The organism is Plantactinospora solaniradicis, assembly GCF_042658085.1.
Taxonomy (GTDB): domain Bacteria; phylum Actinomycetota; class Actinomycetes; order Mycobacteriales; family Micromonosporaceae; genus Plantactinospora; species Plantactinospora solaniradicis.
On record NZ_JBHSPR010000008.1, the window covers coordinates 362,944 to 420,614 of the forward strand.

Annotated in this window: 49 protein-coding genes (1 of these 49 running past the window's edge); 29 read left to right on the forward strand and 20 right to left on the reverse strand. The window is 71.2% G+C overall.

The features are described from left to right. Nucleotides 1-100: 100 nt before the first annotated feature. On the forward strand, nucleotides 101-493 hold the full coding sequence (locus tag ACFP2T_RS11375) for a winged helix-turn-helix transcriptional regulator (RefSeq protein ID WP_377420531.1): 393 nt from the start codon (nucleotides 101-103) through the stop codon (nucleotides 491-493). Nucleotides 494-510: 17 nt separating this feature from the next. Here the strand turns inward: ACFP2T_RS11375 and ACFP2T_RS11380 are convergent, their stop codons facing one another. The 3 genes from ACFP2T_RS11380 to ACFP2T_RS11390 all read right to left on the reverse strand — a co-directional run bounded on the left by ACFP2T_RS11380 (nucleotide 511) and on the right by ACFP2T_RS11390 (nucleotide 4,175). Beyond that, nucleotides 511-1,215, reverse strand: coding sequence for a GAF domain-containing protein (locus tag ACFP2T_RS11380; RefSeq protein WP_377420533.1), 705 nt, complete (start codon nucleotides 1,213-1,215; stop codon nucleotides 511-513). Between the two features lie 242 nt (nucleotides 1,216-1,457). Then, complete coding sequence (locus ACFP2T_RS11385; RefSeq protein ID WP_377420535.1) at nucleotides 1,458-2,345, reverse strand: SigB/SigF/SigG family RNA polymerase sigma factor; 888 nt, start codon at nucleotides 2,343-2,345, stop codon at nucleotides 1,458-1,460. A 252-nt stretch (nucleotides 2,346-2,597) separates the two neighbouring features. Continuing rightward, entirely contained in the window at nucleotides 2,598-4,175 is a 1,578-nt protein-coding gene (locus ACFP2T_RS11390) for a restriction endonuclease (protein ID WP_377420537.1), read from the reverse strand. A 283-nt stretch (nucleotides 4,176-4,458) separates the two neighbouring features. On the opposite strand from ACFP2T_RS11390, the gene ACFP2T_RS11395 reads away from it, so the two are divergent. After that, a complete protein-coding gene (locus ACFP2T_RS11395; protein ID WP_377420539.1) occupies nucleotides 4,459-4,968 on the forward strand; it encodes a hypothetical protein in 510 nt (169 codons plus the stop codon). Between the two features lie 31 nt (nucleotides 4,969-4,999). Here ACFP2T_RS11395 and ACFP2T_RS11400 read toward each other — a convergent pair whose 3' ends face one another. After that, nucleotides 5,000-5,875 (reverse strand): YcnI family copper-binding membrane protein, encoded by an 876-nt coding sequence (locus tag ACFP2T_RS11400; protein WP_377420541.1) that lies wholly within the window; start codon nucleotides 5,873-5,875, stop codon nucleotides 5,000-5,002. A 203-nt stretch (nucleotides 5,876-6,078) separates the two neighbouring features. Here ACFP2T_RS11400 and ACFP2T_RS11405 point away from each other — a divergent pair, with 203 nt between their 5' ends. Then, complete coding sequence (locus tag ACFP2T_RS11405; RefSeq protein ID WP_377420543.1) at nucleotides 6,079-7,263, forward strand: monooxygenase; 1,185 nt, start codon at nucleotides 6,079-6,081, stop codon at nucleotides 7,261-7,263. 33 nt (nucleotides 7,264-7,296) lie between these two features. On the opposite strand, the gene ACFP2T_RS11410 is transcribed toward ACFP2T_RS11405, so the two are convergent. After that, nucleotides 7,297-10,680: a hypothetical protein gene (locus ACFP2T_RS11410; RefSeq protein ID WP_377420545.1), complete on the reverse strand. Its 3,384-nt coding sequence runs from the start codon at nucleotides 10,678-10,680 to the stop codon at nucleotides 7,297-7,299. Between the two features lie 215 nt (nucleotides 10,681-10,895). Here ACFP2T_RS11410 and ACFP2T_RS11415 point away from each other — a divergent pair, with 215 nt between their 5' ends. After that, nucleotides 10,896-11,837, forward strand: a complete 942-nt coding sequence (locus ACFP2T_RS11415; protein ID WP_377420547.1) for a DUF2726 domain-containing protein — start codon at nucleotides 10,896-10,898, stop codon at nucleotides 11,835-11,837. A 72-nt stretch (nucleotides 11,838-11,909) separates the two neighbouring features. Here the strand turns inward: ACFP2T_RS11415 and ACFP2T_RS11420 are convergent, their stop codons facing one another. Together ACFP2T_RS11420 and ACFP2T_RS11425 are read right to left on the reverse strand one after the other, a co-directional pair. Then, the gene (locus tag ACFP2T_RS11420) at nucleotides 11,910-12,800 is read right to left on the reverse strand and encodes a hypothetical protein (protein ID WP_377420549.1); all 891 of its coding nucleotides are present in this window, start codon (nucleotides 12,798-12,800) and stop codon (nucleotides 11,910-11,912) included. A 162-nt stretch (nucleotides 12,801-12,962) separates the two neighbouring features. Next, nucleotides 12,963-14,081 carry a lytic polysaccharide monooxygenase auxiliary activity family 9 protein gene (locus ACFP2T_RS11425; RefSeq protein WP_377420551.1) on the reverse strand — a complete coding sequence of 373 codons (1,119 nt, stop codon included), beginning with the start codon at nucleotides 14,079-14,081 and terminating at the stop codon, nucleotides 12,963-12,965. Nucleotides 14,082-14,317: 236 nt separating this feature from the next. Here ACFP2T_RS11425 and ACFP2T_RS11430 point away from each other — a divergent pair, with 236 nt between their 5' ends. After that, nucleotides 14,318-15,166: a DUF6082 family protein gene (locus ACFP2T_RS11430; RefSeq protein WP_377420553.1), complete on the forward strand. Its 849-nt coding sequence runs from the start codon at nucleotides 14,318-14,320 to the stop codon at nucleotides 15,164-15,166. On the opposite strand, the gene ACFP2T_RS11435 is transcribed toward ACFP2T_RS11430, so the two are convergent. Continuing rightward, nucleotides 15,144-15,392, reverse strand: coding sequence for a hypothetical protein (locus tag ACFP2T_RS11435; protein WP_377420555.1), 249 nt, complete (start codon nucleotides 15,390-15,392; stop codon nucleotides 15,144-15,146). The genes ACFP2T_RS11430 and ACFP2T_RS11435 overlap by 23 nt on opposite strands. Before the next feature lie 513 nt (nucleotides 15,393-15,905). Here ACFP2T_RS11435 and ACFP2T_RS11440 point away from each other — a divergent pair. Beyond that, the gene (locus ACFP2T_RS11440) at nucleotides 15,906-16,706 is read left to right on the forward strand and encodes a helix-turn-helix domain-containing protein (protein ID WP_377420557.1); all 801 of its coding nucleotides are present in this window, start codon (nucleotides 15,906-15,908) and stop codon (nucleotides 16,704-16,706) included. After that, entirely contained in the window at nucleotides 16,697-16,888 is a 192-nt protein-coding gene (locus ACFP2T_RS11445) for a DUF397 domain-containing protein (RefSeq protein ID WP_377420559.1), read from the forward strand. Before ACFP2T_RS11440 ends, ACFP2T_RS11445 begins: the two co-directional genes overlap by 10 nt. 86 nt (nucleotides 16,889-16,974) lie before the next feature. Here ACFP2T_RS11445 and ACFP2T_RS11450 read toward each other — a convergent pair whose 3' ends face one another. From ACFP2T_RS11450 to ACFP2T_RS11485, 8 genes are all read right to left on the reverse strand, one after another. After that, nucleotides 16,975-17,979: a CU044_5270 family protein gene (locus ACFP2T_RS11450; RefSeq protein WP_377420561.1), complete on the reverse strand. Its 1,005-nt coding sequence runs from the start codon at nucleotides 17,977-17,979 to the stop codon at nucleotides 16,975-16,977. Beyond that, complete coding sequence (locus ACFP2T_RS11455) at nucleotides 17,976-18,617, reverse strand: RNA polymerase sigma factor (protein ID WP_377420563.1); 642 nt, start codon at nucleotides 18,615-18,617, stop codon at nucleotides 17,976-17,978. The genes ACFP2T_RS11450 and ACFP2T_RS11455 overlap by 4 nt, the downstream gene beginning before the upstream one ends. An 82-nt stretch (nucleotides 18,618-18,699) precedes the next feature. Then, nucleotides 18,700-22,980: an SAV_2336 N-terminal domain-related protein gene (locus ACFP2T_RS11460; protein WP_377420564.1), complete on the reverse strand. Its 4,281-nt coding sequence runs from the start codon at nucleotides 22,978-22,980 to the stop codon at nucleotides 18,700-18,702. Beyond that, nucleotides 22,977-23,987: an AAA family ATPase gene (locus ACFP2T_RS11465; RefSeq protein WP_377420566.1), complete on the reverse strand. Its 1,011-nt coding sequence runs from the start codon at nucleotides 23,985-23,987 to the stop codon at nucleotides 22,977-22,979. The genes ACFP2T_RS11460 and ACFP2T_RS11465 overlap by 4 nt, the downstream gene beginning before the upstream one ends. Continuing rightward, a complete protein-coding gene (locus tag ACFP2T_RS11470; protein ID WP_377420568.1) occupies nucleotides 23,984-25,411 on the reverse strand; it encodes a VMAP-C domain-containing protein in 1,428 nt (475 codons plus the stop codon). The genes ACFP2T_RS11465 and ACFP2T_RS11470 overlap by 4 nt, the downstream gene beginning before the upstream one ends. A 5-nt stretch (nucleotides 25,412-25,416) precedes the next feature. After that, nucleotides 25,417-26,574, reverse strand: coding sequence for an effector-associated domain 2-containing protein (locus ACFP2T_RS11475; protein ID WP_377420570.1), 1,158 nt, complete (start codon nucleotides 26,572-26,574; stop codon nucleotides 25,417-25,419). After that, the gene (locus ACFP2T_RS11480) at nucleotides 26,571-27,758 is read right to left on the reverse strand and encodes a hypothetical protein (RefSeq protein ID WP_377420572.1); all 1,188 of its coding nucleotides are present in this window, start codon (nucleotides 27,756-27,758) and stop codon (nucleotides 26,571-26,573) included. Before ACFP2T_RS11480 ends, ACFP2T_RS11475 begins: the two co-directional genes overlap by 4 nt. A gap of 139 nt (nucleotides 27,759-27,897) precedes the next feature. Beyond that, complete coding sequence (locus tag ACFP2T_RS11485; RefSeq protein WP_377420574.1) at nucleotides 27,898-28,659, reverse strand: hypothetical protein; 762 nt, start codon at nucleotides 28,657-28,659, stop codon at nucleotides 27,898-27,900. Between the two features lie 113 nt (nucleotides 28,660-28,772). Between ACFP2T_RS11485 and ACFP2T_RS11490 the strand changes: the two genes are divergently transcribed. From ACFP2T_RS11490 to ACFP2T_RS11500, 3 genes are all read left to right on the forward strand, one after another. Next, entirely contained in the window at nucleotides 28,773-29,228 is a 456-nt protein-coding gene (locus tag ACFP2T_RS11490; protein ID WP_377420576.1) for an Hsp20/alpha crystallin family protein, read from the forward strand. A 67-nt stretch (nucleotides 29,229-29,295) separates the two neighbouring features. Next, complete coding sequence (locus ACFP2T_RS11495) at nucleotides 29,296-29,610, forward strand: hypothetical protein (protein ID WP_377420578.1); 315 nt, start codon at nucleotides 29,296-29,298, stop codon at nucleotides 29,608-29,610. Between the two features lie 213 nt (nucleotides 29,611-29,823). Continuing rightward, on the forward strand, nucleotides 29,824-31,638 hold the full coding sequence (locus ACFP2T_RS11500; RefSeq protein WP_377420580.1) for a right-handed parallel beta-helix repeat-containing protein: 1,815 nt from the start codon (nucleotides 29,824-29,826) through the stop codon (nucleotides 31,636-31,638). 67 nt (nucleotides 31,639-31,705) lie between these two features. Here ACFP2T_RS11500 and ACFP2T_RS11505 read toward each other — a convergent pair whose 3' ends face one another. Then, complete coding sequence (locus ACFP2T_RS11505) at nucleotides 31,706-32,605, reverse strand: rRNA methyltransferase (RefSeq protein WP_377420582.1); 900 nt, start codon at nucleotides 32,603-32,605, stop codon at nucleotides 31,706-31,708. Between the two features lie 144 nt (nucleotides 32,606-32,749). Then, nucleotides 32,750-33,619: an AraC family transcriptional regulator gene (locus ACFP2T_RS11510; RefSeq protein WP_377420584.1), complete on the reverse strand. Its 870-nt coding sequence runs from the start codon at nucleotides 33,617-33,619 to the stop codon at nucleotides 32,750-32,752. Between the two features lie 313 nt (nucleotides 33,620-33,932). On the opposite strand from ACFP2T_RS11510, the gene ACFP2T_RS11515 reads away from it, so the two are divergent. The 4 genes from ACFP2T_RS11515 to sthA all read left to right on the forward strand — a co-directional run bounded on the left by ACFP2T_RS11515 (nucleotide 33,933) and on the right by sthA (nucleotide 37,433). Then, complete coding sequence (locus ACFP2T_RS11515; protein WP_377420586.1) at nucleotides 33,933-35,108, forward strand: cytochrome P450; 1,176 nt, start codon at nucleotides 33,933-33,935, stop codon at nucleotides 35,106-35,108. A gap of 5 nt (nucleotides 35,109-35,113) precedes the next feature. Next, nucleotides 35,114-35,344 (forward strand): ferredoxin, encoded by a 231-nt coding sequence (locus ACFP2T_RS11520; protein ID WP_377420588.1) that lies wholly within the window; start codon nucleotides 35,114-35,116, stop codon nucleotides 35,342-35,344. Between the two features lie 43 nt (nucleotides 35,345-35,387). Continuing rightward, entirely contained in the window at nucleotides 35,388-35,885 is a 498-nt protein-coding gene (locus ACFP2T_RS11525) for a metallophosphoesterase family protein (protein WP_377420590.1), read from the forward strand. Nucleotides 35,886-36,029: 144 nt separating this feature from the next. Then, entirely contained in the window at nucleotides 36,030-37,433 is a 1,404-nt protein-coding gene (gene sthA / locus ACFP2T_RS11530; RefSeq protein WP_377420592.1) for a Si-specific NAD(P)(+) transhydrogenase, read from the forward strand. Between the two features lie 3 nt (nucleotides 37,434-37,436). Here the strand turns inward: sthA and ACFP2T_RS11535 are convergent, their stop codons facing one another. Then, entirely contained in the window at nucleotides 37,437-38,660 is a 1,224-nt protein-coding gene (locus ACFP2T_RS11535; protein WP_377420594.1) for a low temperature requirement protein A, read from the reverse strand. Between the two features lie 321 nt (nucleotides 38,661-38,981). Here ACFP2T_RS11535 and ACFP2T_RS11540 point away from each other — a divergent pair, with 321 nt between their 5' ends. The 7 genes from ACFP2T_RS11540 (at nucleotide 38,982) to ACFP2T_RS11570 (ending at nucleotide 46,723) form a co-directional block, all read left to right on the forward strand. Further along, nucleotides 38,982-39,557 (forward strand): CHRD domain-containing protein, encoded by a 576-nt coding sequence (locus tag ACFP2T_RS11540; protein WP_377420596.1) that lies wholly within the window; start codon nucleotides 38,982-38,984, stop codon nucleotides 39,555-39,557. A 264-nt stretch (nucleotides 39,558-39,821) separates the two neighbouring features. Then, on the forward strand, nucleotides 39,822-40,616 hold the full coding sequence (locus tag ACFP2T_RS11545; RefSeq protein ID WP_377420598.1) for an ABC transporter ATP-binding protein: 795 nt from the start codon (nucleotides 39,822-39,824) through the stop codon (nucleotides 40,614-40,616). Continuing rightward, a complete protein-coding gene (locus tag ACFP2T_RS11550) occupies nucleotides 40,613-41,446 on the forward strand; it encodes an ABC transporter ATP-binding protein (protein WP_377420600.1) in 834 nt (277 codons plus the stop codon). Before ACFP2T_RS11545 ends, ACFP2T_RS11550 begins: the two co-directional genes overlap by 4 nt. Beyond that, nucleotides 41,443-43,362 carry an AMP-dependent synthetase/ligase gene (locus tag ACFP2T_RS11555; protein ID WP_377420601.1) on the forward strand — a complete coding sequence of 640 codons (1,920 nt, stop codon included), beginning with the start codon at nucleotides 41,443-41,445 and terminating at the stop codon, nucleotides 43,360-43,362. The genes ACFP2T_RS11550 and ACFP2T_RS11555 overlap by 4 nt, the downstream gene beginning before the upstream one ends. Further along, nucleotides 43,359-44,249 carry a branched-chain amino acid ABC transporter permease gene (locus ACFP2T_RS11560; protein ID WP_377420602.1) on the forward strand — a complete coding sequence of 297 codons (891 nt, stop codon included), beginning with the start codon at nucleotides 43,359-43,361 and terminating at the stop codon, nucleotides 44,247-44,249. Before ACFP2T_RS11555 ends, ACFP2T_RS11560 begins: the two co-directional genes overlap by 4 nt. Beyond that, nucleotides 44,246-45,376, forward strand: coding sequence for a branched-chain amino acid ABC transporter permease (locus ACFP2T_RS11565; RefSeq protein ID WP_377420604.1), 1,131 nt, complete (start codon nucleotides 44,246-44,248; stop codon nucleotides 45,374-45,376). The genes ACFP2T_RS11560 and ACFP2T_RS11565 overlap by 4 nt, the downstream gene beginning before the upstream one ends. A 72-nt stretch (nucleotides 45,377-45,448) precedes the next feature. Beyond that, the gene (locus ACFP2T_RS11570) at nucleotides 45,449-46,723 is read left to right on the forward strand and encodes an ABC transporter substrate-binding protein (protein ID WP_377420606.1); all 1,275 of its coding nucleotides are present in this window, start codon (nucleotides 45,449-45,451) and stop codon (nucleotides 46,721-46,723) included. A gap of 81 nt (nucleotides 46,724-46,804) precedes the next feature. On the opposite strand, the gene ACFP2T_RS11575 is transcribed toward ACFP2T_RS11570, so the two are convergent. Further along, nucleotides 46,805-48,136, reverse strand: a complete 1,332-nt coding sequence (locus ACFP2T_RS11575; RefSeq protein ID WP_377420608.1) for a glycosyltransferase — start codon at nucleotides 48,134-48,136, stop codon at nucleotides 46,805-46,807. Between the two features lie 337 nt (nucleotides 48,137-48,473). On the opposite strand from ACFP2T_RS11575, the gene ACFP2T_RS11580 reads away from it, so the two are divergent. The 8 genes from ACFP2T_RS11580 to ispH form a co-directional block, all read left to right on the forward strand. Then, entirely contained in the window at nucleotides 48,474-49,862 is a 1,389-nt protein-coding gene (locus tag ACFP2T_RS11580) for a glycosyltransferase (RefSeq protein WP_377420610.1), read from the forward strand. A gap of 99 nt (nucleotides 49,863-49,961) precedes the next feature. After that, nucleotides 49,962-50,804 carry a DMT family transporter gene (locus ACFP2T_RS11585; protein WP_377420612.1) on the forward strand — a complete coding sequence of 281 codons (843 nt, stop codon included), beginning with the start codon at nucleotides 49,962-49,964 and terminating at the stop codon, nucleotides 50,802-50,804. 229 nt (nucleotides 50,805-51,033) lie between these two features. Continuing rightward, nucleotides 51,034-51,963: a squalene synthase HpnC gene (hpnC, locus tag ACFP2T_RS11590; RefSeq protein WP_377420613.1), complete on the forward strand. Its 930-nt coding sequence runs from the start codon at nucleotides 51,034-51,036 to the stop codon at nucleotides 51,961-51,963. Beyond that, a complete protein-coding gene (gene hpnD, locus ACFP2T_RS11595; RefSeq protein WP_377420615.1) occupies nucleotides 51,960-52,838 on the forward strand; it encodes a presqualene diphosphate synthase HpnD in 879 nt (292 codons plus the stop codon). The genes hpnC and hpnD overlap by 4 nt, the downstream gene beginning before the upstream one ends. Next, a complete protein-coding gene (gene hpnE / locus ACFP2T_RS11600) occupies nucleotides 52,835-54,187 on the forward strand; it encodes a hydroxysqualene dehydroxylase HpnE (protein ID WP_377420617.1) in 1,353 nt (450 codons plus the stop codon). Before hpnD ends, hpnE begins: the two co-directional genes overlap by 4 nt. A gap of 178 nt (nucleotides 54,188-54,365) precedes the next feature. After that, entirely contained in the window at nucleotides 54,366-55,403 is a 1,038-nt protein-coding gene (locus ACFP2T_RS11605; RefSeq protein WP_377420619.1) for a polyprenyl synthetase family protein, read from the forward strand. Continuing rightward, complete coding sequence (shc, locus tag ACFP2T_RS11610; RefSeq protein WP_377420621.1) at nucleotides 55,403-57,328, forward strand: squalene--hopene cyclase; 1,926 nt, start codon at nucleotides 55,403-55,405, stop codon at nucleotides 57,326-57,328. Before ACFP2T_RS11605 ends, shc begins: the two co-directional genes overlap by 1 nt. A 29-nt stretch (nucleotides 57,329-57,357) precedes the next feature. Continuing rightward, on the forward strand, nucleotides 57,358-57,671 hold the start of the coding sequence (gene ispH, locus ACFP2T_RS11615; RefSeq protein ID WP_377420922.1) for a 4-hydroxy-3-methylbut-2-enyl diphosphate reductase. The gene runs 1,168 nt beyond the window's last position; the window shows 314 of its 1,482 coding nt (coding positions 1-314); its start codon is at nucleotides 57,358-57,360; its stop codon lies off the right edge, out of view.

Sequence of the window (57,671 nt, forward strand, 5' to 3'; positions counted from 1 at the left end):
CGGACGACCAGCGCCGACGCGCGTCACCGGTCTTCAGGGGTGACCGGGTGTCACCGGGCCCGTGGTGGGATCATGGGGGCCGGGTAAGGAGGGCGCAGCCATGTCCCAACCGAACACGCAGGAGTCCTGCCAGGCCGAGCACACCAGCGCCTGTACGGTGCGCGAGGTTCTCGACCGCGTGGGCGGTAAGTGGAGTATCGGGATCATCATCGCGGCCAGCGACGGTCCGGTCCGGTTCACCGAACTGGAGCGGTCCATCGAGGGAATCAGCCGGCGGATGCTCACCCTCACTCTGCGTCACCTCGAACGGGACGGGCTGCTCACCCGCACCGTCTATCCCACCGTGCCGCCGAGGGTCGAGTACGTCGCCACCGACATGGCCCGGGAACTCTACGAGTCCCTGGTCAGCCTCACCGGCTGGGCGCAACGCCATCGCGAGGCGATCGCCGCCGCCCGGGACGCGTACGACCGCGAGCGTGGACTCGCCGGCTGAGGTCGAACCGTGCTTCCTCACGACGAGGGTGGACGCACGGAGAATGGTGGACGCACACCCGTCCCGGAGATCCGTTCACGGAGCACCAGGTAGGCGGTTCTGGCCGGCTGGTGGTCACGTCCCCGGACGACACCGAGAGCCTGTTGGATGAGGTCGCGGATCTGGAGCGCTGCGACGAGCCCGGTGAGAAGTTGTTCGCTGCCGGCATCCGTGGACTGTGTGGGCTGTCCGGCTCCGGTCGGGCCGACGCCATACGCGATCCGTACGCCGCTGGTGAACGATGCCATCGGATCGGGACTGCGGCCGTAGAGGTTGAGGGCGGCGATCGCCGCGCCGCCGTCCGCGAACAGCGGGATCGACAGCGACGCGCGGACGCCGAGGCGCCGGGCCATGTCGCGGTACCCCGGCCACGTCACGGTGGCCGCGATGTCCGGGACACTCACCGCCTTGCCCGAGCTGAGGGCGTCGAGACAGGGACCGGCGGCATCGGTGTACTGGGCCAGGTCGACGGCCAGGGCGACGTCGCTGCTGGTCGCCACGGTCGTCAACGAGCCGGAGTGCGACGCGGTCACCGATGCGTAGCTGACCCGCTCGGCCAGGCTCGCGGTGATCCGAGCGATGGCGACGAGGGGGTCGGTGAGGAAAGCGGTGCCATCGGAAAGCCCAGGTCGATCATCCGGCCGGACTCCGGCGGAGTAGCCCGGTTCACTGCTCGGAAACACGGTGCGCCCCGGTCAGCCACGGTGTGGAGGCACGGTCGGCGCAGATCTCTGAGGTGGTCATCCAGTGCTCCCGGTGATGCGCCTGCGGCCAGGACACCGCCGGGGACTGGGGCGGCTGTGATACGCCCACACTCTATGTCATCAACCGACTCGTACGCGTGACTGAAATCGTGCCATTCTCGTCGGCACCGACGTTCCAGGTCGGTGACAGGCTGCCGGCTTGTTCGGTACGGCATTGTTCGTCACCACTCCGGGGCAGCCCTCAGCCGGCTGAGCGTCTGTTTCAGTAGTCGGGACACGTGCATCTGGGACACCCCGACCTCGGTGGCGATCTGGGTCTGGGTCAGCTGGCCGTAGTACCGCAGGGCGAGGATGCGTCGCTCCCGTGGGGGAAGCGCGGCCAGGAGCAGCCGCAGGGTCAGGCGGTCGTCCACGTGGGCGTAGTGCGGGTCGACGCCGCCGAGGAGGTCGATGCGATCGACGCCGGTTGCCGCGGAGGACGGCGTGTTCAGTGACGCCAGGTGGTAGACCTGCCTGGCGCCGATGACGACCTGTAGGGCATCGACGGTGACGTGCAGGTGCTCCGCGAGTTCGGCGGGGGTCGGCCGGCGGCCCCACCGCTGGCTGAGTTCGCCGGTGGCGATGCCGACCTCGCGGGTCAGTTCCTGGGCCGAGCGCGGCACCCGCATTCCCCAGGCGGTGTCCCGGAAGTGTCGCTTGAGGGCGCCGAGGATGGTCGGGACGGCGTAGGAGACGAAGGGGCTCTGCCGGCCGGGGTCGTAGCCGTCGACGGCCTTGATCAGGGCGAGAGCGGCGACCTGGGACAGGTCGTCGAGGAGTTCACCGCGTCCGGCGTAGCGGCGTGCCAGGCGGTTGGCCATCGGCAGGTTCTCCTCGATGGCCCGGGTACGGAGTCTGGTGCGGTCGGGATGCCGGGCGGGCAGGCTGGCGAGTTGGCGTAACAGTTGTTCGGTGCTCGTCGGCGGGTAGGCCGGTGGGGTGCGACGGACGGGAGCAACGGCGCGGAGGCTCGTGAAGGGCTGTCGAGGGTCGCTGGCGACCGGCACTGCCGCCTCGGCGGGATGAACGGACACGGCGGTGCTCAGGGTCGGTTCGGCGAGAACGGTCATGGTGATCAACGCCCTATGAATTGTCGCCGCGGTGTGCCGGCGGAGACGGCGCCTGTTGATGAAGGCGCCGAAAGTCGCTGGGTGCGACCGCGGGGTCCGGGCGGCGAAGGAATGCCAGCGTCAACGCTGACTGGCGCATCAGTGCGAAAGGCCGATCTGCAATCACTGTACGCCCTGAGCACGTCGATATGGCCGCTCGGCGCCGCGGGATTCTGCCGGCGGTTCAGCCCACTGACCAACGCCGCCGCCGGATCAGCTCTCGTGCGTGTCGATCCGGGCCCGGACCTCGGCATGCTCGGCGAGCAGGTGCAGCAGGTTCGAGCCGTCGATCAGCTCCAGCGGCTTGCCCGAGGCGAACTCGAACGACTCCGGACCGTAACCGCTGGTCGTGACGAGGATTCCCTTGGTCGCCCCCTCGCCCAGCACGGTGCCGAAGAGGTCCCGGACCGCCGAGACGTCCATCGGACCACGGTGCCGTCGGGCCTGGATGACCACCTTGCCGCCGAAGATCGGACGGGGATCGAAGGCCACGAAGTCGACGCCGCCCTCCGGCGCCGCCCGGGTCGTCCTGGTCTCCAGACCGAGCCTGCCGAACAGGTCCCGGATCACCTTCTCGAACTCGGCGCGGCTCATGGTGAGCAGGTTGGCCCGCTGGTCCAGGTCAGCCAGCACGTCGACCTCGTCGACGAAGCGCTTGTCGACGACGTCGAACTCCAGCACCGGCCGAACCTCCACCAGATCCTCCGGCCGGGTCGACATCGTGGCCCGCAGGTGCCGCAGGCACGCCGCCGGAAGCACCTTGCCGAGGTTGATCGCGGTGAACGAGTCCCGGCTGGTGCGCAGCGTCACCAGGCACGGGCGCACCGACTGGCCGGTGCCCGGATGGGTCGTCTCGACGATGCCGTTGAAGACGATCGTCTCCACCAGCCGGGTCCGGTCGGCCTCGAACAGCTCGTGCACCGTACGCAGCGCCACCTGGGTTATCACGTCCGCGTATCGGCGGTGGGTGTCGTCCGCCGGCCGGGCCGTCACCTGCACCTCGTCGCGCACCTTGATGTACCGGTACTCCTGGATCTTCGGGACGACGTCGACGGTCGGCAGAAGATACTCGACGACGATCAGCCGGGAGTCCGGGATGTACGCGAGCCGGTAGCGCTGCGGAAAGTCGTCCGGGTAGACCGAGTTGCCGAGTACCAGCCCGAAGTACTTGACCACGGCGTTCGGCTCGGCGGCGGCCAGCGCCGCGCCGAACTGGTCGATCTCGGTGTTGTGGCTGGCCACCTGCGCGTCGAGCTGCTGGCAGTGCCGCTCGTACTTCCGCCTGGCCTGGGCGAGTCGCTGCTCCCGGGCCGCCTCGGCGGCGGCGTACTTCGCCTTGGCCTTCTCGAACGCCTGTTCTGCCTCGGTCAGCAACTGCTGGTACCTGGCCTCGCCGCCGAACATCTTGCCCAGGGCCTTCGGCTCGGGCGGCGCGAACCGGCGCCAGTCCGGCGCCCGCAGCGGCATGCCGAGTTCACCCGGCTGGAACTGCGGATAGCTGGCCTTCTTCTTCAGCCGTTCGAGGTCGATGTGGTCGTCGATGTCCAGCGTCGTCTGCAACAGGGTGTCGAGTTCGTCCAGCTGGGACTGGAGATTCGCGTTAGCGGCGGCCACCCGTGCCGACCGGGCCTCGACGTAGAGCCGCTTGCGCTCGCGTTCGTCCGCCTCGGCAGCGCGTTCGGCGGCCCGCCGGGCGTGCTCGGCCTCCCAGAGCATCTGCTGGTGCTGTTGGTACGGGGTGGTCGACGCTCGTTGCTGGGCGTGCACCTGCTGCGCGTGCGCCCGTTGCATCTGTCCCATGATGCCCATGTGCGTCCCCGATCACCGTCCGAACACCGGTTACCGCGAGTTACCGGTGCCATCCCTTCCCCCGCGCCGACGTCCCTTCCCCCGGCCTGGCGTCAACCGTCGTCCTCGATGCATGCACATTTTGGTCCCAAGGCGACGGGTCCGTCCAGCGGGGACCTCAGGGTAGCGCCACGGGGCGAAGCGGTCGCTCGGAACCGGAACGCCCCAGGTGACGCCGGGGGTGGCCGGTCTCCGGGCCGGCTCGGGCGGTGCTAGGGTGCCGCGCGTGACCGACGCAGACGTGCACCTCGTCGCCCAGCCGCGCCTCGACACCGTCGTGACGGAGTTCCAGACCGACACGCAGCGGCTCCGCAGCGACTATGCCGGGATGGCCTGGCTCGGCGACCGTCCGGATCCCGAGAGCGGCCTGCTGGGCCCGGACTACCGGCAGCGGAACGTGGACTCGCAACTATTCCTGCCCGACACCCACTGGTACGACGTGGATGCGCTCGACGACGTCGAGGTGCAGGTCACCGTCGGTCTGCTCCAGGTGGCCAGTACGGCGCTGCGGACCCAGGGACTGGTCGGCGCCGTCGCCGAACCGGTCGTCGAGTTCTTCGAGCACCCGGAGGGACTGCCGGGGGTGGGACTCTGCCTGGGCCTGCGCGGTCAGATCTTCTCCAACCTCGGTCTGAGCTACCGGGTGACCGTGCTGTCCGGTCCCGACGCGGTACTCCGGCGGGGCGACGTCGACCAGTCCGAGACCGAGGACGAGGACGCCGCCACCGACGAGTGACGGGGCGGGCCACCGGGGAGTGAACGTCCGGTCACTCCCGTAGTCGCCAACCCTTCGCCCGGGCCGGCGCTGGGCTCGCCGTCGCCGGTGCCTCGGCATCCGGCGTCGACGTCTGGGTCGGCTCCGGCTCCGGCTCCGGGCTCTCTGCCGGATCCGACCCGGTGGCGGTCCCGGTGGCGGTCCCGGCGGCGACCCTCGGCCGGCGGACGTACAGCCAGCCGGCGACCGCCAGGCCGCAGAGCAGCCCGATCGCCAGTCCGACGGCGAGCGGACCAAGTCCCTGCCCGCTGTCGTCACCGACCGGGGCGGCGCTGTCCGGAGCGTCCGTTCCGGTGCCCGCCGCGCTCGCCGGTGCGGGCGGCGCGGGCGGCGGCGCCAGGGTCAGCACCGGGGCCGGGAACTCCGGTTGGGGAACCTCGGCGGACGGTGGCTGGTTCCAGTTCGTCACGTGGCCGTCGGAGTACGTCTGCACGACGCCGAACGTCATCTGGTCGGTCTGCGGCATCGGCCCCAGCGAGATGATCAGTTCGGCTCCGCCGCCATTCGCCGCCGGGGCACCGGAGCGGGTCCAGACGATGCTCGCGACCACCTCGGTCACCTGACCGTGGTGGATCCCGCCGAGCGTCTGGTCGACCCTCCGCATCGTGATCCGGGGCGCCCAGTCGGGAACCGACATCGGGTACGTCTCCGCGACCGGCGCCGACTCCGGCATCAGCAACTCGACCTTGGTGGTGTACGCCGGTGCCCGGTCCTCGGTCACCCGGAAGGTCAGCTTCGCCGACTCACCCTGTACGGCCTGCCCTGGTGTCATCGTCACGTCCGCCATCGCGGGAGCGGCGCCGAGGGTCGCCGCCACGACCGCGGACGTGACGACGCCGAGGACCCAGCACAATGCCCTGTGACCCACTGAGAAAGTCCCTTCGTCCGGCCGACACTCCAGGTAGTTCGGCCCCGGGGCGAAAAAGGTTCAACCGACGGGCCGGTATGTTACGCCGCCGTCTCGACGAGCGGTTCCGGCCGGTCAGGAGTTATCCTCGGATAGTTCCGACTTTCATCGGACAGTTGCCGGTCAGCCCGGATCCTCACCGGAAGCCTGCCGTTAGGAAGAACGTGCATCGACGCGTACCCCAACTCCTCGCCGCGGCCGTCTCGCTGGCCGTCATCGTCTCGACCACGTCCTGCGCGAACGGGCCGGAGCCCGGAGCGGCGCCGTCCGCGTCCGCCTCCGCCAGCTCGCACGGCGGACACGGTGCCCCGGCCGACATACCGGCGGCGGCGCCGCTGCGTACCGGTGAACGGTTCGTCAACCTGGCGATGCCGCAGCCGTACCGGCCGATGGCACCGAACGGCGGCACCGACGAGTACCGGTGTTTCCTGGTCGACCCGAAGCTCACCGAGCAGGGGTACCTGACCGGCAGTCAGTTCCTGCCGCAGAACGCGGAGATCGTCCATCACGCGATCTTCTTCCGGCTCGACCCGGCCGAGGTGTCGCCGGCCCGCGAACTCGACGCGAAATCGCCGGAGCCGGGCTGGACCTGCTTCGGCAACGCCGGCATCGGCGACGCGGCCTGGGTCGCGCACTGGGCGCCGGGGGCGAACGAGACACTGCTCGCGCCCGGCATCGGCTATCCGATGCCACCCGGCAGCCAACTCGTGATGCAGGTGCACTACAACCTGCTCGGCGTCGAGGGCGATGAGGTCGGCAGCGACCAGTCCGGCATCCGGCTGCGCCTTCTCGACGGCACCGCCACAGTGGATCCGCTGGTCACCGAGCTACTGTCGGCGCCGGTCGAGTTGCCGTGCGCCGAGGACGAGCGTGGCGAGTTGTGCGCGCGTGAGGCCGCGGTGCGGGACGTCCAGCGGCGGTTCGGCGCGGAGTCCGGCGGGCAGGCGGAACAGCTGAACGACTTCTGCAACCGGGGTCGTGGCCCGGTCGCCGGCAACACCCAGCACTGCGACCACGAAATCCGCGAGGCCGGACTCATACACGCGCTCGCCGGCCACATGCACCTGCTCGGCCGCGCGATCAAGATCGAACTCAATCCCGGTACGGCGAAGGCGCGGACCCTGCTCGACATCCCGACGTACAACTTCGACGAGCAGTCCACCCGGCCGCTGGCGGCGCCGGTCGCGGTCAAGCCCGGCGACGTCTACCGGGTCACCTGCACCCACGACGTCACGCTGCGCCAGCGGCTGCCGCAGCTACGTGCCCTGCCGCCCCGGTACGTCGTCTGGGGCGAGGGCACCAGCGACGAGATGTGCCTCGGGCTCGTCATCCTGTCCCGGCCAGCCTGAACGACGCCGGGGACCCCTCCCCGGCCGTTTCCCTCAGGACATGACGACGTCGAAGCCGGCCGATCGGACGTCCGGGACCGGATGACGGCGAAGCCCGTGCAGGAGGACCCGCCACGGCTGGCTCCAGCCGTAGCGGCCGCCGGCCCGGCTCAGCGACACGGCGAACAGCCCGGCGGCGAGATCGCCCCGCCCGGCGAGCTGGGCGGCCGCGCCGACCAGCGTGGACCCGGGCCAACGGTCCCCGCCGGCCTGTACCCGTGCGCCGAGACCCTCGGCGAGCCGACTGGCCAGCGCCGGCCGGTCGGCGAGCAGGTCGGCCAGCTCGGCGAGATCCGCCGCCAGGTCGTCGGGTACGGCCGCGTCGAGCCGGGCAAGCTGACCGAGCAGCTCGCCGGCCACCGGTACGAACTCCGGCTGCCCGGCCAGCATCCGGGCGGCTTCGCGAAGCGGCTTCCGATCCAGCTCGGGACCGGCGTCGGCGGCCCGGTGGACCGTGCTCTGGACCAGCTGCTCGATCCGCCGCCGGGCCGGGCGGTCGGCGGCCGGTCCACCCGGATCGGCGTCGAGGCCGTCGAGCCGGACCAGCGCCGCGAGCGCCGCGTCCAGTGGACGTGCCGTGGTCGCCGCCGTCGCCTGTGCTGGCGGGGTCGGCGTTTTCGGCTGGCCGTCGAGCAGCCGGACGACCGCGTCAGCCACCGTCGGCCAGGTCTGTTCGGTGTCCAGTCGGGTGGCCGCCGCGACGACGAGCCCGACGAGGTCCGGGGCCCAGGGAGCCCAGTCCGGCAGCATCCCCCAGGCCGCCCGCGCGACGACCGGGTCGGAATGGTCGCAGGCCCGGACGACCAGTGCCGCGTACCGGGGGCGGTCCGGTGCTGCGGTGGTCCGGACCGGATTGCCCAGCAGCGCGAGCACCTCCTCCCGGCCACCGGTCACGGCCTGCTCGACGATCTGCCAGCACTGCGGCCGGTCGAGCCGGAGCCGGGCAGCCGAGACGATCGCGGTACGGACATCGCGGTGCTGGTCCGGCTGGCGCCACGCGTCGAGCATCAGCTCCGTCGCCTCCGGCCCACCGAACCGGCCCAGCAGCCGGATCGCCTCCTTACGACTGGTCACCTTGCCCCGCCGCGTCACGATCTTCGCGAGGAGGCCGGGAAGCCGGGACGGCGCGGCGAACTGCACGGCGCGGCCGGCCGCGTACGTGGCGACCCGGGCCCGGTCACCGTCGGCCCGGTCGAGCAGGACCGGCAGTGCCTCGGCCGGCCGGTCGGTCCAGGGCAGTGCACCGAGCGCGGCCTCGGCGAGGCGAACGTTCGGCGAGTCGACGTAACGGGCGAGGAGTTGCCGACCGTATTCGGGGACCCAGGCGGCAGTGGCGATCGCCACCGCACGACCATGGACGGGCACCTTCGGGTCGGCGGCGTGCCCGGCCAGCAGCTCCACCACGGCCCGCTGCTGACGCGGCAGCCACCGGCGCGCGTACCGGGCGGAGCGGGGACTCCACCGCTGGCCGGCGTTGAGGAACCTCCCGGCCGGCACCGGGCCGGCCAACACCAGGTCGAGCAGGTCGGTACGGCGGGTGGCGACGGCATCCCACACCTCGGGGATCGTCACCGCCGAGAGGTCGATCCGGAGCACCTCCGCCACCCGCTCGGACCGGGTCGACGGGTCGTCGAGCCAACGCCCCACCGCCTGTTCGAACACCCTCGGTACGACCTCCGGGCTGATCGCCTGGCGCAGCATGTCCTGCAATCCGGGCAGCCGCCAGCCACGCCGGCCCAGGCTCGAACTGACGGCGAACAGCGACTGGAAGTTGCCGCGTGCGACGTCGGCCTCCAACCAGGGTCGTACGGTGGCGAAGAACTCCTGCTCCCGGCCCCGGCGCAGCCCGGCGGCCAGCTCGCGCAGCGGTGGCTGGCTACGCTGCTGGAACAGCCGGTCCAACGTCCGCCAGGACCAGTCCCGGAGGGCGGACCGGTCCGGATGGTGTCGCAGCACCGCGACCGCCAGCCGACTGAGCGCGGTGCGGCCGGCGGCGGAGGCGTCCCGGGCCTCGATCGCGGCGACGACGATCCGGTCCAGGGTCTCGACCGAACCGGCGCCGAGTAGTCGGGGCAGCTCGGCCAGGGCCAGCAGGGCCCGGGCCCGGACCGGATCCTGCTCGTTGCGCAGCCGGAGCAGGTGCTCGACGGCGACGGCGACGGCCGCCGGGTCGGCGCTGCGTCCGGCGGCGCGCAGCAGTAGTTCGTAACCGGTGCCGCGATCGTCCGCGCTGGCCCGCCGGGTGGCGGCGGTCAGCACCGGTTCGGCGTCCGGCCACGGCAGGAAGGCGGTGTACCGCAGGGTCGCCGCCTCGTCGTCGCGTATCCGTGGCAGCCCGAGGACGCGCCGCGCCTCCCGGTGCCGCCAGCGCTGTGGAAGGACCGCCAGCAGCACCTCACCGGGCACCAGGTTCTCGTTCTCCACCTCCGCCGTCGCCGCGTCGTAGAGCGTCCCCCGTCGGCTCGGCGGCAGTGCCCGGAGCAGGCGGGCGAACGCCGACTCGCCATCCCGCAGCCGACCGGCGAGTCCGACCAGGTCGTCCGGGTCGAGCCGGCCCAGCCGGTCGAGCAGGGCGGCGGGCAGCGTGCTGCGGCGCAGCCAGGACGCCCGGTCGGGGTTGGTCAGCAGCCGTACCACCCGGTGCGGCTCGACAGCGGCCAACACCCCGTAGTCGGCGAGGTTGCCGGGCAGGTAGGTGGACGGGGCGAACCGGTCCAGCAGGTCGAGAACCTGCCGGGGTGCCGTGGCGGCCACCTGGAGCAACTGACGGCCGCAGTGCTCCCACCAGCGGTTCCGGCCGGCGTGGTCGAGCCGGGGGAGCAGCTCTTCCGCGTGCCGGAGCACGACGTCGCGGTGTCGACGGACGAGCCGGGACCAGCTCGGGATCGCGTGGTCGAGTTCGGGCAGCAGCCGCTGCACGGTGTCGGCGCCGCAGCCTGGTAGCAGTCGGGCGGCCTCCGGCTCGCCGTACCGGTCCCGGACCAGCTCGACGAGTGCGTCGGCGAGTTCGGGCCGCGGCAGCCGGGCCAGCGTCCGGTAGACCAGTTGGCGGGTCAGCGGGGGCGCGTCGGCCATCAGTTCGACCAGCTCCGGTGCGGCCAGCCAGTTCGCCCGGAGCGCGGCCCGGAGCGCGAGCGCGCGGATCTGGGGGTCGTCGTCGGCCAGCCCGGCCCGGACCGCTGCGGCGTCCTGGCCGATCAGCGCCATCATCAGCGCCAGGTGGCGCTGGTAGTGGTCGCCGTCGCGCAGCTCGGTCACGGTCCGATCGAGCGTGCCGTCGCCGGCCATCGCCGTGACGATCGGTGCGAGCCGGCGACACCGTTGCGGGTACGGCAACGGCTCCAGTTCGCGCAGGAGTTCATCGGTCGAGGTCGGCACGGTGATCATTGTGCCCGCCGGCCGCCCCGGACCGCCCCTGGGTTTCTTCCGCCGACCGCCGCCGGTCAGGCGTCGCGCCGGCGTACCGGTCGTTCATACTCGACACCCGGACCGGCGACGCGGCGTCTGTCGGCGGTTCCTAGCATTGTGAAGGCTCTCCGCCCGACTGGCGGTGGAGGGCGGCGAGCGGCTGGACGTTACGGACCAAGGGACAGATGGCAAAGACCGGTAACGACGGGAGTACGTCGGCGCGATCCATCCGACTTCCCGATCAGTACGGCGCGGCGGACCGTGGCGCGACGGACCACGGCGCGGCGGCGCTCGTCGGCGGGATCATCGAGCGGGCCGGTCGGGTCGCCCGGCCGAACCAGCGGCTCGGCCAGGTCGTTCCGCGCCGTCCCGAGGGAATCACCGCCAACCAGTGGAACTCGGCCAGCCGGAGCACCTTCGACTTCCTGGTCTCGGACCCTGGTGGCCGCGCGGCGTCGTACGCCATCGAGTTCGTCGATCCGGACGACCGGACGGTGCAGGCGCAGCGGGGCGACCGGATGAAGCACGCCGTCTGCGAGGCGGTCGGGCTGGAGCTGTTCCGGATCGAGTCCTCGACGCTGCGGCCGGGCACGCACGGCCGGCGGATCGTCGAGTACGTCGTCGACGCGCGAGCCTTCCTGGAGGCGACCGGCGACCCGACCGAGTTCGCCGAGCTGTCACCGGGCGGGCCGATGAGTTACCGGGACATCGTGGGGCGCCTGCCGGACGGGCGTACCGGCCATGTCAATGATCTCGGCGCGGTCGCCCGGGCGGCGGCGGTCGACGCGTACGTGAACCGGGAACTCGTCGACCCGATCCTGCGCAGCCTGCAACTGGACTGGAAGAACGGTCCGGCCGAGGGCTGGGCGTGGCTCCAGGTGCGGCCCGGGGCGTACCTCTTCGAGCGGGTCCGGATCTGGCAGCACCGGTTCACCTGCGGCATCGAGCCGGGGCGGCTGGCCGAGGATCTCGCGACCCTGGCGGTGGGGGAGCGGCTACGGCAGCGGGACGGCGCCGAGGCGCCGCTCGTCGACCGGGATCGGCTGACCGCGGAACTCGACGTACTCCGGCGGGGCCGGGACGAGTTGGAGAACCCGTACGCCTTCGACCACGTGTCGTTCGACTGACCGCCGGCGTGGCGCGGCGAGCCCCCTGCGCGCCCTGCGACGGACCGCCCGCGTGGTCCGACGGACCGGTGCCTACAGCGGCTTGCTGTACCGACGCTGCGGGTTCACCGACGGGTCGCTGGAGTAGTTGACGAGCACCAGGGTCGAGCCGGCCGTGTAGATCGGCATCGGGCGGCTGCCCTCGGAGGCCCGTCGCCCGAGCAGGATCGTGAACCTGAGGTGGACGTCGCTGACCGGCCCGGTCGGGTCCCAGCGGGAACGTACCAGGGTCCAGGTCCCCGCTCCGGGTAGCCGCTGCCGGGTCGGGTCGAAGCCGGCCGGCAGGACGAACCGGTTCGCTCCGAACAGCTGGGCAAAGTCGTCGCCATGGAAGGTGCCGTCCGGGTCGAAGACGATCTTGCTGTTCCGGGTCTTGTCCCGCCACACGCCGACGAACTGCTTGGCGGTGACCTCCCGGCGGGTGCCGAGTGGCTTCCGGGCGGGGGCGATGTGCCGGCATCCCGTCTGGCACCTGTGGTAAGAGATGGTGTTGCCGACGTCGGGGTCGCCGATGTAGTGCACGAGGACGATCCCGGAGTCCGACCGCTGGGCCTCCAGGTTGTTGCCCCCGGCCGTCGGCTTCTTCGCCAGTACGTCGAAGTACAGGTCGACCAACGAGTCCGGCCCGGTCGGATAGCCAAGCGGTTTGCCGATCGACCACTGCCCCGATCCGGGCGCCTTGTCCCGCCTGACGTCGAAGCCGGACGGTAGGACGTCGCTGAAACCGGTGAACATGTAGCCGACATCCTCGGCGTAGAAGTCTCCGGCGTCGGTGAACTCGATGACGTCGCCCCGGCGGTCGGCCTGCCAGACGCCGACCAGGGAACTGCGGCTGAGATCTGCCCAGTCGACCGACGCTCCACCGCCCGCGAAACATCCGGCTGCCATGACGAGGGACACGACGAACAGTAGGGATCTCCGCACGACGACTCCCCGATGATCCGGCACGTACAGGAATGCCGGACGTCCAGAGGATCGCGGCTCGGTTCAGCATACGGCTGCGCTGCCCAAAGCCCGATCCGGACAGCCTGGAGCCGGGCCCGCGTCCGCGGGCCCGGCTCCAGGTATCCGACCTCCGCCGAAAGGTCAGACCGCGGCGCAGCTCAGGGTCGGTACGGGGTTACTGCCGGTCTGCGAACCGACGAACCCGAACGTGGTGCTGCCGCCGGCACCGAGACTGCCGTTGTAGTCGACGTTCCGGGCGGTGACACTCGATCCGCTGGACGTGATGTTCGCGCCCCAGGTCGAACTGACCGCCTGACCGCTGGCAAAGGTCCAGGTCACCGTCCAGCCGCTGATCGCCGCACTACCGGCGGTGACCCGTACGTCGGCCTGGAAGCCGCCGGACCAGTTGCCGGTGACGGTGTACGTCGCCGAGCAGCTTCGCGGCCCATCGGCCGGAGTGGTCGGCACCGGGGTACGCGTCGGGGTGGCCGTCGGGGTCCGGGTCGGCGTCGCCGTCGGTGTGGGGGTCGGGGTCCGGGTCGGGGTGACCGTTGGCGTGGGGTTGCTGCCCCCGCCCGGGAAGTTCACGTCACTGCACCAGTAGTAGTTCTGGTCGGAGTGGCTCGCCTTCCAGATCACGTAGACGATGTGCCGCCCGGTACGTCCCGGTGCACTGATGGCGATCGTGTTGGAGACGCCGCCCAGCACCGGATCGCCGGTCTCCCGGGTGCCCGCGCCGGGCGCGTACCGGCCGGTTTCCTTGACCAGTTCGAGGTTGCTCCAGCCCAACCGTTGGGTGAGCGGGTTGAAACCCTGCCGGGTGACGTAGATCAGGAAGTAGTCCGCGCCGTGCAGGGCCTGGTCGTGGACGGTGACGTTGAAGTTGTTGCTCACGTTCGTGGCCTGCCAGTTGCCCGGGTTGTCCAGCGCGGCGTACCGGACGCCGCCGGTCTGCCCGGCGCTGCACAGTTGTCCGCTCGGAACGTGACCCTGGTGGTCACCGGCCACTCCCTCCCGGTAGAGGCCGTTCCAGTTCCACATCGCGTTCGGGTCGGCCTGCCAGGCCTGCCAGCACATCGGGTCCTGCGTCGCCATGTTCGGGTTCTGGAAGTCGTTGCCCCAACGCTTCCAGCAACCGTAGTTGCGCGATGCCGGATTGATCGTCGAACCGTGGGCGCCTGCGGTGTCCTGCGTGACCACCAGGGCCACGGTGAGCGCGACGGCCCCGGCCATCGCGACGGCGAGGATCCGCAGGACCATCGGCGGGCGATGCCGAACTGGGTTGAGATGTTGGGCGAGAGAAGACATGGGGATCCCCAGACGTCGATTGCACGAGCGAGTACGCGGGAGGCTGCCCGGCGCTCCGCACCGACCACCCGGCTCCGGCGGCGGTGTCCCTGGACAGAGATTCACACCGATGGATACTGCTTGTCAATAGTTTGGAAGGCCAACAAAGTGGCGTCGGTCGGGTTGCGGAGCATCGGGAGGATCGGCGGATGACGTACCGACGCTTTGCCATCTGGACCGGGTGGGCCGCCCTCGCCCTCCTCGGCCTGACCGGCGTACTCCTGTCGCCGTTGCTGGCCCGGACCGGCCTGCTGGACTGGCAGCTCGACTGGGAACGGGCCAGTGCGGTCGGCGAGACGTACGGGGCCGCCTCCGCGCTGTTGTCGGCGATCGCGCTCGGCGGGGTCGCGCTGTCACTGGTCGTCCAGACCCGACAGACCCGGCAGAACCGGATCCAGGCACTCCGCGAGATCCACGGGAACCTCACCCAGGTCGCGCTCTCCGATCCTGGCTACCTCGCCGCGATCGGAGACTCGCCATATCCGGACGGGGTCGACGAGCGGCTGCTGGAGTACGTCGACCTGTACCTGTCCTACTGGAACGCCCGCTGGGACATGGGCGTCTTCACCGAGGCGGACGCCCGGTACCGGGCCCGGAACCTGTTCCGGGCCGAGGCCGCCCGGCTCTACTGGCAGGTCAACGGAGCGACCCTGATCCGGGAGCAGCGGGGGAGGCGCCGGCAGCGGATGCTCCTGGCCATCGACGAGGAGTACCGGCGCGCGGTCGCCGCCGGACCGCCGAGTCGCCCGATCCCGAACCTGTCCGAGCCACCGAGCCTGTTCTCCGCTCTGCCGACCACCGGTCCGGACACTGCGCCGGTTCCGAGTTCGCCAATTCCGTCGGCGCGGCCGTCGGCTCGGACCGATACCGGGACGGGCTGGCAGCCGGGGACCGCGTTGACCCTTGGACTGGCCGGCGGGGCACTGCTGGCGATCGGGGCTCGGGCGGCGTTGCGCCGTCGGCGCACCCGGGCGGTCACCTCGGGACCCAGCCGATGAACCGGCCGTACAGCTCGCGTGGCGTGGGCCGGTCGTCCCGGCCGAGCGTGTGCAGATCGGCGGTGGCGTCGTACAACGTCGCGCAGAGGTAGACGGAGAGGCCGACGCGGTTGTCGGCGTACTCGGTCAGCAAGGTCTCCCGGGCGGTCTGGCACGGCCAGGCGGCAGCACAGGCCCGGCACCGCCACGACGGACGTCGTAGCAGGTGCGGCCCGTCGCTGGTCACGACCGATATCGGGGTACGTCGTGCCGCCCGGCCGCGACCCCGCCGCCTGGCTGATCGGGCCGACCCGGGCGACCTGCCCAGCGCTCCCAGCGTTGGTTCGTCGGCCAGAACCGGGGCGACCTGGCTGGCGTGTTGAGTGCCGGGGGATAGGGCAGCGGTGTCGGAGGGGCGGCCCGATCCGGACAGCGCCACCGGTGGCCACAGCGGCAGTACCGCCACAGCCGGCGCCAGTCCCGGACGTGTCGGGGTGCGTACGGCACGGGTGTGGGCTCTCGGCGTGGCCATCGCATCGTCGGGACCTCCCTGGCTCGGGACCGGCTCGGGTCCGGGGAGGGCCGCCCCGGCACCCGGGTACCGGGGCGGCCCGGCGGCGGTGCCCGGGGGATATCGGGGAGAAATCCGGACGGTGCCGCTACGCACAGTGTGGTGACGATGCCGCTACTCTCGGAACGATTTATCCGCCGACCGCCCGGTGGTACGGCGCCGGGGGCTCTCCTGTGTAGAGGTGTGCAGATGGCCCATCCGCCCACGTTGGAGCTGTTCGCCGAGGAGTTGCGGCTGTCCCGGACCGCCGCCGGGATGTCGCAGGACGCCCTCGGTGCCGAGATCAGCTTCTCCGCGTCCCTGGTAGCCGGCGTGGAGCAGTGCCGCCGCATACCGCAGCCCGAGTTCACCGCCCGGTGCGACAGCGTGCTCAAGACCGGCGGCCGACTGGAAAGAATCCGACTCAAGCTGGGCCGGGACGTCGTACTGCCGTGGTTCCGCGAATGGGTCCTGATCGAACGCGAGGCCACGATGCTGCGTTCGTACGAGCCGTTGGTGGTTCCGGGGCTGTTGCAGACCGAGGAGTACGCCCGCATGCTGCACGAAGGTGCGAGTCCGCTGATCGGTGAGCAGATGGAGCAACAGGTCGTTGCTCGGATGGAGCGGCAGGCCGTGCTGTCCCGCGAGTCGCCGCCGGTGTTCGTCGCCGTGCTGGACGAGCACATCCTGCATCGCCCGGTCGGCGGGCCCGAGGTGATGGCGGCTCAGCTCCGACACCTGGTGGAGGTCGGACGCCGACCGAGGGTGCACCTGCAGGTGGTGCCGACCAATGCCGGTGCCTATCCCGGACTGAACGGTGCCTTCGTGCTGGCCACGCCGCCCGAGGGAGACGACGCTGCCTACCTGGACGACCAACTCCAGGGCCACGTCGTGCAACGGCCGGCGGACATAACATTGCTTCAGCAGATCTGGGAGACGGTTCGCACGCGGGCGTTGCCGCACGAGCAGAGCGTCCGGATGATCGAGGAGGCAGCAGTCGCATGGAGCTGACCGGCGCCGACTGGCGGAAGAGCACCCGGAGCAGTGGCAACTCGGGCAACTGCGTGGAGGTCGCCGACAATCTTTCCGGAGTGGTCGGCGTACGGGACAGCAAGGATCCGACTGGTCCGGTGCTGGCGTTCGTACCAGACGCCTGGCGCGCGTTCGTCCGCAGCGCGGCCCGGTCCCGCTGACCGCAGCCGTCTACGTCGGTAACGGCCGGAGCCTGCATGGTCGGGGCGACCATGCAGGCTCCGTGAACGGTGATCCGATGGGACGTCTACTTGGGTAGGTTGTTCGTCCACTCCGCCGTCAGCGTGTAGGAACTGTCGGCGGCGTGGTCGCCCGCGAACCCAGCGTTTCCGCCGTCAGGCGTGACGTACCAGCTGGTTTCGCGGATCTGCGACTTCCCCAGATCGACCACCAGTTTGGCCGGCGTTTCCTGGCCGACGAGAGTGATCTCCAGGCCCTGCCCGCCGTCTACCTTGCCGAGGCTCTTGACATTGGGATACATGGCAATCGCGCGGAAGGCGGCGGCACGGACCTTCGGCGGGGCCGGCAACTGCGAGACCAGGGAGATCAGCCCCTCGAACGTGAGTTGCTGCTGCTGGCCGGGGGTCAACTTGCCGTCGCTCGTCCTTACGTCACTGTCAAGGAGGGTGTCCTCGAGCCAGGTCTTCAAGGCGTCCGGCTGGGTCGGCAGCTTCTGGAGCTGATCGATGCTTATCTCCGAGCCGCCCAGGCTGAACGGTACCGGCTGAGGAATCTTGAACATCTCACCCTTCGTCTTCTCCCCCCTGAACCAGCTCTGGCCGTCGCGGCGACGCCAACTCTCGTACTGCTGTGGCGTCCCGCTCTTGCCGTACCTGGACACGGTCTTGGTGTACCAGTAGGTGCCGGAACCCTCGGGGGCCTGTTCTGCGGCGGTGGCGGCGGCGAGCAGGATCTGCGACCCGGACATCTCCGTCACGACAGGCGGCGCCGCGCCGTCGTCCACCGAGCCGCCGTCCACGGAGCCGCCGACACCGCCGAGTCCGATCACCACCGCGGCGGCGGTGGTGGCGGCAGCGGCGGTCAGCGCCGAGGTCAGCCAGACCCGCCGCCGCTTCGGTGCACGGCGCGGGGCCTGCTCGGCCGCCCGCAGGTCCTGGTCGATGTGGCTCATCACGAACTCCTGGAGTAGCTGGTGACGGTCGCTCGGAAGATCCCGCTCCACCGGCTCCGGCAGCAGCCGGGCCAGCTCTGCACGGTCGTTCGCGTCGGGCTGGATCGGGGTGGGGTTCATCGGGCGTTCTCCTGAGCGAGCAGGACCGCGATCTCGCGGTCACCTTCTACCTGTCCGTGGCCGGGAAGGGGTTCCCGATTTTCTCCGGGGGGTCGGAGCTTTCCGGCGGCGACGAGCTTCTGTACCTTCTTCCGCGCCCTGGACAGCCGGGACCGCACCGTGCCGACCGGTACGCCGAGCGCCTCGGCGGCCTCGGCGTATTCGAGCCCGGACCACACGCAGAGCGCCAGCACCTCACGCTCGGGCTTGCGGAGCGCCTCCAATGCCGTACGCACCAGGGCGAGCCGTTCCCGATCGTGGATCCGGGTGGTGACCGCGTCGGCGAAGTCCGGAACCACATCCTCCCTCGGCAGCCGGGTGAGCGCACCGTCGTACCGCCGAGCGGCCCGACGTACGTTGCGGGCCACGTTGGTGGCGATCCCCAACAGCCATGGGCGCAGGGAGCCACCGTCGACGTCGACGTCCACCCGGTCCCGCAGCCGCCACGCCTCGAGGAAGGTCAACGACACCACGTCCTCCGCCACCGACCAGTTCCCGGTCAGCCGGAACCCGTGGTTGTAGACCGAGCGGACGTGTTCGTCGAAGAGTTCCCTGAACGCGTCCGGGTCTCCGGCGTGCACGCGGGCACGCATACTCATCTCCACATGCTCGGACTGTCCGGTCGGATACCAGGAGTTCCCGTTACCTACCTCACACCGGGCGACGGTTCAGCACCTGGGCCTACGCGTCGAGAGCGTCGAGCCTGGACCGCGCTCGGGCGGCGTCGTCGTGACGCCCGGCGGTGTCCAGTTGCCTGACGAGGACGGAGAGCGCCATCCGTAACGGAGCGGCGAACTCGTTCGGGCCGTACCGAACGAGGCGTTCGTAGAGGTCCACGGATTCCTCCGTCGCGGCAACCGTCTCGATGACGTCGAACTGCCCCACCGAGGTGATCAGTACCGCGGTCAGCAGCGCCTCGGCGAGTTCCGGCAGCAGCTCGGGGTTCTGGGTCGACAACCGGCGACGGATCGAGAGGGCTTCGCGTACGACTGCCGAGGACTCGTTGAAGTGACTGAGGTTCCGCAGGTATACGCCTCGCTGCATCAGCGCCCGTGCGAGCGCGGCATCGGAACGCCCTGGACGGGTGCCGAACTGCGGGTCTGCCCCAGCCAGAAGGTACTGAAGTTGTCCGAGGACGGCCTCGTCGTCGGCGGAGATCGGGGTGGTCAGGATGACGGGCGCCATCGTGACCAGGGTCGTCCCGTCGACCCGACTCCTGGTCAGCCGGCGCAGGATGTCGACCGCTTCGGAGGCGCAGTCGAGCGCGTCGACGTACCGACCCAGCGCACCCAGCAGGGCGCCGAGGTTGTGCAGGGACAGGGCGAGGCCGAACTCGTACGCCGCTGAGTAGTGCTGCACCAGACGCCGGTACATGTCGACAGCATCGGCACCGGCCTCGACCGGATCGGGTCGAAGCATGGGCGGCGCAGAAGATGGCTCGTGGGAACGTTGTTCCGTGGTCGTACCCCGATCCGCCCTGACCTGCGTGGCGGCGTATGCCGCGTAGTTGGCCAGCAGGCTGGCCAGAGATGCGTCCAGGTCCGGATCCGTCTGTGCAAGGCGACGAGACACCCGAACACAGTCGTAGGCGACCTCCGCCGCCTTCGGTGCCGCATCCAGCCGGTGCAGCAGGTGGGCCCGCTCGGCCAGCGCATTGAGCGCCGCGAACGCTTCCGCTGTGCGAGCGTCAGCGCCTGACAACAAGGCTCGACGAATCAACCGATCCTCGGACTCCAGTACCCGCAGCGCGTCGGGTAGCCGGTTGCTCGCCGTGTAGGCCCGACTGAGTGCGGTGAGTGCCTCGATCCTGCGACCAAGGTCGACGGAGGAGATGTTCAACGCCGAGGCGGCCTCTTCGAACGCGGCAACCGCGGCCACGGGATCACCGGTCCGCTGCCGCAGCCGGCCTGCGAGTTGGAGCGCGTCCGCGAGCCACAGATGTCGGATCTCCGGATCGTCCTCGGCAGCGGAGCGCCAGAGCCGTGCCGCCTCGTCGGCGAGCACCCGTGCCTCCTCATAGAGACCTGCGCGGCTGCGCTGCTCGGCGAGGTCCATCGCCAGCGCGGCCCGATAGGGACCGTCTTCCTCCGGCGCGGAGTCCAGTTGTCGGAGGATCGATTCGTCGTCGACCGACCTCGCCGGTCCCGGAGCGTCGGCCGGGTCCGGTCGTCGGCCGAATCGCCGGTTGCGGACGAATCCGCGCTGGTCGATGCCGGCGCCGACGGTGTATCCGGTCCGCGGCCTTCGCGAGGCGAGCGCATTCAGCATGTCCGCGACGGTGAGCACGGGTGGAGCACCGGGCAGGCCGTGGCGCAGGGCGTCCAGCAGCGCGGCACCGAAATGGAAGCCCGGACCTCGTCTGCGGTCCGTGTCGACCAGGCAAAGGCCGAGGTTCTCCTTGTCCAGGCCGGGCAGTTTCCATTCCGGAAGCAGATCCAGGAGCGTGCCCTGCGGTTCGGGCAGGCCGACCAGTTCTCCGATTATGACCTTCATACGAGCCGGTACCAGTAACGCCGTCCGGATGACGTGGAGCGGGTCCGCGAGCCGATTCTCCGGGTTCCACGTCCCCATCACGTAGACGAAGAGTAGATCTCGCTCGCGGTCGTCCCGGAGCGAGCGAAGGTAGGCATTGGCTCGACTGGCCCGGGACCCACCAGCGGGAAGAACGCGACAGCGTCGCGGCGGGAGTCCGAGGACGCCCGGGTCGACCAGAGCATCACGTACCCGCTCCAGGTGCTGGAAGTCCGCCTGGACGCTCTCATCCGGGAAGACCTCGTCGCCGGAGTCGGCCGCCAACAGTACGGCGTCGGATCGGGTCACGTCCGGCAGACTTAGCCTGCCGGGGGTCGGTTGGGTGAGGCCCAGATTGACCAGCTGGACGTCGCGGTAACCCGGCCTGTTCTGCCAGGGTCCGTGGAACGGGAGGAACCCCGTGTCGGGGTCGACCGTGCCGAGGAGCAGTTGTCGGCGGGGGCTGGTGGTCAGCAGTTCGAGCAACCAGTCGGACGGCCAGGTGCTCAGTTCGCCGACCCAGACCACGGCGTCGTCGTACCGGGACAGCGCAAGCCGTACCGACGTCAGTTCCAGGTCGACGCCGTACGGGACGACCACGAGCGGCCGGTCGGCGGCCCGGAGCAGCAGGGTGTGCATCGTCGTCGAGGCTGCCTCGCCGGCAGCCCCGACGACGACGACCGCACGCTGCTGCCGGATCGCCGAGGTGATGGCGAATGCGGGATTCGGCGATGCGTCGGGCGCCACCCGGAAGATGCGGCGAAGCCCCACCAGTCCGATGTCCCCGAGCCGCGGATGGGCCTCCAGTTTCGGCACGGCCGCGACCGCGGGGTCCGCGGTCGGCTCAGCCTGTGATACGTCCGGCTCGAACGGCGTGGTTGGCGGCTCCGATACTGCGGCCAGCCGATCTGCGAGCACCCGGTACCGGCCACCCAGGCGTCGCAGCACGGTCTGGGTCACCCGGGCCAGCGGACCGGATCCACCGTCCAGGGCCGGCAGCACCGCCCCCTCCGGGTCGGCCAGCAGCGCGCCGAAGTCGAGCGGCAGGCCGAACCGTTCGGACATGTACTCGGAGAGGCGAACCAGAATGCTCGCCAGCTCGTGCCGGTGCAACTGGTCGACCAGCCGTTCCCGGACGCCTGGTCGGAAGTCGTACTCGACCTCGTCCTGGGTGACGGTGGCGTCAGCGGGAGTGATCCGGTGCAGCAGGCCGCCGAGGAACACCTCCGCCAGGTGCACCGTCTCGGAGCCCGGCAGCATCACCTGTTGGACGAGGCGCATCGTGGGCTGGTTCAGCGGCACCGCCGCCAGGTAGCAGGCCAACGAGTACCCGGCCGGTGAGGCCACCGACCGGAACTGTTCGATCAGGTCGTCCGCCGACCCCCGGTCATGCGGAGCTGCGGTCGCCGGCTCTGCGTGCGATGCGGAGGGCGGAGTGGCGAGCAGAGCCCCGCCGGTCCATCCGGCGCCGGCGACGAGGCTGGCGAACGATCCGAGCCAGGCCGGATTCAGCTCCAGTACGGGGATCGGCGGCCCGCCGGCCGAGTCGCTCCGGTGGCGGAGCCGGCTACGCCACCGCGCGTTCGGCGAGCCGGCTCGGGTGTTGTGCAGCCGGGCCGGGTGGGCCCGGAGCCCGGTACCGGGCCACATCCGTTGCGGTAGCAGGCTCAGCACGGCGACCGTGTCCCGCCGCCCCCACCGGCCGAGTGCCTCGGCGACTCGCCCGTCCCACCAGCCGGCGCCGACGCCGTCGGTCACCACCAACAGGAGCCGGCGACCGAGCGGGTCGACGAGGGTCTCGATCGGTCGCTGGTCGGCGGACCCCGCCGTCGGGCTCACCGAGATGACCGACGCCCCGCTGTCCAACGTGTGGCCGCGCACGTCGCGGAAGGCGCCGAGTCGTTCCAGCATTCGCCTGATCTCGGTGACGGTGCGCCGCCACACCGTCATCGACGGCGTCGCGTCGACCACGAGGACCAGGTCCAGCCAACGGACCGGCGCTGGCCGCAGCACCGGTACCCACAGCCTGTCCTGGGCGATGCGGTCAGCGGTGGCCTGTTCGTCCATCATGAGGAGCCGGTCCGACGGGATCCGGCGTACCAGCGGCCGTAGTGCCCGGCTCAGGGCGAGAGTGTGCCGCAGGGCCGGGGCGGCGGGACCGCGTACCGGAATGGCCGGCACCCGGGCGGCCGTCTCGGGATCCCCACTGGCCGCATGCAGCTCGGCTGCGGGCTGCGGGTTGTCGGCGCCGGTCAAGGCGGGCCGGTCCGGCCGAGGCTCCCGGACCGGTAGCGTGGCCGGCTCCGGCGGCGCCGCCTCGGAGCCGGCCGGCTCGGCTGGTGCCAACGGGTTCGGATCGAGGTACGGCGCCAGCCAGACCGCGTCGGCGACCTCCTGCCAGGTCGGCTCGTACCCGGCGGAGTTCAATCCGGCGACCAGCCGTTCGATCACGGTGCCTCGATGGCGCTCAGGTTCTCCAACAGCGCACCGGTCAGCGCCGGGTCGTCGGTCTGGCCGGCGGAGAATGCCAGATAGACCGCGTTCAGTAGTTGGTCGGTGGCGACCTGGCCGGTGCGTCGCCGCTCCACGAAGTCGTTGATCAGATCGGTGGCCCGCGCGGCCATTTCCGGGCCGAGGTGCGCGGCGACGATCGCCGCGATCCGCTCCTCGCTCGGTTCCGGCAGGTTCAGCCGCAGACAGCGGCGCAGGAACGCGGGCGGGAACTCCCGCTCGCCGTTGCTGGTGAGTACCACGAACGGGAACGCCTGGCAGGTCACCAATCCGTTCTCGATCGTCGCCTCGACGCCCCGGTCGGCGGTCCGGACGATGACGGGATCGTCGGTCGGCAGCCGGGACAGTTCCGGGATCTCGTACTCGCCGTCCTCGAAGACGTTGAGCAGGTCGTTCGGCAGGTCGATGTCACACTTGTCGATTTCGTCGATCAGCAGCACCCTCGGGGTCGAGTACGGCAGCAGCGCCGTGCCCAGCGGACCGAGCCGGAGGTAACGCCCGATGCCGCTGTCGGCGGGCAACTCCGCGTCCGGTTGCCGTGCTGCGATCTGCCGAAGGTTCTCGTCACCGAGCCGCGCGATCGGGTCGTACCGGTAGAGCCCTTCCTGCAAGGTCGAGCGGCTGGTGATCGGCCAGCGCAGCACCGGGCCGAGCCGCAGTTCCCGAGCCACGGCGTAGGCCAGTGAGGACTTTCCGGTACCCGGCCGGCCGGTGATCAGCAGGGGACGGCGCAGGTACAGCGCCGCGTTGATCATCCGTACGGTCTTGTCGTCGGGGTCGGGTGGCGAGGCGATGCGCCCGAGCCGCCGCCGATGCTCGGTCGAGTTGTCCGGCGGCACCGACAATGCGGCCCGGCCGCCGAACGTCCGCCAGTTCGGTGGCTCGGGTAACCGGGTGATGCCGTCGTGCGGCTCGTCGACGCCGGTGTAGATCAGCCAACTGCTCACGGCGTGGGCGCTCCTTCGGGTGCGGACAGCGGGTACCACTCTGGTGGCGTTCGATCGGGGTCGTCGGCCCAGTACAGGACCAGGTCCCGCCCGGCATGGTCCGGCCCGGCGAGCGGGTGGCGGGCGCCGCGCCGCTGCTGCCGTACGGTGTCGGGCAGGGTCGCCAGGGCCCGCGACGTGAGCACCTGACGCAGCGCCTTCCGCCGCTGCGCCGTCGACCGGCTGCCCCGGTGCCACAGCGCCGCCGGGGCGTCGCGGGCCAACATCGCGAGACACGGCGCGCCGCTGTCGGCGACCGTCGGGCAGAGCATCGCCACACACAGCCAGTCGTCGTCACCGACCGGATGCTCCCCGTCGTGCCACAGAATGGCGGTCGGGTCGTACGTCTCACTCCGACGCAGCCGGGCGGCACGGTCCCGCCGCCGCGCTGCGCCGATCGGACCGGCGTGCTCCCGATGGTCGAGCGGACGCACCACCACGGGATAGGCGAGGCCGAACTCGGAGTCGGCGCCGTCCGGTGCCGGCGCCGGCCAGCGTTCCACGTCTTCGTTGAGCCGGTCGTGGGGGAGCAGGAACTCCACGATCGGCGGTGCGCCACCGGCAGGGAGTCCATGGACGACCCGACCGCCGGTCGCCTCGGCCAGGGTCGTGAGCGGACGCGGGTGGTCGGATTCTCCGGTCAGCCGGTCGTACCGGCCGCTTCGCACCATCCAGGCCGAGAGATGGAACAACTCCTGGTCCAGCATGTCCGGCGTGAGGCGGATCAGCACGTAGCCCCGCTCGGGCGGGCGGCGGGCGGCGACCGCCACCCGCAGCTCCGTCAGCCACTGTGCCGACAGGCCCGTCAGGGGTGCCGTCGCATCGCTCCAGGCCCGAAGGTCTTCGGCGGAGCCCGGATCGTCGGTTTCGGCCGCGAGTGCTTCGACAAACCGGAACAGCGGCCGGGGTGAGACCCGCTCCCGCAGGTCCCGGATCGCCGCCCTGAGGTCCGTCCGGGCGGGTCCCGTGGGCAACCCGTACCGGTCGACGGCGAATCGCAGCAGACTTCCCAGGTCATCGGGCGCTGGTACGGCGTCCAGCAACTCGTCGAGTCCGTCGCATCGTTCGGCCGGCAGCATGGCGAGCGGCCGCAGACCGGAGCAGAGTGCCAGGAGCGCCCGTACCGCGGGCAGGCTGCCGCCGAGCTTGACCTCGACGACCTCGCAGAGCGTCGCGAGCCCGTCGGGGATCGCGATGCACGCCGCGACAATGCACTCCGCGTCCCGCTCGGCGATGTTCTCGGCGCGCCGGGCCGCGGAGATGGCCCGGGTGCCGAGTTCCGCCTCGATCTCGTTGACCACTGTGGTACGCCAGCTCTGGGTACGCAGCTCCTCGATGTCGAGCAGTGCGTTGACCAGTCGCCTGCGGTCCGTTATCGAATACATCGCGGCTATCCCACGTTGTCCGGCCAGTACGTCGCGATCGCCCCGGTGGCGGCCTCGAACTCGATGCTGCGGGACGGCGCCACCATCTCCAGTGCGGCCACGAAGGCGTCCCGCCCGTCCGGAAACCGGGCACACGTACGGATCCAGTGCTGGACCTGTGCTCGGGCGTCGTCGGCGGTGGGCGTCACGACCGCGATGTCCCGGGGCAGGAACAGCAGCACCTGGCGGCGTACGGCGGGGTCGAGCAGTTCGTCGATGGCGAGCAGCGCCTCGCTGATCGCCTTCAGGCCGTGCAGGTCCAGCCTGGCGGCGGACCGTGGCACCGGTCCGGGTACTCCGATCCGCCGTTCCCCGTGCGGCGCGTGGTACCACAGATAGCTCGGGGTCTGCCGGGTCTGACCGTCGGACCGCAGCTGGGCGAACCGCCGGGACACGCCGGCCGCGACCGTCTCGGCGTTCGGCGGCCACCGGTCGTCCTGCTGCGCGACGAGTTCGCCGAGCAGCACCTCGGAGAAGGCGCCGGTACGGCGCGCGTCGACGTTGCCGGCCCGCTCCCCGGGGCTTGCCGCGAGCAGCACGTGCTGGTCCCGGCCGGGGCGTGGCGTACCGATCTGCGGCAGGTCGGCAGGCAGGGCCCGGGTGCCGCGCCACTGCCCGGCGAAGTTCTGGCAGGCGTCGACCACGACCAGTTGGTGCCGCTGGGGAAAGCGGTCGGTGCGCAGCGACTGGAGCAGGCCGTCGAGGTGCAGGTTGCGGCGGTTCGCGCTGTCCGCGTCGGCGTAGAACAACCGTCGTGACTCGTCGGAGTCGATCACCCCGTGCCCGCCCCAGTAGACGAACAACAGCTCGTCGTCGGCACCGTGCCGTACCTCGTCGTGCAGCACGAGATCCACGGTGGCCCGGTCCGGGTGACGGGTCCGGAGCCCGGAGCGCTCGACGGCGGAGCGGTTGGTCGGCAGGGGAGACACCAGTAGCTCGATCCGCTCCGCCGGCACGCCACGGCCGATCAGCCAGCGGGCGAACCGGCACGCGTCCAGGGCGGGACCGTCCAGCCGCCAGGCCGGCCCGGCGGCGTACTCCTCGACGCCGACCAGGACCGCCCGGGTGCGTGCCGGCGTCGTGCCGGTCGACGACGACCCCGCTCCCGTGTGCTCGACGATCACATCAGTTCCCTGCCGACCCGGGCGTAGAACGCCGGGTTGCCGAAGTACGCGCTGTGTGAGCGCGGGAACGGTACCCGGTTGTCCAGTTCGTGGTCGACGGCCGCCGAGAAGACCGGCTGGGCCAGGAACGCCAGCATGTCCCGCCGGTCGTACACGTTCAACCACGCGGGAAAGTTTGCCGGCAGCGGCTGCCCGTAGGAGAGGCTCGGCAGGGCATCCAGTTCGTACAGCAGGGGCGCCTGCGAGCCGACCGTCACCAGCAGGGTGACCTCGGGCATTGCCTCGGTCGCGAGCAGATCCACACAGGCGATGCCGCCGAGGCTGTGCGCGACGAGCACCACGGGGCCGTCGAGCCCGTCGACCGCCCGCCGGATCGCGTTCCTGATCTGCGCGCCTCGGGCCAGGTACAGCAGCACGTCGCCGGCAGCCGGCGAGGCGGCCTCGGTGATCGCCGCTCGGCGGCGTTCCACCGGCCGGGTGGCCCCGAGTGCCAGGGCGAGCCGGGCGCCGGTCCGGGCCAGGGCGGCACCGAGGGCACGTTCGGTGCCCAGCAGCGCGCTGCCTCGGGCCACGATCCGGTCCCGCAGCTCACCGGCCAGCGGCAACGGTCCGCCGAGACGCGCGTCGGCCTGCGACTGGGCCTGTGCGACAACCGCGCGAACCACCGCGCGGCGCAGCTCGGGGTCGTCGGATCCGGCGGTGGCTTCGTCGTACGGGGCCGAGTCGACGACCGTCTCGATGGCGGTACGGAAGTCGACGGCGATGCCAGCGGCGGTGAGGAGCGTGACCAGTTCGTCGTCATGCACGGTCGTGCGCAGCGTCTCCGCCAGTCGATCGCCCGGCGGCAACGCGTTCGGCGGAAGGTCGGCCAGGTCCGCTGGGGATCGCAGGGCGAGCAGCCGCAGTTCGAACAGTGGGTCGTGGTCAAGCAGGGCCCACACCGCAGTCTCGTCGTCGTCGGTCAGGTCGATTGGGCGGTCGTCGGGGAGGTCCCGGTAGCCCGTGCCGGACGGAATGGTCCGTCCGTCGGCGTGCAACCGGCTGCCGAACGGCTCTCCCCAGTAACAGGGAGCGACGCGAAGCCGGGGGGCCGCCGTGGCGAGCCCGGCTCTGACCCGGTCGAACAGCCCGTCGAAGTGTGGTTTTCGTACCCCCGTGCCGTGCACGAACAGCGCCGTCGTCATCGCAGGTCCGTCGCTTCCGTCGGGCGGTCGATTGAGGATCGTCGGGCAACGCTAGCCACTACGGACCGGTAAGGGTGTAAAGATTCAGACTCTGCGAGAGGGTGTGCCTGGTCGGGCCAGACCGGCCTGGCCACCCGGCTCAGTCGCGGGAATTGCTGGTCCGCCGGTCCCGGCCGTCTTGGCGTACCGCGTCGACACGTAGGTTCATCGCGTCCACGCGATCGGCGAGTGCCTGGTGGTCGGCCAGCAGATGGGGTTGGGTGTCGGACAGCAGCCGGACCAGGGCGGCGGGGTCGGGTCCGCCCAGGGCGTCGTGCAGCCGGTCCAGGCTGGGGCGGGCGGCCGGAGCGAGATCGGTCAGCGCGGTGATCTGCCCGGCGAGCTGACGCAGGTCCGCGCCGTTGTCCGAAGCCCACCGGGCCACCGCGCGCTCGCCGGCCCGACGGTCCCGTTCGGCGCGTACCCGGTCGTCACGGGTCTGTTGTGGAGTGTCGTCCACGGTTGGGCGTAGTCGCAGGTAGCGTCGCTCCGCGGCCTGGCGGCTCGCCACGCCGAGCGCCGGCGCGAGGTCCGCCCAGCTCGCGCCGCGCTGTCGGGCGGCGGCGATCAGTTGCGGCTCCCAGCTCTCCAGTTCGGCGCGTAGCTTGCGGAGCAGGGCGAGGGCACTGAGCACCTGGTCAGCCGTCACCTCGCCGTCGCCGTCGACATCCGTCTCCGCCATTGCGGGTTCCTGCCCGTGTCCGGTTGCCGGACCGGTGGGGGCCGACGGGCCGGACGGTGGGCCCCCGGCGCCGATCCGGTTGGTGACGGCCTGGACGCGGTCGAGCGCTGCGCTGGTCGGGGTCTCCGCGCTGCGGGCGCCGGGCGGGCGGCTGACTGAGGTTCGCTCCTGCTGATCCACGGATCCTCCGTCGTCCTTGTGACGACGAACCGCTTGTCGTCGTTCCGATGACATGATACAACCGAGTTACCGCGCATTGACAGCACTGTTGGACAGCACAGGAGGTGAGGAAGATGTTGATGCGCACTGACACCTTCCGCGAACTCGATCGAGTCGCCCAGCACGCCCTCGGTGCGCTGCAACCGGGCACCTGGTCGCGACCGGCGCCGATGCCGATGGACGCGTACCGCAACGCCGACGAGCTGGTCGTGGCGTTCGACCTACCCGGGGTTCCGCCCGAGGCGATCGAGATCGAAGTCGAGCACAACGTTCTCACCGTACGGGCCGAGCGCCGGCCGTTCGATCTCGACAAGGGCACCCGGGTCCAGGTGTCCGAGCGACCACTCGGAGCCTTCTCCCGGCAGGTCTTCCTCGGTGACGCTCTCGACGCCGATCGGATCGAGGCCAGTTACGACAACGGCGTACTGGCGGTGCGGATCCCGGTGCGGGACCAGGCGAAGCCGCGCAGGGTGGCTATCTCCCACTCCCAGTCCAGCGGTGACGTCGGCCGGAGAGCCATCAACGCCTGAACCGTGGAACCTTCCGGATTCGGCGGTTCGCCGATCCGGTGATACCCGGCGGTGGGGGGTGACGAGCATGGGCAGCGACGTCCGGCGCAACTCTTCGGAGACCAGATCGGTGCACGAGGCGTTCGTCGAGCTGGTTCAGCACGACGACGATCTGATGCGGGCCGAGTTCGACGCGCTCATCGACGCCTGCTGGCATTGGCCGCCACCCCCGCCGCCGGCCCGGCCGCAGCCGGTCCCACGGCCGCCGCTGTGGCCGGTCGGGCCCCTCGTGGACGATCTGTTCGTTCCGCTGGACGCGGCGCCGGAGGGCGCCCGATGGCGCCGGCAGCGGGCACCCCCGGCCACCCGTGACGTCTCGACCCGATCGATGGAAGGCAGGTGAGGCCACGGCAGCCAGATCCACACCGCATCGGCCCGGTCCGCTGCGACGGACCGGGCCGATTCGGTGTCGTCGTGCCATCTATCGACAGTCGTCCCTTGATTTCGTCGTGCCGAGACCGTAGCTTGCGAGAAAGCGCTTTCCAGCAGACCCGACGGCCTACGACCATAGGCATGCCCGGGCGCGACGCGGCCCGCCGAAAGGGGTACGACAACGATGAGGCGCCTCCTGGGAACCACCGGACGGATCCCTCGGACAGCGTGGCGGGCCGGCGCCGTCGTCGTCGCCGCGCTGACCGCGATCGGCGTGGTGGCCGTCGGCGCCTCGGCGGCCACGCTGTTCGCCGACGACTTCGAGGACGGCGACTCCAACGGGTGGTCCAAGTCCGGCGGGACGTGGTCGGTCGGCGCGGACGGTTCGAGGGCGCTGCGGCAGACGAGCGCCAGCGCGGACCTCGCCCGGGTCTTCGCCGGCCAGACGAACTGGACCAACTACGCGGTGCAGGTACGGGTGAAACCGGCCGGCTACGGTACGACCGGCTTCGCCGGCATCGCCGCCCGATCCAACGCGTCCACCAGCTTCGACCGCCTCGTCCTGCACGCCGACCGGGTCGAGTTGCAGGCGGTACGCAGCGGCGCGGTGACAGTCCTCGGCGCCACGCCGCTGGCCCTGGCTCCGGGAACCTGGGCCACGCTGCGGATCGAGGCCAGCGGCGGGACCGTACGCGGCCTGTTCAACGGCACCGTGGTCGGTACCGGGCCGAGCCAGTCGACAAAGGGCCGGGTGGGCCTGCAAACCTATCGGGCGACCGCGTCCTTCGACGACGTCACCGTCGACACCGGCAGCACCCCGGAGCCGACCCCGACCACCGTGTCGCCGACCCCGTCGGAATCCCCGACTCCGACCCCGACCCCGAGCGACCCGCCGCCGGGCGGCGATGAACTCTTCGTCGCTCCGACCGGCGACGACGCCAACCCGGGCAGCATCGACCAGCCGTTGGGCACCCTGCACCGAGCGGTCGAATTGGCCACCCCCGGCACCACGATCCAACTGCGGGCCGGCACCTACGCGCCGGCCACCAACATCCGGATCATGAAGGACGGCACCGCCGCGACGCCGTACACGATCACCGCGTACCGGGGCGAGAAGGTGATCCTGGACGGGGAGAACATGCCGCACACTCCCGCACCGCTGGACGCCAGCATCCCCAACCTCGAACGGGGTGCACTGCACATCGAGGCGGACTACTGGCGCGTCGTCAACATCGAGATCGCGAACGGGCCGTACGCGATCTTCTGCCGTGACTGCAACAACAACGTCTTCGACCGGCTGACCACCCGGGACAACTACGAGTCCGGCCTGCACATCCAGGCGGCCTCCAGCAACAACCAGGTGCTCAACCTGGACAGCTACGGCAATCGGGATCCGCGCAAGAACGGCGAGAGCGCCGACGGCCTGGCCATCAAGGAGGGCTCCGGCTCGGGCAACGTCGTACGCGGCGCCCGGCTGTGGAACAACTCCGACGACGGCTTCGACGCCTGGGAGTTCCTCTCCCCGATCGTCATCGAGGACTCGGTGGCCTGGGGGAACGGCTTCAACCGGTGGAACCTGCCCGGCTACACCGGCGACGGGAACGGCTGGAAGCTCGGTGGTGGTGACGAGGACCTGCCGGCCGCGCACGTCGTACGCAACTCGATCGCCTTCGACAACGCGGTCGGTGGCTTCATCGACAACGCCAACCCCGGCCAACTCGTGCTCGACCACAACACCGCCTGGCGCAACGGCGGCACCGGGTTCGACGTCGCCGACGCCGACGCCGAGGTGACGAAGAACCTGGCGGTGGAGAACGAGACACAGGTCGCGCTCGGCTCCTCGACCAGCGTCGGCAACTCCTGGGACCTGGGTGGCACCTGGACGCTGGCCGACACCGACCCGTCGACCATCACCGGGCCGCGTACGGCCAGCGGCGAGATCCCGTCGTCGAACTTCCTCCGTCCCGCCAACGGCGCCGACGTGGGAGCCCGGATATAGGCAGCGGTTTAGGAGTAGCGGTGGTCGTGGGCGCCGAGGTGTCTGCTCTCGCTGTTGTGTTGAAGGGTCAGGTGCCGGCCTCGGATGCCGAATATTCTCGGCGGTCAGCACGTACGCGAACCGATCGTCGAGCCTGGCTGCGGCGGGCGTGGTCTCGACGGAGGACCGCGGGCTGTTGCTGGCCACCGTGATTGGCACCCCCGGTTGCGTCGACGACCGTGGAGTGAAGGTCCTGGAGGCGGACCAGGACTACCGCCCGCGTTCCAATCTTGAATCGTGTCGCTGCGTGGACGCCTGGCGGGAGCGGGACGCGGCGTCCGCGGGTAGCCAACGCGATCATGGTATCGGCGGGGAGCGCCGACGCGAGCGATCCCAGCAGCTTGGGAATGGCCTCCGCCTGACTCGCTCCCTGCCAGCTGGTCTGTTCGCCGTACGGCACATCGGTCAGCACGAGACGCGGCTGTGGTGACACCGCCAACCGGGCCGCAACCTGCCGTTGGTCGAAGACGTCGGTTTGTCCGACAACGTGGGGGAGGTCTTGTACGCCGCTTCGGCTAAGCAGTTCCTGTAGGCGCCGTGCGGACTCAGCCGCATTCAGGTGCGAGGGCCGGCTGAAGCGGCGAGCCAGCTCGTCTAGCTCGGCTGTCCGCCTCTGTAGCCCTTTGGCGGACAGGAGAGCAAGGTTCGCCCGCGCGATCCGGAGTGGGTCGTCGGCTATGTCCGAGGCGATGAGCCCGGCGATTTTGTCCCGATGTAGCAGGCCCAGCACGGTGAGCAGGTAACCACTGCCGCAGCAGGGATCCCACACGGTCAGTGGTCGAGCTTGTTCCAACGCGTGCCAGGCGCGGAGGAACACCTCCGACGCGAGCCGGATGGGAAAGGCGGGGTGGCCTGGCGCCGAACGCAGCACGGCGCCGCTGGCCAGATCGGAGTAGTCGCGTCGTTCTGGTACAAATCGATAGGTCATCACACCTCCACATGACCGCCCTGCACCGCTGTCTGGCCATGTGCCTCGTCGTGCACGGAACCGCCCGAGTGCCGGCTGGTCTCGCCCCGGCGGTGCGGCCGAGCCCGGCGTACCCCGATGTCGCTCAGGTGCCGGTGGACCCGGTCATGTCGGTTCCACCGGTAGCCACAGCTCGCACGTCGCGGTGCTGAAGTCGCCTGCGCGCTCGAGCACCGCGACGATCTCCGGACCCGGCCGTAGGCGCCACCGGTTGGCGGGGAACCACTCGGTCGCGGTCGCGGCCCAGGTTTCCTGCAGGGCGTCGGGGTAGGGGCCGGTGGTGCGGAAGACCGCCCACGTGCCGGCCGGGACCTCGATGGTGTCGAGTCCGTCGGCCGACGGCGCGTCGCGGGAGACGGCGACCCCGTGCAGGTACGTCAGCTCACTGCCTTCGGTCCGGTCGGGGTCGAGGTCGTCGCTGACCGCGAGGAGGCCCGCCGGTTCGGTGTCACTGAGGTCCTTCAGCCGGAGGTGCTCATGCTCCGGCAGCGCGGCGACGTGCTGCTGGATGTGCGGGTTGACGCCCTGGTGGACCAGGGGGACCCGGGTTGCGTGTCCGACGAGCCGGAACGCGGGACGGTCGACGACGCGGGTATCCATAGGGACGCTTCCTTCGACGGTCAGGCGGAACCTGAGCTGTGGTTGTGCGCGTAGGGGGCCTCCGTCGCGGCGTACGGCGGCGGGGCCGGCGCCGTGCACCGCCCGGAACGCGCGTCCGAACGCTTCGCTTGAGCCGTATCCGTGCTGGACGGCGATGCTCAGCAGGTCGTCCCCACCGCTGACGACGGCGGCAGCGGCGACGGTCATGCGGCGCCGACGCACGTACTCCGAGAGCGGCATGCCGGCCAGCGACGAGAACATCCGACGCAGGTGGTACTCGGTGGTGCCGAGCGTCTTGGCCAACCCGTTGACGTCGATCTCCTCGGTGAGATGGTCCTCGACGAGGTCGACGAGTCGGTTGAGTGCGGAGATCACGAGCCCTCTTTTCAACATCGATCATGACGGGGAGCCCTCCACCGGTGCCCGACCGCTGCGGTCCGATTCGATCATTTGGGCGTTGGAGACCCGGTGCAGTCGCTGGAACGGCTCGAACAGGCGCTGAACCCGGCCGGGCCCCGGCCTGGCGGGTCTCGACAAACCCGATCCTGTAGGACGTAGCGCTCGGCGCCACGGTGCGGCACGACACCAGCCGAGATCCGGACCTAAGGTGCCTACTCCACTTGGCGGTACGCTCGTCGTCGGAAGGAACATTTCGTATGACTGATCGACATTCGAGGTGGGAGATGGCATGACCGACTCTCCGGTGCTTCCCCTGACCCGTAGCTGCCCGTACGCGCCGCCGCCCGAGCACGTCCAACTACAGCGTGAGCCGGTGGCCCGGGTGACGCTGCCCGACGGCTCGCAGGTATGGGCACTGAGCCGGCTCGATGACATCCGCACCATGCTGACCGATCCACGGTTCAGCTCCGACCGTCAACGCAAGGGTTTCCCCCTGCAACCGCCTGAAGCACGACCCAGCCCTCCGCCGCGACAGCCCATGATCGGGCTCGATCCGCCGGAGCACGGTGAGGCCCGGCGCGCGGTCGTCGGCGAGTTCACGATCAGGCGGATGAACGCGCTGCGCCCGCGCATCCAGCAGATCGTCGACGAGCGCATCGATGCCATGCTCGCCGGGCCGCGCCCGGCCGACCTCGTCCCGGCGCTGGCGCTGCCCGTGCCGTCACTGGTCATCTGCGAACTGCTCGGCGTGCCCTACACCGACCACGACTTCTTCCAGAGTCGCTCCGCCAACCTGCTGGACCGCGCCATCCCGCCCGCCGAACGGTATGCGGCGGCCAACGCGATCCGCGAATACATGGCCGCGCTGATCGCCGAGAAGGAAAAGGAGCCGGCCGACGACCTGCTCGGCCGCCAACTGGCCAAGGGCGCCGATCGGGACGACCTGGCGGGTCTCGGGTTCCTGCTGCTGCTCGCCGGGCACGAGACCACCGGAAACATGATCTCGCTCGGTGTGATGACGCTGCTGGAACGGCCGCAGGCGCTGGCCGCGCTGAGAGCGGATCCCGCCACGACGCCGGAGGTCGTCGAGGAACTGCTCCGCTACTTCACGATCGCCGAGTTCGTCACGTCCCGGGTCGCCCGGGAGGACGTCGAAATCGGCGGCGTGCTGATCCGCGCCGGCGAGGGCGTCATCACGCTCGGCAACGTCGCGAACCGCGACCCGGCGGCGTTCGTCGACGGCGACACCTTCGACATCGGGCGCGGCGCCCGCCACCACATCGCGTTCGGTTTCGGCCCGCACCAGTGCCTGGGTCAGAACCTCGCCCGAATCGAACTCCAGATCGTCTTCGACACCCTGTTCGCCCGCATCCCCGGCCTCAGGCTGGCCACGACGACCGACGAGCTGTCGTTCAAGAACGACTCCACCGTCTACGGTCTCCACTCCCTCCCGGTCACCTGGTAGGAGACATGATCCAGGTAACCGCAGACCTGGCCCGCTGCGTCGGCGCGGGCCAGTGCGTCCTCACCGAGCCCGCCGTATTCGACCAGGACGAGGAGGACGGAACCGTGGTCATCCTCGACGAGACCCCGAGGGACGAGACGACGATCACCCGGGTACGCCAGGCCATCCACATCTGTCCCAGCCGGGCACTGGCCCTCGCCGAGCCGGCCGCTCCGGCTCGTACCGACACGCGTTGACAACCGCCTGAACCGTTGGGCCGCGGACCGATAGGGTAGGGACGTGCGCCTGCTGATGATGGCGGACACCCACGTACCGAAGCGGGCGCGCGACCTGCCGGCGCGGCTGTGGGCCGCGGTCGACGAGGCTGACGTGGTCGTCCATGCCGGTGACTGGGTACAGGAGTCCCTGCTGGACGCGCTCGAAGCGAGAGCACGGCGGCTGATCGGCGTGTACGGCAACAACGACGGACCCGAGCTGCGGGCCCGGCTGCCGGAGATCGCCCGGGTCGAGCTGGCCGGCGTCCGGGTCGCGGTCGTACACGAGACCGGCCCGGCGACCGGGCGGGAGCGCCGCTGCGCGGCCCGGTTCGACGGGTACGACCTGCTCGTCTTCGGGCACTCGCACATTCCCTGGGACAGCGAGGCTCCGGGCGGGCTGCGGCTGCTCAATCCCGGCTCGCCGACCGACCGGCGACGCCAACCCCACGCCACGTACCTCACCGCCGGGATAACCGGCGGTCGGCTCGACGACGTGGTCCTGCACGAGCTGCCGCGCTGACTCCGGGGCCGGTCCGGAGGGCCCGGCGACGAACCTCCCGCGACGGGCGGCCGGGGCGGGCGGTGGCAGCCCAGCGGTACCGGCCGTGCGGTACCGGCCGTTCGGACCGGAGCGTTTGGATCAGGGTGCTGCCAGACTGTAGGCGTGCATGATTTTGACGTGCTCGTGGTGGGTTCGGGACCGGGTGGCCAGAAGGCCGCGATAGCAGCGGCGAAACTCGGCCGGCGGGCGGCGGTGATCGAGCGGCAGCACATGGTCGGCGGCGTCTGCATCAACACCGGTACGGTGCCGTCGAAGACCCTGCGGGAGGCCGTGCTCTACCTGACCGGGCTCAGCCAGCGGGAGGTGTACGGCCAGAGCTACCGGCTCAAGGACGACATCACCGTCGCCGACCTGACCGCCCGGACCCAGCACGTGATCGGGCGTGAGGTCGACGTGGTACGCAGCCAGTTGGCCCGTAACCGGGTTCGGCTGCTCACCGGCACGGCCCGGTTCCACGATCCGAACACCCTCACGGTGACCGATCCGGCCGGGCGCGAGTCGAAGGTGACCGCCGAGAACATCATCATCGCCGCCGGTACCCGTCCGGCCCGACCGGCCAGTGTGGACTTCGACGAGCGTACGATCATCGACTCGGACGGCATCATCAACCTGGAGAAGGTGCCGAACTCGATGGTGGTGGTCGGTGCCGGGGTGATCGGCATCGAGTACGCCTCGATGTTCGCGGCGCTGGGCACGAAGGTCACCGTCGTCGAGCGACGCGACCGGATGCTGGAGTTCTGCGACCTGGAAATCGTCGAGGCGCTGAAGTACCACCTGCGGGACCTGGCGGTGACGTTCCGGTTCAGCGAGGCGGTGGCGGCGGTGGAGCGGCACACCCGGGGCGCCATCGCCGTACTGGAGAGCGGGAAGCGGATCGCCGCCGACACGGTGATGTACTCGGCCGGTCGGCACGGCATGGCCACCGAACTCGAGCTGGAGAACGCCGGACTGGCGGCGGACGATCGTGGCCGGATCAAGGTCGACCCCCAGTTCCGGACCACCGTGCCGCACATCTACGCGGTCGGTGACGTGATCGGCTTTCCGGCGCTCGCGTCGACGTCGATGGAGCAGGGTCGGCTCGCCGCGCACCACGCCTGCGGCGAACCGGTACGGGCGATGCCGGAGTTGCAACCGATCGGCATCTACACGATCCCGGAGATCAGTTTCATCGGCCGGACCGAGGACGAGCTGACCCGGGACAAGGTGCCGTTCGAGGTCGGCATCTCCCGGTACCGCGAACTGGCCCGGGGCCAGATCAGCGGCGACTCGTACGGGATGCTCAAGCTGCTGGTCGCGCCGGACACCGGTCGACTGCTCGGGGTGCACATCTTCGGCACCGGGGCCACCGAACTGGTGCACATCGGACAGGCGGTGATGGGCTGCCTCGGCACCGTCGACTACCTGGTCGACGCGGTGTTCAACTATCCGACCCTGGCCGAGGCGTACAAGGTCGCCGCGTTGGACGCGATGAACAAGATGCGGCACATCGCCCGGCTGCGCGACTAGTTCTCACTCGCCGCTCACCGGTCCCCGGTCCGTCGGGTCCGCGTCGCCGTACGACCTGATCTCGGTCGTTGCGTGCGGCGCGTCGCCGCCCCGGCGTCGGGTGGCCAGTTCCTCCCCGGCGGCCATCAGAGCGACCACCAGGACCAGGGCCGCAACCGCCGCGATGGCCGGGATGAGCGTGGCCAGCGGTAGCAGGGCGAGGCAGACCAGGCCGGCTCCGAGCCGGTGCCAGGTGAGCATTCGGTGGGTTCGCCACTGGGTGTAGGCGAAGGTGAGCAGGAAGAGCGCGCAGCCGCCGAAGAGGAGGTTCGCGGGATTGTCGGGTAGTGGATCGAGCGGCGCGGGCACCACGGCGGACAGGCCGACGGAGATGGTGACGATCCCGAAGCTGAAGAACAGATGGCCGTAGATGAGGAGCCCACGGCGCACGTCCGCCTGGTTCGGCGCCTGCTCCAGCGCTCGCCGGAAGTGGGGCAGGCCGTAGCCGAAGTACACCCACCAGAGGGCGGCGACTAGGGCGTAGGCGGCGACTATCGCGGTGATTCGGGCGAGGGTCAGCGAATCGTCGACGGCCACCGCTCCGACCTGGATCACGGACTCGCCGAGCACGAGGATGATCAGCAGTCCGTAGCGGTGGCTGTAGTGCAGCGGCTGCGTCCTGCCCGGGACGACCAGATGACGTGCCGCCCAGGGACTCAGCAGGTCGATGGTGGCGGCGACGGTCCAGAGGACGATCCGGGCCCTGTCCTGCATGAGAGCGCCCGCCAGTAGCAGTGGACCGGTGAGGAGAACGACGCCGTAGGGGCCGACGAAGAGTGCTCGCCAGCCCGAGCGTCTGCGGAGGGCCAGGCCGGCCAGCAGCACCCGGATGGCGAGGTAGATCGAGATGAAGAGTAGGCCGAGTTTGCCGTACGCGTCGGGGATCGTCAGGGCCATCAACAGGCTGCCGAGGCCGAGCGTCAGGATGCCGACCCGGTCCAGGACGGGACTGAGGTCGCGCTGGTCGGCGTAGAGCGTCACGCCGCCCCAGGCCCAGTAGACCGTGATGAAGAGGATCAGCGTCCGGCCGATTCCGGACCAGCCGTGGTGTTCGTGCAGCAGCCGGGAGAACTGGGTGAGGGCGAAGACGAAGGCGAGGTCGAAGAAGAGTTCCTCCCAGGTCACCCCCTTGCCGGGGGTCCGGGCCGGAGCGCCCGCCGTCACCGCGTCGGCGCTGCTCGGGCGCAACGCGTCGTGACGGTCGGTGGCGCTGGTGGCCCGCCGGCCGTCGTCAGCGCGAGGATCGCCACCAGCCTGCCTCCGACCGACCAATTCGCCCCGACACGGTCCGTCCCGATAAGGTTCGGGCCGATTTGGTCAGGTTAGCCCCAACAAGGGACTGCGGCGATCGCCGCGCCGTGGTGCTGTGTGGACCGTACCCGTCGGACCGGCTGTCGTTCATTACTCTTTGTCCACGATCCGTCACTGAACTGTCGTGTCCCGGGCGGCGTCGATCCCGTTGACCAGGGTGACGAGCACCGGCTGGCACGACAGAGGGGGGCCGGGACGATGATGATCGGACGATGGCGTGGACTGACAGTCACGGTGATCGCCGTACTGGCCGCCGCCGCCGGAACCGCCAGACTGGCGTACGGGCACGCGGAACGGCAGGGCGAGGACGACGAGGACCGCCGGTGGAGCATTCAGCGCGAGCGGTTGACCGGCTATCAGGAGACCCCGCTGGTGTTGTCCACCACCGGCACCGGCCGGTTCTCGGTGAGGATCGACGAGCAGGCTCAGGAGATCGACTACCGGCTCAGCTACGAGGACCTGGAGGGTGACATCACCCAGGCGCACATCCACTTCGGTGGACGGGCCCAGAGCGGTGGGATCAGCGTCTTCCTCTGTACCAATCTCGGTAACGGGCCGGCCGGCACCCAGCCCTGCCCCGCCGACCCGGCGACGATCACCGGAACGATCCGGCCGGCCGACGTGATCGGCCCCACCGCCCAGGGGATCGCCGCCGGCCAGTTCGGTGAGCTGCTGACCGCCCTCCGGGTCGGCGCCACCTACGTCAACGTGCACAGCTCGCTGTATCCGAGCGGGGAGATCCGGGCCCAGTTGGGGCGCCATCACTACCGCTGACGTCCCCTCAGCCACCAGTTCCCGGCCAGACACAGCGAGGGGGCGCGGCGCCGTCCCGGCGATGCGGTACGTCCCCTGACGCCACCGCCGTACGGGGGATCGCGGCGCACCGTCCACAACCGACGATCGACGGGCGTCCGCGCATCCACCGACCGGGCGGAGTTGCCGCTGCCTACCACTGGTGCTCTTGACGGGACGTTGCGCCGTGGTTAATGTCCGGTAACTTTGTGATCCGCGCCACAACCACAACCGGGGGTGCCCGGGATGCTGCAGGTGCGCAATCTGGAGGTCGTCTACGACGACGTGATGTTGGTGCTGCGCGGGGTGAGCCTCGCCGTGCCACCGGGTGGGATAGTCGCGCTGCTGGGTGCGAACGGCGCCGGCAAAACCACCCTGCTCCGGGCGATCAGCGGCCTGCTCGACGTACACGACGGCGCGGTGACCAAGGGTTCGGTGACCCTGGACGGCGACCCGATCCACCGGCTCCGGCCGGCCGCCGTCGTACGCCGGGGCGTCTGCCAGGTGATGGAGGGGCGCCGGATCTTCGCCGAGCTGACCGTGGAGGAGAACCTGCGGCTCGGTGGCCACACCGCCCACCGGCAGATCCCGACCCGCCTCGACCACGTCCTCGGGCTGTTCCCGGTGCTCGCCCAGCGCCGTCGGCACACCGCCGGCTATCTCTCCGGCGGCGAGCAGCAGATGCTCGCGATGGGCCGGGCACTGATGGCCGAGCCCCGCTACCTGCTGCTGGACGAGCCGAGCCTCGGCCTTGCGCCCCGGCTCGTCGAGCAGGTCCGGGAACTGATCGCGACGATCAATTCCGACGGTGCCGGCGTGCTGCTGGTGGAGCAGAACGCCACCATGGCGCTGTCGCTGGCCACCCACGGCTACGTCCTGGAGACCGGACAGGTGGTGCTCGACAAACCGGCCGAGCAGCTACTGGCCGACGACGACATCCGGGAGTTCTACCTCGGCCTGGGCGCCGCCGCCGCCGGCGCCGGCCGCCGGTCGTTCCGGGACGTCAAGCACTACCGGCGACGCAAGCGGTGGCTGTCGTGACGACGACCGACCCGGATCCCGGGACCGCCGCCCCGGACCGGACCGATCCCGGCAACGCCGAGCCGATCCTGCGGTTCGAGGACGTCCGGCTGCACTTCGCCGGGGTACGCGCCATCGACGGGGTGAGCTTCACCGTCGGTCGGCACGAACTCTTCGCGATCATCGGTCCCAACGGCTCCGGCAAGACGTCCATCTTCAACGTGCTCTCCGGGGTCTACCGCCCGCAGACCGGTCGGGTGGTCTTCGACGGCACCGACCTGGTCGGCCGCCGGCCACACGTGATCGCGGCGCTCGGCCTGGCCCGGACCTTCCAGAACGTCGAACTGTTCGCCAACCTCACCGTGCTGGACAACCTGCTGCTCGGTCGGCACCATCACCTCGGCTACGGCACGTTCGCCGCACTCGGCTGGCTGGGACGGGCCCGCCGGGCCGAGATCGCCAACCGGGCCGCGGTCGAGGAGATCGTGGACTTCCTCGAACTGGAACGGTGGCGGCGGCTGCCGGTCGGCCTGCTGCCGTACGGGGTGCAGAAGCGGGTCGAGCTGGGCCGGGCGCTGGCCATGGAACCGAAATTGCTGCTCCTGGACGAGCCGGTCGCCGGAATGAACCTGGAGGAGACCGAGGACATGGCCCGGTTCGTCCTCGACATCCGCGACGAACTCGACATCCCGATCGTGCTGGTCGAACACGACATGGGTCTGGTGATGGACCTGGCCGACCGGGTACTGGTGGTCGACTTCGGTCAGGTGGTCGCGACCGGCAGCCCGGCCGAGATCCCGCATCACCCGGACGTGGTCCGCGCCTACCTGGGGGAGGTGCCTCCGAGATGACCGAGGCCGGTACGACCCCGCCCGCCACGACCCCGTCCGCCACGGTCTCGTCGGCCACGGTCTCGTCGGCCGCGACACCGGCACTCACGATCGCGGCCCGGGTCCGGGAGCGGGCCCGGACCACCCCTGACGCGGTGGCGATGCGGGAGAAGGACCGGGGGATCTGGCAGGAGGTGACCTGGGCCGAGTACTGGGACACCGTGCAGACGGTGGCGCACGGGTTGCTCGCCCTCGGTGTGCAGCCCGGGGACCGGGTGGCGATCCACGCCGAGAACCGTCGCGAGTGGCTCTACGCCGACCTGGCGACGGTCGCGCTCCGGGCGATGACGGTCGGGCTCTACCCGACGAACCCGCCGGCCGAGGTCGGCTACCTGCTCGGACACTCCGGCGCCCGGGTGCTCGTCGCCGAGGACCAGGAACAGGTCGACAAGGCGCTGGAGGTCCTCGACCAGTGCCCGGAACTGCACCGGATCGTCTACCTCGAACCGCGTGGCATTCGGCACCGCTACCAGCATCCGGCGTTGCTCGACTGGGCGGAACTGCTCCGGATCGGCGCCGCGCACCGGGCCGCCGAACCCGGGGCGGTCGACGGACGGATGGCGGCGGCCACCGCCGACGACATCGCGACGCTGATCTACACCTCCGGCACCACCGGCCCGCCGAAGGGCGTGATGCTGAGCGTCGCCAACGTGGACTTCGCGATCCGGACCCTGGTCCAGGCCGGCGGGTTCACCGATCCGCCACCGGGACCGTCCGACGTGCTGCTGTCGTACCTGCCGCTGTGTCACGTCGCGGAACGGATCTTCACCACCTGGTTCAACGCCGGTGCCGGCGTGCAGATCGCGTTCGCCGAGTCGATCGACACGGTGCAGGCCAACCTGCGGGAGGTGCAGCCGACCATCCTCTTCGGAGTTCCCCGGATCTGGGAGAAGATCCTCGCCGGGCTGACCATCCGGCTGGCCAACGCGTCCCCGGTCAAGCGGTGGAACGCCCGGCTGTGGCTCGGGGTCGCCGACCGGATCGCCGGCACCCTGGTCCGGACCGGCGGACGGCCCACCGTCGGCACCCGACTGGCCTACGGGATCGGCTGGCTGTTCTGCTACCGGGCGCTGCGGGTCCGGATCGGCATGCGCCGGGTCCGGTACGCCGCCTCCGGCGCCGCCCCGATCGCCCCCGACGTGCTGCGGTTCTTCATGGGGATCGGTATCCGGATGCACGAGGTGTACGGGATGACCGAGAACACGGCCGTCGCCACCGGCAACCGGCCCGGCCGGATCCGGCTCGGTACGGTCGGCGAGCCGCAGCCCGGGATCGAGCTGCGGATCGACGAGGCGACCGGGGAGATCCTGACCCGGCATCCCGGCGTCTTCACCGGCTACTACCGCGATCCGGCGGCCACCGCCGCGGCGTTCGCCGACGACGGGTGGCTGCGGACCGGTGACATCGGCGAGTGGGTCGACGGCACACACGTCAGGATCACCGACCGGGCCAAGGACATCATGATCACGGCCGGTGGCAAGAACGTCGCCCCGTCCGAGATCGAGAACGCGCTGAAGGCGTCGCCGTACCTGAAGGAGGCCATCCTGGTCGGCGACCGCCGGCCCTACCTGACCGCGCTGATCGGCATCGAGCTGGAGACGGTGGGGGAGTGGGCGCAGCGCCGGGGCCTGCCGTACACCACCTACCGGGACCTGTCGGAGAAGCCGGAGGTGCGGGCGCTGGTCGAGGAGGTGGTCGAGGCGGTGAACGCCCGGCACGCCCCGGTCGAGCAGGTCCGGCGGTTCGCGCTGCTGCCCAAGGAACTCGACCACACCGACGGCGAACTGACCGCGACCCAGAAGGTGCGCCGGTCCGCCGTCGCCGACCGCTTCGCCGAGCTGGTCGAAGAGCTGTATTCGCGCCGGGACGCGGCATGACCGAGTTGCTGGAGAGCGTGCTGCGCGGGCTCGGCACCGGCAGCGTGTACGCCCTGCTGGCCCTCGGTTTCGTCATCATCTACAAGGCGACCCGGGTGATCAGCTTCGCCCAGCCCGCGTTCATGCTGGCCGGCGCGGTGCTGGTCACCTACCTCGCCGGACCGGTCGGGTTCTGGCTCGCGGTGCCGGTCGCCGCACTGCTCACCGCCGGGCTGGCGCTCGGGGTGGAGCGGGTCGCCGTCCGCCCGATGGTCGGCCGCCCGGCGTTCGTGGTCGCCATCATCACCCTCGGGGTGGACGTCGCGGTCCGGGTCGTGGTCAACGGGTTCATCGGGCTGGACGTCCGGCACGTCGGCGACCCGTGGGGACTGCGTACCGTCGCGATTCCAGGCACCGGCGTCGACCTGCAACAGCGGCACCTCGGGGCGTTCCTCACCACCACCGTGCTGATCCTGGCCCTGTTCGCCTTCTTCCGGTTCACCCGGATGGGCCTGGCGATGCGGGCCGCCGCCTACGACCAGGAGGCGGCACTGGCCCAGGGCGTGTCGGTCGGCGCGGTCTTCGCGCTCGCCTGGGGACTGGCCGGTGGCCTGGCCGCGGTCGCCGGCACATTCGCCGCCGCCGGGGCGAGCGTCGACGCGGCGCTGTGGCTGATCGCACTGACCGCCCTTCCGGTGATCATCCTGGGTGGACTGGACTCGCTGCCTGGCGCGGTGGTCGGTGGGCTCGCCGTCGGCATGATCCAGGAACTCACCGCGACCTATCAGCAGCACGCGCCCTGGCTCGGCGGCAACGTCTCGGTGATCACCCCGTACGTGCTGATGCTGCTCGTCCTGCTGGTCCGCCCGTACGGCCTGTTCGGCACCCGGGAGGTGGAACGGGTATGAGCGCCACCGGACGACGGCGTACCCGGTTGCGGGGGCGGCCGCTGCTGCACACCTCGTACGCCAGCGAACTGGCCCTGTTCGACACCCCGGCCAAGCGGACCTCGGTCGGGTTGCTGCTGGTCCTCGCCGTGGCCCTGCCCTTCCTGCTCTCCGACGAGGTGCTGCAACTGCTCGCCGTCTGCTGTGTGGCGGCGATCGGGGCGATCGGGCTCGGCCTGGTCACCGGGTACGCCGGTCAGGTGTCCCTGGGGCACGCCTTCTTCCTGGCCATCGGCGCGTACACGGCGGCGGCGATCAGCGGCGACCCGGACGGCCGGGTGATCGGGTTCGGGATCACCAACATCGGAGTCTGGCTGCCCGCCGCCGGCCTGCTCGCCGGGCTGGCCGGGGTGCTGGTGGCGCCGCTCGCCACCCGGCTGCGCGGGCTGTACCTGGCGATCGTCACCCTCGGCCTGGTCTTCATCGGCCAGCACGTCTTCAGCGAATGGTCGGCGCTGACCGGCGGTGCCGGCGTCGGCCGACCGGCGGCCACCCTGGAGTTCTTCGGCCAGCCGCTGGCCGCCACCGGGGCGCTCGGCACCCGCGACCAGAAGCTCTACTGGCTGATGCTGCTGTTCCTGCTGGTCTTCGCGCTGGCCGCGGCCAACCTGGCGCGGTCGAAGGTCGGCCGGGCGTTCACCGCGATCCGGGACCGCGACATCGCCGCCGGGGTGATCGGGGTCAACCTGGCCCGGTACAAGACGATCGCGTTCGCGGTCTCGTCGGCGTACGCGGGCTGCGCGGGCGCGCTGCTCTACACCGTGACCGGCTTCTTCGACCCGAGCTCGTTCAGCCTGCTGCTGTCGGTGCAGTACATCGCCATGGTGCTGATCGGTGGAGCGGGCACCATCTCCGGCGCGATCGCCGGGGCGTTCTTCATCACCCTGCTGCCCCGGCTGACCCGGGAGATGCAGGCGTGGGTGCCGTTCCTCAGCGCCCAGCCGAACGAGGTGCCCAACGTCTTCCAGGTGGAGACGATCCTCTACGGCGTACTCATCATCGTCTTCCTCATCTTCGAGCCCCGGGGCCTGTTCGGGATCTGGGTCCGGGTCCGCAACTACTGGAAGGCATGGCCGTTCTCCTACTGAGCTGCTCCTTTTCGACCCTGTGAGGTAGCCATGGGAAGGCACAGATCGTCCGCTTCCGGCATCCGCCGGATCGTGTCCGGAACCGTCGCCCTGCTGCTCTGCGGCGCGACCGTCGCGTGCCGGGGCGGCGACACCGAGACCGACGGGTCCGGGTTGAAGACCGACGTCGGCGTCACCTCCGAGCCGTGCCCGGAGGCGGTGGACAAGAACAAGGGCTGCATCTATCTGGGCATCATCTCCGACCTCACCGAGGGCCCGTTCCGGGCGCTCGCCGTCCCGATCACCGACGCGCAGAAGGCGTTCTGGAAGCGGGTGAACACCGCCGGTGGGATCGGCGACTACGAGGTCGACGTGACCCGGTACGTCCGGGACAACAAGTACAACCCGCAGACCCACAACCAGGTGTACCAGGAGATGAAGCCGAACGTGCTCGCCCTGGCCCAGACCCTCGGCTCACCGACCACGGCCGCGATCCTGGCCGACATGAAGGCCAGCAACGTGGTCGCGGCCCCGGCCGCGTGGACCTCGGCGTACGCCTTCGAGGACGTCATCATCGAGTCGGGCGCGAACTACTGCCTGGAGTCGATGAACGCGCTCGACTACGCGCGGGAGGCGTACGGGGTGAAGTCGGTGCTGGCGGTGCACCTCGCCGGAGACTACGGCGACGACGCGGCGGCCGGGGCGAAGCTCGGCGCGCAGACCCTCGGGATGACCTTCAACGCCGTGAAGACCGACTCGGGCGCGGACAAGCAGGCCGGCGCCATCCAGGCCATCCTGTCCGGCCGCCCTGACCTGGTGATCCTGACGATGGGACCGGCCGACGCGGCGGCGATCGTGGGACAGGCCGCCGCGCGGGGCTTCACCGGCCGGTTCATCGGCACCAGCCCGACCTGGAACCCGGCGCTGTTGCAGAGCGCCGCCGCACCCGCCCTGCTGGCCCGGTACGAGCAGAGCGCACCGTGGGACTCGTGGGGCACCGACACGCCCGGCCACCAGGCGCTGCGGGCGGCGCTGGGCGGGGTGACCCCGAACGAGGGGTACACCTCGGGCTGGGTGTGGTCGTACCCGATGAAGGCCGCGCTGACCAAGGCGGTGGCCAACGGTGATCTCACCCGAGCCGGGCTGGTCGCCGCGGTCAAGTCCCTGACCTCGGTGGACTACGAGGGGATGCTGCCCTCCGGTGCGGGCAACTACGCCGCCGGCCCGAACGACGGGGCGGTACGGGTGACCGCGGTCTACCGCCCGGACCGGGCCGCCCCGACCGGGACGAGGCAGGTACGGCCGTTGTCCACCGGCCCGACCGCGAAGGCGTACAACCTGGACGGACCCTGCTACGCGAAGCTGTGAGGTTCCGGCCACGATCGACCGGCCCGTCGGCGGTGGACGCCGTCGTCGACGAGCCGGGATGAGCTGGCCGCGGTCGGCCGGTCAACGGGCCAGCCGGTCGACCGCGGCCACCACCGCCCCCGCGCCGTCCTCGCCGGCCAGCCGGTCGGCGAGGAACCGGGCCCGGTGCCGGAAGGCCGGCTCGGTCACCGCGGCCCGGATCGCGGTGCAGAGCCGGTCCTCGCTGAGCCGGCGGAACGGGATCACCTCCGGGCTGACCCCGAGGGCGGCCAGCCGGGCGGCCCAGAACGGCTGGTCGGCCAGGATCGGCACCGGCACGGCCGGTATTCCGGCCCGGAGCCCGGCGGCGGCGGTGCCGCAGCCGGCGTGGTGGACCAGGGCCGCCATCCGGGGGAAGAGCCACTCGTGCGGCACGTCCCCGACGGTCAGGACCTGGTCCGATCCGGTCCCCGACCCCGGCCGGACGACACCTGTCGGATCGCCGTCGTCCGGGGGGCCGGCGTGGATGCCCCGCACCGCGTCGCTTCCCGGCTCCGGTCCGGCGTCGATGCCCTGCACCACACCGCGTACTCCGGCGCGGCTGAGCGCGCGGGTGACCAGGGCGTGCAGTTCCCCGCCGGTGTCGGCCAGGCTGCCGAAGCCGACGTACACCGGTGGTGGGCCGGTGGCGAGGAAGTCGAGCAGGGCCGCCGGTGGCCGCCAATCCGCAGCGGTCAGCGGCCACCAGTAGCCGACCACGTCCAGGCCGGTGCGCCAGTCCGGTGGCCGGGGCAGAACGGCCGGGCTGAAGCCGTGGGTGATCGGCCAGCCGGTGGTCTCGGCGTGCCGCTCCAGGTCGGCGATGTCGGCCGGCGGCAGGCCCAGCCGGGCGCGGAGCCGTCGCGAGGCGTCCGCGTAGACCCGGCGGACCAGCCGTTGGCCGAGCCACCCGGCGGCTTGGTTACCCCAACTGCCGAGCGACCGTACGCCGAGCAGGATCGGTGGAAACGCGCGGGTGGGATAGGTCGGCTGGAGGAAGACGCCGAGGCTGGGGATGCCGTGGTGCTGCGCCACCGAGTAGCCCAGCGGGGCGGTGGTGCTGGAGAGCAGCAGCAGGTCGGTGCCGGCCTCGGCGGCGGTCGCGATGCCGGCACCGAGGTTGCCGACGAACCGGCCGCCGAGTCGGACGAACTCGACCAGCCCCGGTGCACCGGGCAGGGACGACAGTCGTCGTTGCCCGGAGGCTGCGGTCCGGAGTGCCGGGAGATCGCCGGGGACCGGGCGGAACTCCAGCCCGCAACCGGTCACCAGACCGGCGTACCGGGGCGGTGCGGCGAGCGCCACCCGGTGACCGGCGGTCAGTAGCCGGGCGCCGAGGCCGGTGTAGGGGGCGACGTCCCCCAGGGAACCGGCGGTGACGATCAGAACCCGCATACGGACCTCCCGGCGGGCCGAAGAGGCGTTCGCTGGTGGCGCGGAGGTGTCCGAGCCCGCTGGTACAGATGGGGGTATCCGGAGTCTACGCCGGGGCCGCCGCCGTTGACCGGCGTCGGCGCGAACCGGGGGACGCGCCGCCCGGGCGCGAACGGGGACGCGACGTCGGGCGTGAACGGGGACACGACGCCCGGGCGTGAACGGGGACACGACGCCCGGGCGTGAACGGGGACGCGCCGCCGGCCGGGGCGGGGCGGCGGACGAGCCCGGGGCGGAAAAGGTGGCAGGACGGGGGTGCTCCGAGGATTCTTCGCACTTTCTCCGGGTAGATGGCCGGATGACGTTCAGTCCCGGGCGGTACCAGGTCAGCCGTAGGGAGGCATCCGAGCCGCCGACCGGCGGCTCGGGAGGGCGACGTCCCCGCGTGATGATCATCTACGCCAGCGCGGGTGCCGGGCACGACGGCGCGAGCCGCGAACTGGCCCGCCGGCTCCGGGAGCGGGGGCTGCGGGCGGACTGCGTGGACCTGGCCGACATCTTCCCGTGGGGACTCGGACGACTGCTCCGTGGCACCTACCACGGGATGTTGAGCCGGCTGCCCTGGATCTACGGGCTGCTCTTCTCCATCGGGGGCAACTTCAGTCGGGCCGCGCCGATCACCCGGGCGTTGCTGCGACCGGTGTGGCCACGGGTGCTCCGGATGCTGCCGCCGGACACCCGCGCCGTGGTCTCGACGTACCCGGTGGTCAGCCAGATCGTCGGGCCGCTGCGCCGGGAGGGTCGGCTCGCCGTACCGGTGATCACCTATCTGACCGACTTCGCGGTCAACCCGATCTGGGTGTCCCCGGGTATCGACGTGCACTGCGCCGCGCACGACACCACCCGGGCCGAGGCGCGGGCGCTCGGTGCGGGCGAGGTTCGGGTGGCCGGCCGACTGGTCTCCGCCGGCTTCCGTCCCGGGGCCGAGGAGGACAAGCGGAACGCCCGCGAACGGCTGGGGCTGCCCCTCGACGCGAGGCTCGCGCTGCTGGTCGCCGGCTCCTGGGGAGTCGGCGCGGTGGCGCGGACGGCGGCCGAGATCGCCCGGACCGGGGAGGCGGTCCCGGTGGTGGTCTGCGGCCGGAACACCGCGCTGTACCGCCGGCTGAAGCGGAAACGGGTCGGACACGTCTTCGGATGGGTCGACGACATGCCCGAACTGCTCCGGGCGGCGGACGTGCTCGTGGAGAACGCCGGCGGACTCACCGCGCTGGAGGCGATGGCCTGTGGACTGCCGGTGGCCACCTACCGGCCCATCCCCGGCCACGGCAGGGCGAACGCCGGCACCATGACCCGAGCCGGGGTGGCGACCTGGGTGCGGCGTTCCGCGGACCTGGGCCCGACCCTGGTCCGACTCGCCGACGGTGCCGAGGGCCAGCGGCAGCGGGCGGCCGGACTCGCGCTCTTCGACGCCGATCCGGCGGCGGTGGTGGCCGACGTCGCCCGAGGCGTCGAGGCGGCCTCGTCGGCCCGGAAACCGGTGCCGATCGACGATCCGGCGCTGGTCGAGAGTCCGGTGGTGGTGTCGGCCGAGGTGACGACGGGGCTCGACGCCGTACCACCACGCCGGACGCTGACCCGCTGGGTGGGGCTGCGGGCCAGCATGGCGAGGAAGCGGATCGGCGCGGACGAACCAGGGGCCGATGGCGGCAGTCACCCGGCCAACCGACCGGACCGGCAAGGCTGAGGTGCAGATCGCAGACCTGCGTCCCGTCCTCGGCGGCAGCGGGGCCAGGGCGGCGTCCCGCCGCACGGGCGTCCCGTCCCTGGACTCGGAGGTGGCGCGGTGAACGGCATCGCCATCGTCCTGGGGTTGGCCTCGGCCGCCTGCTTCGCGGTGAGTTCGGTGCTGGAGCAGCGTGCTGCCAAGCGGGAGCGGCCGACCCGGACCATCGACCCGCGACTGCTGATCCGGCTGCTGCACCGCCGGCTGTGGCTGCTCGGCTGGATCCCGGACGCCTTCGGCACCATCCTGCAGGCGCTCGCGCTGCGTTTCGGCGCGCTCGCCCTGGTCGAACCGCTCCTGGTCAGTGGCCTCTTCATGGCGATCCCGCTGGAGGCGGCGCTCGAGCGCCGCCGGCCGCACCGGCGGGACATGCTGGTGGTGGTGATTGGGGTCATCGGGCTCACCGGATTCCTGGTCGCCGCCAATCCGCGTGGCGGCGTGCAGGAGCCGAAGGCGTTGGCCTGGATCGGCGTCGGCGTCGCCGTCGGCGTGCTGGTCACGATCTGTCTGCTGGTCGCCTGGCGGACCCAGGCGGCGACCCGGGGGCTGATGCTGGGAATCGCCACCGGTCTGCTCTACGCCACCGCCGCGGCCCTGCTCAAGAGCGTGATCGAGAAGCTGCCGGATCATCCGGCCGAGGTCTTCACGGACTGGCATCTCTACGCCCTGATGTTGGTCGGCGGCGCGGCCCTGACCCTGAACCAGAACGCCTTCCAGGGCGGCCCGATCGCCGCCCCGCTGACCGCGATCGCGCTGCTCGACCCGTTCACCAGCGTGCTGATCGGGGTCACCGCCTTCGAGGAGGAGCTGTCGCTCCAGGGGCCACGCCTGATCATCGGCCTGGTCGCGGTGGCGGCGATGAGCACCGGCATCTGGATGGCCCGGCGTACCCAGTCAAGCTGACACGCCGGCCGGGCGGGCGTGGCCGCGCGGACCGGCCCGACCCGGTGGGGGCGCACGTCATCGGGGGGTCGAACACGCCGAGAGGAATTCGGCGGCCCGCGCCGCCGAGGGTGGGAAGTTGGGTACTCTCGGTGAAGATTACTTAGCGCGAGCGATGGGTTACTACCAATCCGGCGCGGCGGTCTGGCTGGGCTCGGGCTGACAGATTGACCTCGCGAGAGGCGGCAGCGTGCTTGATCTGACCGACGATGTTCCGGGCCGTCCGTCTGCGGATCGGCCGGGCGGACGCCGGCAGCCGGACACCGTGGTGGCCGGGGAGAACTTTCCGGTCGCACTCCGGGTCCTACCGGCACGGATCCGTCGGCATCTGCTCGCCCTCTACGGGTACGCCCGGTTCGTCGACGACCTCGGTGACGAGCCGGACGACGCAGGTCGGGACGAGCCTCCCGCCGTCCGACTCGCCGCGCTGGACCGGTTCGAACGCGAGGTACGCGCGCTGTACGCCGGCCACCCGCCACGGCACCCGGTGCTGGTCCGACTGGCGCCGACAGTGGTCGACTGCCGGATGCCGCTCGACCCGCTGCTCCGGCTGATCGAGGCGAACCGCCGTGACCAGGTCACGACGCGCTATCCGACGTTCGGCGCCCTGGTCGAGTACTGCCACTTCTCCGCCGACCCGGTCGGCGAACTGGTGCTGCACGTCTTCGACTCCCCGACACCCGCCCGGATCCAACTCTCGAACCGGGTCTGCACGGCGTTGCAGATCATCGAACACCTGCAGGACGTCGCCGAGGACCGGCGCCGGGGGCGGATCTACCTACCGACCCGGGACCTGGTGGCCGCCGGGGTGGCCGAGGAGGACCTCGACGCGCCGCAGGCCGGTGACGGGCTCCGCGCCGTCGTCCGGCGGCAGGCCCTACGGGCCGAGGAACTGCTCGACACCGGCTCGGCGGTGGTCGGCGAACTCTCCGGCTGGGCCCGGCTGGCCGTCGGCGGGTACGTCGCCGGTGGACGCGCCGCCCTCGCCGCCCTCGCCCGCGCCGGCTACGACCCGCTGCCCGGCCCACCCCGGCCGACCCGCCCCGCGATCGCCGCCGCGTGGGTTCGAACCTGGCTGGCACCACCCGCCGCCCCGGCCCGGAGCGGAGTACGGGAATGAGCGGCGACGACGAGTTGGAGCGCGCGTACCGGGAGTGTGCCCGGGTCACCCGCATCCAGGCACGCAACTTCTCGTACGGCATCCGGCTGCTCCGGCCCGACCGGCGCGCCGCCCTCTGCGCCGTGTACGCGGTAGCCCGGCGCATCGACGACATCGGCGACGGTGACCTGCCGGCCGCCACCAAGCTGGCCCGGCTCGACCAGATCCGGGCGGCGCTGCACCGGCTCCCGGACGCCGGAACCGATCCGGTGCTGGTGGCGCTGGCCGACGCCGCGGCCCGACTGCCGATTCCGCTGGCCGCCCTCGACGAACTGGTGGACGGCTGCGTCGCCGACGTCCGAGGTACCCGGTACGAGACGATCTCCGAACTCGTCGGCTACTGCCGCTGCGTCGCGGGCTCGATCGGCCGGCTCTCCCTCGGCGTGTTCGACCTCCGACCATCGGCGGACCGGGACGTGGCCGCCGAACTCGCCGACACCCTCGGCATTGCGTTGCAACTGACCAACATCCTCCGCGACATCGTCGAGGATCGCGGGATCGGGCGGATCTACCTGCCCCGGGAGGACCTGGACCGGTTCGGGTGCGGCCTGGAGATCGGCGCCGACGGCGGGTTGGCCGATCCACCGGACCAGTTGGCCGCCCTGGTGCGCTGGCAGGCCCAGCGCGCCGAACGGTACTACCAGGCCGGGCTGCGGCTGCTTCCGCTGCTGGACCGGCGCAGCGGAGCGTGTGTGGCGGCGATGGCCGGGATCTACCATCGGCTGCTGGCCAGGATGGTCGCCGATCCGATGGCGGTCACCCGGCGCCGGATGTCCCTGCCCGGCTGGGAGAAGGCGTACGTCGCCGCGCGGGCGATGACCCGGAGTGCGCCATGACCAGCGAACAGGTCTGCGTCATCGGTGGTGGCCTGGCCGGTATCGCCTCGGCCGTACGCCTGCTCGACGCCGGGCACCAGGTGACCCTGGTGGAGGCCCGTCCGGCGCTCGGCGGCGCCACCTACTCGTTCCGCCGAGGTGACCTCACCGTCGACACCGGCCAGCACGTCTTCCTCCGCTGCTACCAGCAGTACCGCGAACTACTGGTCCGGCTCGGCACCGCCGACCGGGCCGCCGTGCAGGACGGGTTCGCGGTGCCGATCCTCCGGGTCGGCGCGCCGCCGCACGTCCTGGCCCGGAACCGCCGGCTGCCCGCACCGGCCCACCTGCTGCCGGCACTGCTCAACTACCGTCCACTGCGCTTCGGGCAGCGGCTCTCGGCGGTCCGGGCCGCCGCCGCGCTGCGTGGTGTCGAGCCGGACGATCCGGCCGCCGACCGGGTCAGCTTCGGCGCCTGGCTGGCCGCACACGGTCAGGACGCGCCGACGATCCGACGGCTGTGGGAACTGATCTGCGTCGCCGCGCTCAACGCCCCGCCGGATCAGGCCTCGCTCGCGCTCGCCGCCCGGGTCTTCCGGACCGGGCTGCTCGACCAGGCCGACGCCGCCGACATCGGTCGGCCCACCGCGCCCCTGGGCGAACTGCACGGCACTCCGGCCGCCGCCCTGCTCCGGCAGCGCGGCGCCACGGTCCGCACCGGCGTACGCGTCCAGGGGATCCGGGTCGACCAGGGACGGTTCCACGTCGCGGGTGACGGCCTCGAACTGACCGCCGATGCCGTGGTACTGGCCGTACCACATCCGCAGGCGGCCCGGTTGGTACCCGTGGAGGCCGCGCCGGACCGGGCCCGCTGGGCGAGGCTGGGTGCGGCGCCGATCGTCAACGTGCACGTCCACTACCAGCAGCGGATCACCGAGTTGGAGTTCGCCGCCGGGCTGGACACGCCGGTGCAGTGGGTGTTCGACCGGACTCCGCCCGGCGCGCCCGGCCAGTACCTGGTGGTGTCCATCTCCGCCGCCGAGCAGGTGCTGGCGGTCCGGGCGGGCACCCTGCTGCGGACCTACCTGGCCGCGCTGGCGGAGGTCTTTCCGGCGGCCCGGCAGACCCGGGTCCGGGACGCGTTCGTCACCCGGGAGCCTCGGGCGACGTTCCGGCAGGGGCCGGGCTCACGCAGCGCCCGGCCACCGGCCCAGACCCGGTCACCCGGGCTGGCGCTGGCCGGCGCGTGGACCGACACGGGATGGCCGGACACGATGGAGGGCGCGGTACGCAGCGGCCAGCGGGCCGCCGACGTCGTGCTCGCCCACCTCGGGTCGACATCGAGCGCGGCGACGGAGGCGACGACGTGACCGGATCGAGCGCGGCGACGGAGGCGACGACGTGACCGGATCGCGTACGGCGACGGAGGCGACGACGTGACCGGATCGCGTACGGCGACGGAGGCGACGACGTGACCGAGCGGAGCGAGGGCTTCGGCAGGCCCGGTCGACCAGGTCATGGCGACGACGAGCGGAGCGAGGAGACGACATGACAATGATGCTGCCCAGCGTCCTCTCCCAGGTGGACGAACTCGTCCAGCCCGAGATCCGGGTGGCGCTCGAGCGGATCGACGAGCGTACCCGGCTGGTCGCCGGTTACCAGTTGGGCTACTGGGACGCGGCGGGCGAGCCCACCGGCCGGAGCGGGAAGGGGCTGCGGCCGGCGCTGGCGCTGCTCTCGGCCCGGGCCGCCGGACAGACCGTACGGCGTGGCCTGCCCGCCGCGGTCGCGGTGGAACTGGTGCACAACTTCTCGCTGCTGCACGACGACGTCATCGACGGCGACCTGGAGCGCCGGCACCGGCCGACGGCCTGGGCCGCGTTCGGGATCGGACCGGCGATCCTGGCCGGTGACGCGATGCTCAGCCTCGCCGACGAGGTGCTCTCGACCGAATCCGACCTGGACCTGGTACGCGGACTGTCCACCCTGCACACGGCGATCCGTCGACTGATCGCCGGACAGGCGGCCGACGTGGCGTTCGAGACCCGCGCCGACGTGACCCTGGACGAGTGCCTGGCGATGGCGCGGGACAAGACGGCGGCGCTGTTGGCCTGCTCCGCGACGCTCGGCGCGGTCCTCTGCGGTGCCCCACCGACGGTGGTCGACGGCCTGGCCCGGTACGGCGAACGCCTCGGCCTGGCCTTCCAACTCGTCGACGACCTGCTCGGCATCTGGGGCGAGCCGGCGGTCACCGGTAAGCCGGTGCTGTCCGACCTGCGGGCCCGGAAGAAGTCGGTGCCGGTGGTCCGGGCACTCACCTCGGGCGGCCCGGCCGGTGACCAGCTCGCCGACCTGTACGCGAGCCCGGGTGAGCTGTCCGCCCCGGACCTGGCCCTGGCCGCCGCCCTGATCGAGGAGACCGGCGCCCGGGACTGGACCGAGAAGCAGGCGGACCGGCTGCTCACCGAGGCGCTGGCCGAGCTGGACCAGCTGGGCGACCCGGCGACGGCCACCGGCACCGACCTCTCCGATGTGCACGCCGACCTGGTGTCGATCGCGCACTTCATGACGGGACGGGACTACTGATGCACCTGTTAAAAGGGGACCCCTCTTCTACAGAAAACGATAAGAAGGGGCCCTTCCTTACCGCCCGGGCGGCGCTGGACCGCGCGCGGGATCTGTTGCTCGCGCGGCAGCAGCCCGGGGGGTGGTGGCAGGGGGAGCTGGAGACCAACGTCACGATGGAGGCCGAGGACCTGCTGATGCGGGAGTTCCTGGGCATCCGTACCTCGGTGGAGACCGAGCCGACGGCCCGGTGGATCCGGTCGAAGCAGGGTGCGGACGGGGCCTGGGCCAACTTCCACGGCGGCCCCGGCGACCTGTCCACCACCATCGAGGCGTACGCGGCGCTGCGGCTGGCCGGTGATCCGGCGGACGCGGAGCACCTGTGCCGGGCCCGGGAGTTCGTGCTCGCCCACGGTGGGATCGAGCGGAGCCGGGTCTTCACCCGACTCTGGCTGGCGCTGTTCGGCGAGTGGCCGTGGCAGCGGCTGCCGGCGATCCCGCCCGAGGTGGTGCTGCTGCCGCCGTGGTTTCCGCTCAACGTCTACGACTTCGCCTGCTGGGCCCGGCAGACCATCGTTCCGCTCTCCATCGTCCGGTCGCTGCGCCCGGTACGTCCGCTCGGGTTCTCGCTCGGCGAGCTGCGTACCGGCCGGCTGCCGGAGCCGGAGCCCGCGCTGCGCCGACGGAGTAGGTGGATGCACCGGCTCGACGGGGCGCTGCGCGGCTACGAGCGCCATCCGTTCGGCCCGGTCCGGCGCAACGCGCTCCGCCGGGCGGCGGAGTGGATCGTGGCCCGGCAGGAGGCCGACGGCTCGTGGGGCGGGATCCAGCCGCCCTGGGTCTATTCGCTGATCGCGTTGCACCTGCTCGGCTATCCGCTGTCCCATCCAGTGCTGCGCAGCGGACTGGCCGGACTGGAGCGGTTCACCGTCCGGGAGGAGACCCCGGACGGCCCGGTACGCCGGTTGGAGGCGTGTCAGTCCCCGGTCTGGGACACCGCGCTCGCGATGGTCGCCCTCGCCGACGCGGGGCTGCCGGCCGAGCATCCGGCCCTGGCCAGCGCGGCGGAATGGCTGCTGGCCGAGGAGATCAGGGTGCCCGGGGACTGGGCCGTACGCCGACCCGGCCTCGCGCCCGGCGGCTGGGCCTTCGAGTTCGACAACGACGGCTACCCGGACACCGACGACACCGCCGAGGTGCTGCTGGCGCTCCGGCGTGCGGGACCTGATCCGGCGGTCCGGGCGGCGATGGAGCGCGGCGTCGCCTGGCTGCGCGGCATGCAGTCGCGCGACGGCGGCTGGGGTGCGTTCGACGCGGACAACACCCGGGCGATCGCCCGCAGCCTGCCGTTCTGCGACTTCGGCGAGGTGATCGACCCGCCGAGCGCGGACGTCACCGCGCACGTCGTGGAGGCGCTCTGCGCCGAGGGGCTGACCGGCGGGGCGGCCGTCCGCCGGGGGGTCGGCTGGCTCATGCGCAACCAGGAGGCGGACGGCTCCTGGTTCGGCCGGTGGGGCGCCAACCACGTGTACGGAACCGGCGCGGTCGTGCCGGCGTTGATCGCCGCCGGGGTGCGGCCGGACGATCCGGCGATCGTCCGGGCGGTGTGCTGGCTGCACCGCCGGCAGAACCCGGACGGCGGCTGGGGCGAGGACATGCGCTCGTACCGCGATCCAGCCTGGCGCGGGCAGGGCGTCTCCACCGCCTCGCAGACCGCCTGGGCGCTGCTGGCCCTGCACGCGGCCCGGTCCGACGACGCGGCGTCGGTCCAGCGGGGGATCGGCTGGCTGGTCGAGACCCAGCGCCCGGACGGGGGCTGGGACGAACCGCAGTTCACCGGCACCGGCTTTCCCGGTGACTTCTACATCAACTACCACCTGTACCGGCTGGTGTTCCCGATCAGCGCCCTCGGCCGGCTGTTGCGCGACTCGGACGGGTCCAGTTGAGCGACGCCGACTGGGTGCTCTTCGCACCGATGCGAGTCGAGGCCTGGGCGCTGCGCCGGGGCCTGCCGCCGGGCGCCCCGCTGCGGCGTACCGGTCGGGGACCGGCCCGGGCCACCCGGGTCGCCGCCGGCTACCGCGACACCGCCGCGCTGGCCGTAGCCGGGATCGCCGGCGGCCTGGTGCCGACGCTGCGCACCGGGGACGTGGTGGTGGCCACCGAGGTACGCCGGGCCGGTGTGCGCGGCGGTGCCCCGGTGCCCTGCCCGGCGGCCCCGATGATCGCCGAGGCGCTGCGCCGACGCGGCCTTACCGTCCACACCGGGCCCGTGGTCACCAGCCGCCG

Coding starts and splice junctions, on each gene's coding strand:
- ACFP2T_RS11375 (WP_377420531.1), top strand. CDS start 101: ATGTCCCAACCGAACACGCAGGAGTCCTGCCAGGCCGAGCACACCAGC.
- ACFP2T_RS11385 (WP_377420535.1), bottom strand. CDS start 2,345: ATGACCGTTCTCGCCGAACCGACCCTGAGCACCGCCGTGTCCGTTCAT.
- ACFP2T_RS11390 (WP_377420537.1), bottom strand. CDS start 4,175: ATGCAACGGGCGCACGCGCAGCAGGTGCACGCCCAGCAACGAGCGTCG.
- ACFP2T_RS11415 (WP_377420547.1), top strand. CDS start 10,896: ATGGCAAAGACCGGTAACGACGGGAGTACGTCGGCGCGATCCATCCGA.
- ACFP2T_RS11425 (WP_377420551.1), bottom strand. CDS start 14,081: ATGGTCCTGCGGATCCTCGCCGTCGCGATGGCCGGGGCCGTCGCGCTC.
- ACFP2T_RS11430 (WP_377420553.1), top strand. CDS start 14,318: ATGACGTACCGACGCTTTGCCATCTGGACCGGGTGGGCCGCCCTCGCC.
- ACFP2T_RS11440 (WP_377420557.1), top strand. CDS start 15,906: ATGGCCCATCCGCCCACGTTGGAGCTGTTCGCCGAGGAGTTGCGGCTG.
- ACFP2T_RS11445 (WP_377420559.1), top strand. CDS start 16,697: ATGGAGCTGACCGGCGCCGACTGGCGGAAGAGCACCCGGAGCAGTGGC.
- ACFP2T_RS11450 (WP_377420561.1), bottom strand. CDS start 17,979: ATGAACCCCACCCCGATCCAGCCCGACGCGAACGACCGTGCAGAGCTG.
- ACFP2T_RS11455 (WP_377420563.1), bottom strand. CDS start 18,617: ATGAGTATGCGTGCCCGCGTGCACGCCGGAGACCCGGACGCGTTCAGG.
- ACFP2T_RS11470 (WP_377420568.1), bottom strand. CDS start 25,411: ATGTATTCGATAACGGACCGCAGGCGACTGGTCAACGCACTGCTCGAC.
- ACFP2T_RS11480 (WP_377420572.1), bottom strand. CDS start 27,758: ATGACGACGGCGCTGTTCGTGCACGGCACGGGGGTACGAAAACCACAC.
- ACFP2T_RS11490 (WP_377420576.1), top strand. CDS start 28,773: ATGTTGATGCGCACTGACACCTTCCGCGAACTCGATCGAGTCGCCCAG.
- ACFP2T_RS11495 (WP_377420578.1), top strand. CDS start 29,296: ATGGGCAGCGACGTCCGGCGCAACTCTTCGGAGACCAGATCGGTGCAC.
- ACFP2T_RS11500 (WP_377420580.1), top strand. CDS start 29,824: ATGAGGCGCCTCCTGGGAACCACCGGACGGATCCCTCGGACAGCGTGG.
- ACFP2T_RS11505 (WP_377420582.1), bottom strand. CDS start 32,605: ATGACCTATCGATTTGTACCAGAACGACGCGACTACTCCGATCTGGCC.
- ACFP2T_RS11515 (WP_377420586.1), top strand. CDS start 33,933: ATGACCGACTCTCCGGTGCTTCCCCTGACCCGTAGCTGCCCGTACGCG.
- ACFP2T_RS11520 (WP_377420588.1), top strand. CDS start 35,114: ATGATCCAGGTAACCGCAGACCTGGCCCGCTGCGTCGGCGCGGGCCAG.
- ACFP2T_RS11540 (WP_377420596.1), top strand. CDS start 38,982: ATGATGATCGGACGATGGCGTGGACTGACAGTCACGGTGATCGCCGTA.
- ACFP2T_RS11545 (WP_377420598.1), top strand. CDS start 39,822: ATGCTGCAGGTGCGCAATCTGGAGGTCGTCTACGACGACGTGATGTTG.
- ACFP2T_RS11555 (WP_377420601.1), top strand. CDS start 41,443: ATGACCGAGGCCGGTACGACCCCGCCCGCCACGACCCCGTCCGCCACG.
- ACFP2T_RS11560 (WP_377420602.1), top strand. CDS start 43,359: ATGACCGAGTTGCTGGAGAGCGTGCTGCGCGGGCTCGGCACCGGCAGC.
- ACFP2T_RS11565 (WP_377420604.1), top strand. CDS start 44,246: ATGAGCGCCACCGGACGACGGCGTACCCGGTTGCGGGGGCGGCCGCTG.
- ACFP2T_RS11575 (WP_377420608.1), bottom strand. CDS start 48,136: ATGCGGGTTCTGATCGTCACCGCCGGTTCCCTGGGGGACGTCGCCCCC.
- ACFP2T_RS11580 (WP_377420610.1), top strand. CDS start 48,474: ATGACGTTCAGTCCCGGGCGGTACCAGGTCAGCCGTAGGGAGGCATCC.
- hpnD (WP_377420615.1), top strand. CDS start 51,960: ATGAGCGGCGACGACGAGTTGGAGCGCGCGTACCGGGAGTGTGCCCGG.
- hpnE (WP_377420617.1), top strand. CDS start 52,835: ATGACCAGCGAACAGGTCTGCGTCATCGGTGGTGGCCTGGCCGGTATC.
- ACFP2T_RS11605 (WP_377420619.1), top strand. CDS start 54,366: ATGACAATGATGCTGCCCAGCGTCCTCTCCCAGGTGGACGAACTCGTC.
- shc (WP_377420621.1), top strand. CDS start 55,403: ATGCACCTGTTAAAAGGGGACCCCTCTTCTACAGAAAACGATAAGAAG.